The organism is Bradyrhizobium sp. B039 (assembly GCF_038965675.1).
In the GTDB taxonomy this organism is placed as follows: domain Bacteria; phylum Pseudomonadota; class Alphaproteobacteria; order Rhizobiales; family Xanthobacteraceae; genus Bradyrhizobium; species Bradyrhizobium diazoefficiens.
This window is the reverse complement of the sequence record NZ_CP152416.1, coordinates 7045827-7103497: the sequence shown is the minus strand read 5'-3', so window position 1 is coordinate 7103497 and position 57671 is coordinate 7045827. Positions and strand designations below refer to the sequence as shown.

Below are 57671 nucleotides of genomic sequence, written 5' to 3'. Positions count from 1 at the left end.
AGCGATTTCGTCACCCGCATGAAATGGATGATCTCCTTGCCGGAGCCCAGCATCATGCCGAATACGGTCAGCTCCGGCAGCGGCATGCCGAGCGTCCTGATCTGCTCGCCGAGCTCGCGGCCGTCGAATGGGCGCGTCACCATGGAGCGGCCGCCTTGCGCGCCGCCCGGTGCTTCGGCGTGATAGTCCGGGAACACCAGCGGCATGTCGAAGCGCAGGGCTGTCCTGGTGGTGAAGAAATCCACCGCCTCGGGACCGGCGCTCAGGAACGCATCGATGCGCGCGCCATCGAAATTGTTGCCGGCCTCGTGCCGCAGGTATGTGCGGGCCTGCTCCGGCGTCTCCTCGATGCCATAGGCCTTCGCCAGCGAGGTGCCGGGGATCCAGAGCCAGCCTCCGGAGCGGGCAGTGGTGCCACCGAAACGCGGCTCCTTCTCGACGATCAGCACGTCGAGGCCGCGATAGCGCGCGGTGATCGCGGCCGACATGCCGGAGGCGCCCGATCCGGCCACGAGCACATCGCACTCGTAAGTCTCAGTTGCGCTATGCTCGTTGCCGGTCATGCGTGCCTCATTTCTTCAGCAGCGGACATTTGGACTCGGAGACCGGACGGAAGGCGTCCTCGCCCTTCACCGTCTTGATGATCTCCAGGTAATCCCAGGGTTCCCTAGATTGTTCGGGCGACTTCACCTTGGCCAGATACATGTCGCGGATGACGCGGCCGTCCTCGCGCAACTTGCCGCCATGGACGAAGATATCCTCGATCGGCAGCTCGCGCATCTTGGCCATCACCTTGGCGGGATCGTCGGTGCCGGCCGCCTTGATGCCTTTCAGGTAATGCAACACCGAGCCGTAGACGCCGGTGTGGATCATGGTCGGCATCACCTTGGTGCGCTCGTAGAACTTCTTCGACCAGGCGCGGGTGGCCTCGTCCATGTTCCAGTACGCGGCCGTGGTCATGTAGGTGCCCTGCGCGGCCTTGAGGCCGATCGCATGCACGTCGGTGTCGAACATCAAGAGGCCGACGAGCTTCTGGCCGCCCTGGACCAGGCCGAACTCGCCGGACTGCTTGATGGCGTTGTCGGTGTCCTGGCCGGCGTTGGCGAAGGCGACGACGTCGGATTTCGAGCTCTGTGCCTGGAGGGCGAAGGAGGAGAAGTCCGCGGTGTTGGTCGGGTGCTTCACGCCACCAAGCACCTTGCCGCCCATCTCGTTGATGAAGCGCGTGGCGTCCTTCTCGAGCTGCTGGCCGAAGGCATAGTCCGCGGTGATGAAGTACCAGGATTTTCCGCCCTCCTTGATCACGGCGGAGGCGGTCACCTTCGACAGGGCGTAGGTGTCGTAGGTGAAATGCACGGTGTTCGGGCTGCACAGCTCGTCGGTCAGCGAGCTCGCGCCGGGGCCGGAGAGCAGGGCGATCTTGTTGCGCTCGCGCACCATGTTGTGCACGGCGATCGCGATGCCGGAATTGGGGATGTCGACGACGGCGTCGACCTTGCCGTTGTCGAACCAGCCGCGCACGATCTGGACGCCGACGTCGGTCTTCATCTGATGGTCGGCGCTGATGATCTCGATCGGCTTGCCGAGCACGGTGGGGCCGAATTCCTCGACCGCCATTTTCGCGGCTTCGACCGACCCCGGCCCGCTGTTGTCGCGGCCCCAGCTTGACAGGTCCGTCAGCACGCCGATCCGCACGGCGTCGTCGGAGACCTGCGCGGTCGCGGTTGACGTCATGGCAGCCGAAGTCATGGCCGCGAACATGGCGCAGGCCAAAAACCCTCTCATCGTCGTTCCCTCTCTTTTTGTGGGCCGCTTGGCGCGGCCGATTATCATGGCGACAAGTTAGATATTAGCGAATGAATTTGTCAATGGCGAATTAAAGCCCGGAAGGTTCCTCCGTGCTGGCGGACGACGGGAAGCGCAACTGCTTCAACACCCGTCATTGCGAGCGCAGCGAAGCAATCCAGACTCTTTCCGTGGAGGCAGTCTGGATTGCTTCGTCGCATCAGCGCAAAATTGCCACGCAATTTTGTCGCGAGCTCCTCGCAATGACGGCGTTGATGCAGTTGTGCGCCACCATTCCCGCTGTGGTCATCGCCAGCAGCAACACCCCCGCAGGTTGCAACCGCCACCGCGATTGGCCATGATGCCGCCGGGAATCTTTGGGGCATGGAATGACGGCAGCAACGGGGGTCTCCGGCGCGACGGAGCGATCGACGACGGCGCATGTGGTGTGGGCGAGCGCGCTCGGCACCGCGATCGAGTGGTACGACTTCCTGATCTACGGCACGGCGGCGGCGCTGGTGCTGAACAAGCTGTTCTTTCCGAGCTTCGATCCCTTTGTCGGCACGCTGGTGGCATTCTCGACCTATGCGGTCGGCTTCGTGGCGCGGCCGATCGGCGGCGCGATCATCGGGCATTATGGCGATCGGCTCGGCCGCAAGACAATGCTGGTCGCGACCATGATCGCGATGGGGCTCGGCACCTTCCTGATCGGCTGCCTGCCGACCTACAGCCAGATCGGCGTGTGGGCGCCGATCCTGCTCATCATCCTTCGCTTCGTCCAGGGCATCGGGCTCGGCGGCGAATGGAGCGGCGCGGTCGTCATGGTGATCGAGCATGCCGGCAATCGCCGCGGCTTCTACGGCAGCCTGGTGCAGATCGGCTTTCCTGTCGGCGTTGCCGCATCCACCGGCATCTTCGCCCTGATGACGAAGCTGCCTGAGGCCGACTTCCTGAACTGGGGCTGGCGCGTGCCGTTCCTGATCAGCATTGTGCTCGTCGGTGTCGGCTTCATCGTGCGGCTGAAGCTTGCGGAGACACCGCACTTCAAGGAGGTGGTCGAGCGCAAGGAGGTGCTGGCGCAGCCGGTCTGGGAAGTGCTGCGCCGCGACTGGCGCAGCTTCCTGCTGGCGATCGGCATCACGGTCTCGGAAGTCGGGCTCGCCTACCTCCTCACCGTCTTCACCGTGGTCTACGCCACGACAAAGCTCGGCCTGCCGCGCCAGGTGATCCTGGATGCGGTGGTCTATGCGGCGATCGTCGAATTCGCCACATTGCCGGTTGCAGGCTGGTTGTCCGATATCTTCGGCCGCAAGGCGCTGTATCTCGCCGGCGGCGTGTTCTCGGTGGCGCTGGCGTTTCCGCTGTTCTGGTTCCTCGATACCAGGGACCCGGCGTTGATCACGCTCGCGCTCGTCGTCACGATGACGCTGACGCATGCGCTGCTGTTCGGGCCGAAGGCCGCGTTCATGCCGGAACTGTTCCGCACCCAGGTGCGCTACAGCGGCGCATCGCTTGGTGCCAACGTCGCGGCCGCGCTCAGCGGCGGCTTCTCGCCGTTGATCGCAACCGCGCTGCTGGCGTGGGCCGGCTCTTATTGGGCGGTGTCGGTCTACATCATCGCGCTGTCGATCATCACGATCGTCGCTACGCTGATGGCGCCGGAGACGGCGCGCGACGCGCTCAAATAATGAGCGCCGTCATCGGCAAGCGGAGTTCGCGGCGCCCGGAATGGCGAGGAAGGTGATGGTCTCGGGTGCAAGGTGCACTGCGCCGGCCTCGATCGCGCGCCCGGCGAGGTGCGGCAGCCCATCTTCGTCGGTCAGCGCCAGCGTGTTGCCGTTCAGTTGCACGGTTGCGCCCTTCAGTCCTGCGGCACGCAAGGTGTAGCGCTCGGCGGGTAGCGGCAACATGATCGTGCGCGCTGCGCTGCGCGAGATATTGATCGCGAGCATGGTCACGGCGCCGCGCTTCGACGGATGACAGTGCGCGTAGACATGGAGGCCGGGTGCCAACGCGGCGCCTGCGTCGAGCACCGTCGTACCCATCAACCGACGCCAGAGCAGCGCGCCCCAATAATTCGGCCGCGGGCGGAACGTCTTCTCGTCCAGCAATCCGTAGTCGCTCGCGGCCAGCGTGTTGTGCATCACCACTTGAACGCCGGCCCTGGCCAGGCGTCCGAGCTGGTCGAGATAGCGGAACGTATCGAGGAAAGTCTTGTCCCAGCGGTTGCCGCCGCAGGCGGCGTCCGCGGTTTCCGTCAGCCAGATCGGCTTGTCCGGCGCCAATTCGTCGCGCAGCGATTTGTAGGTCGATAGCGCGGCATCGGTGCGGGCGAGCCACGCTTCGGACAGCGCACCTGCCGGCTCGTCGCGGCCGCCGCAGCGCGGCGAGATCGTGTTGTAGTGATGATAGGAGAAGCGATCGACACCGGCGCCCGAGGCGGCGAGCAGGTCGCGCGTGCGGAGGCCGGACGCGCCGGTGGAAGCTGAGTCGCCGACCGAGCCTGGTCCGACGATCAGCGTCTGCGGCGCGGCGCGCAGCATCCACTCGTGAAAGATCCCGACATCGCGAACATAAGCCTTCGCATCGTACCCAGGCGGCGCACCGTTGGTCGCCGCGAGCGTCGGCTCGTTCATGAATTCGGCGGCGGCGATGTGGCCGCCCAGCGAGCGCGTATAGTCGATCAGGCGTTGCGCCTGATCCGGCCTCCAAAGGCCGTCCGCATCGCGGCTGCCTGGGCTGATGGCAAAGGAGGTGACGATCTCTGCATCGACCGCGCGCGCAAAGTCGACGACGCCGCGCCACTGCGCGCGGCTTAGCACCGCGTTGAAGCCCGGTGGCGGCGCGGCTGGCGCACTCTCGGTGTCGGCGAAGAACGTCGCATTGGCCCAGGTGCCGCTCACGCGCAGATAAGCCGGCGATAACGCCGCCGCGAGCTTGCGCAGACGCGTGTTGCCGAGCTCGATTGGAGGCCTGTAACTGTAGCGATCCTTGTCAGCCCACGCGCGCATCGTCTGCGGATAAGGCTTCCAGAACCGTCCGCCGGTCACCTCCACCATCTCGATGTTGTAGGACTGAAAGCGGGGATCGATGGTACCGATCGCTTGCAGCCCCGCAGGTGCGATCGCCACGGCGCCGGCGTGCGCGGCGCACGATGTCCCGGCTGCGAGCAGCGCAAGCCCTGTCACCCATGCTGCGTCAAGAAGCCCGCCGCGTGGCATTCGCCATCTTGTATGCACGTCCTGACGCCTTCTTATGCGTGCTGCCAAAAGCAAATGCAGCCGCCCGAACCATTAGCCCCGCCGCGTTCGAAGCGGCGCAGCCCTGGGCAAAGTTCTGGCCATAGCTGGCGTTGCGCGAGCAGAGCCTGGCGCATGTCAAGGCGTGAGTAGCCATGCGAGCATCTACGCGGCAGATTCTATATTCACCAGGACTTCTCCGGCGATGATTTCGGGATCCCCGAGATCAAGGTCATGCATGCTTGCTTGAACGAACTCCATCACCTTATCGTTCGCCGCATTGGCGCATTCGCGGTCCTCAAATATCATCAAGGCGACACCAACGCCTTCGCCCCCATCCAGCACATAGTAAGACTTGAAGCCGCGCGACTCCCTCAGGATCTGACCGACGCCGCTTTTGGCGCGGCGGGCAGCATCCGCGACCGAACGAACCTTGGTGTATTTTCGAATGAGTATGTACATCAGGCCACCCTTGCGTCTCGGTTCCTCCCCCACGCATCAAAGCATACCGGGCCGCTGCCGGACTAGGGCCTACTTATGGAATGGCCCAAAAGTGGAGGTCAACGCAGGCGCTGACAATGTCCGTCCTGCCGCATGACGGGTTGGATGCGGTTGAGGTTGGCTCATCAATAAGACGATGTCTCGTCGCGCCCGTCCAGCGTTGCTGGCATATTGAATATCGTCTAAGCAGACGGATCGGCGCGCATGAACGCCGACCTGCGAAGCAAAAAGGGAGCACAAAAGATGAAAAAGACCACGCGCCGGGATCTGCTCGCAACAGCCGCCGCAGCCACCGCAGCTTCCATCGCGGAGGTTGCGCCTGCCGCAGCGCAGGCCGGACCGAAGCCGATCTTCCCGGTGCCGATGGTCGCGATCCCGATCGTCGGCGAGACCCAGGTGTTCCAGGTCCGCCGCATCTATTGCATCGGGCGCAACTATGCGGCGCATGCGATCGAGCGTGGCTCGGATCCGAACCGCGAGCCGCCGTTCTTCTTCCAGAAGCCGACGGACGCGATCCAGAACGTCGCGGTCGGCGAGGTCGCCGACCATCCCTATCCGTCGCTGACCAAGAACTATCATCACGAGGTCGAACTGGTTGCCGCGCTGAAATCCGGCGGCACCAATATCCCGGCCGAAAAGGCGCTCGACCACGTCTATGGCTACGCGCTCGGTCTCGACATGACCCGGCGCGATCTCCAGAACGGCATGGCCGCGGAGAAGAAGCCGTGGGAAATCGGCAAGAGCTTTGACCACGCCGCGGTGCTCGGTCCGATCCACCCCGCGAGCAAGACCGGCCATTTCGAGAAGGGCGCGATCTCGCTCGCAATCAACGGCACCGTGAAGCAGAGCTCGGATCTCAGCAAGATGATCTGGAGCGTCGCCGAGCAGATCGCAAAGCTCTCGGAAGCGTTCGAGCTGAAGGCCGGCGACATCATCTATTCCGGCACGCCGGAGAATGTCGGCCCGGTGGTGAAGGGCGACGTGCTGCTGTGCAAGCTCGAGGGACTGCCGGACATGTCGATCAAGATCGTCTGATTGTCTTCGCCTCTCCCGCGTGCGGCAGGGCTATCGCATATGGGTTTCACGAGGACTGTCCGCGGGCTTGCTTCGCCTCTTCCGCTTGCGGCGGGTGAGGGGTCTCGCCACGCAGGGACGTTCTCCGCAATCCCCTCAACAATCCCGACGCGGAGAGATTCCCACCCCAGCCCTCCCCCGCAAGCGGGAGAGGGAGCCCGGTGCCGATGCCTCAGCATCGTGCACATCATATGCGATTGCCCTGCCGCGTGCGGGGGGAAGGCCGGATTGCACCTTCAGATGCAATCCGCGTCGCGCGCTCGACGCTAACGGGTTTACCAGCGACAAGGTCGCGCAGTAGTTGCGCCGCGCGACCTCCGCTGGAATCGCGGTTTGAAGGCGAGGCCTCTGAATTGCCGGAGTTCCATCGGCGATTGCCCCGTGTTTGGCAACGAACAAACGTTCTGCAGCCATATTTCAGTAAGAAGTGATCTCCCGTGAGGGAGGCGCTCCGATGAACAAAGCTTTGATCACTGCCGTCGTGCTGCTGGCTGGCGTGCCTGCAAGCGCCGCCGCGCAAGAGCGCGCCGGTGCTGCAGCAATCGGAGCCGTATCAGGCGCTGTGGTGCTGGGGCCGATCGGTGCCGTCGCGGGCGCGGTGGTGGGCTATACCGCCGGACCTGCAATCGCCCGGTCCTGGGGCGCGAGAGATTCACGTTCGGCGAGACATCGGCAGCCGCCGCGCCGCGAGACGTATCGCGCAGCCGCAACCGTCGCTCCGCCGCGCGCACGCGAGGCGATGAATGCCAACGGCCAAATCAGGGCTGCCGGCAATCCGCCGGCCCAAGCCGCGCCTGCGGAGCAGCCTGTTGAAGCTGCACCGGCTGCGCCGGTACAGACTTCGGCGCCGCCGATTCAGGGATTCGAATGAAGCTTCGGCTTTAGGCCGCGGTGGTCTTCGGCCGCAGCCGGTCGACCGTGCGCGCGATCAGCGCCGCCACCTCGGCGACCTTCGGCCCAATCCGGAACTCCGGCCCCGCGACGACGACGGAGAGCCTGCGGTCGCCGATCGGCAGTGGAATCGCAGCGCCCGCGAGGTCGCGGCTGTAATCGCCAAAGCTCTGGCAATAGCCGCGCTCGATCGAGTTGCGCAGTTCGGCTTCCACCGCCTCGATGCTGATCGGCGTCGACGGACCGTACTGCTTGAACTCGATCTTGCGATAGACGGAGTCGCGCTCCTCCTGCGAATATTGCAGCAGCAGCGCGCGGCCGCTCGCGGTCGCGTGGATCGGCACGCGGTGGCCGATGGTCGCGAAATAGCGGATCGCCGCCTTGGACTCGACGACGTCGATGAACACCGCCATCACGCCCGCGGGCGCCACGATCGACGCCGTCTCGCCGGTCTCGGCCGAGAGATCGGCAACCAGCGTATGCGTCCACGGCGGCAGCGGCTCGACCTCCGAGATCATCCGCGCCATGGCGAGCCAGCGCGGTGTCGGATAGAAGCCGGCGCGCGGCCGCGGCTCGTACAGATAGCCCTTCTCCGAGAGCGTCGCGAGCAGGTTGAAGGTCGACGAGCGCGGCCAGCCGAAATGATCGGCGATCTCCGCAAGCGTCGCCGGCTTCCTCGTCTGGGCGAAGAATTCCATGATCTCCAGGACGTTTGCGGCTTGGCGAACGATCATGATCCGGTCCCGTCTGTCGCAGCGCGATGCCCTTGATCTAGGACTGGCCGAGGATCTTCTTCGCGGCGCGAAGATGCGGCTTGTCGATCATCTGGCCGTCGAGCCGCAGCGTGCCGGAATTGGGATTGCTCGCGAACGCCGCGATCACCTTCTCCGCCCAACTGCGCTCGGCTTCCGTCGGCTCAAATGCCGCGTTGACGACATCGACATGCTTGGGATGGATCAGCGCCTTCGCCGAAAACCCGTCGCGCCGCGCCGCCCGGGTTTCCTGCTCGAGGCCGGCCAGATTGTCGATGTCGGTATAGACAGTGTCGATCGGCGCGACCTCGGCCGCGGCGGCTGCCATCAGGCAGAGATCGCGCGCGAGGCGATAGGGACTGTGGAACACGCCGCCCGAGGACTTCTCTGTGGCACCCAACGAGGCGGAGAGATCCTCCGCGCCCCACATCAGGCCGGCGAGGCGAGGGGAGCAGCCCTTGTAGCTGCCGAGCCCGAAGATCGAGCCGGCGGTCTCCGTCGCGACGCAGACGATGCGGGTTGCGCCGACCACGATACCGGCCGCCGCCTCGAGTGCTTCGAGCCAGGTCGCGACCTGCCGCACATCGTCGCCGCCTTGCGATTTCGGCAGCACGATGCCGTCGGGCCTGCCCGGCATCACCGCGGCGAGATCGGCCAGCGTCATGCCGGTGTCGAGCGCGTTGACGCGGACATAGAGCTGGTGTGGGCCGGGACGGCTCTTCAGCATCGCCAGCGTCAGCCCACGCGCCTCCGCCTTCTTCTCGGTGACGACGGAATCCTCGAGATCGATGATCAGCGCGTCGGCCTTGCCTTGGCTCGCCTTCTCGAATTTGCGCGGGGAATCCCCCGGCACGAACAGCATCGAACGCATCAGACCGGCCTCTTGTGCATCATCGCCATGCGGCGGCATTTTCCGACGATCTCGTCGTTCTGGTTCAGGGCGTGGTGCTCGAACTCGACGATGCCCGCCTTGGGGCGCGATTTGGATTCCCGCAACGAAAGCACCTTCGTCGTCGCCCGCAAGGTGTCGCCATGGAAGACCGGCTTCGGAAAGGTGACGTCGGTCATGCCGAGATTGGCGACGGTGGTGCCCATGGTCGTATCATAGACCGTCATGCCGATCATGATGCCGAGAGTGTAAAGGCTGTTGAAAATGCGCTGGCCGAACTCGGTCTTTTCGGCGAAATGCGCGTCGATATGCAGCGGCTGCGGGTTGAGCGTCAGCAGGCTGAACATGGTGTTGTCCATCTCCGTGACGGTCCGGGTCAGCGGATGCCTGAACTCCTGGCCCACGGAAAAGTCCTCGAAATAAAGTCCGGCCATCGCGATTTCCTCCCTGTATCGTGCGGTTTGGCTGGCGCTGCCGTTAAGGCGGCGCCGCCAGATGAACGGCTTTCTGCTGCGCGAGCGCTTCGATCTCGTCTGCCGAGAAGCCGGCCTCGTGCAGAATGTCGCGGCCATGCTGGCCGAGCGTCGGCGCCGGGCCGGCCGGCTCCGGCTGGGTCACGCTCCAGGTCGAAGGCACCCGCATCTGGCGGATGCGGCCTTCCACGGGGTGATCGACCGTCCTGAAGAAGCCGACCGCGTTGAGATGCGGATCGTCCAGAATCGTCTCCAGGGTGTGCATCGGCATCACCGGAATGTCGGCGTGCTCCAGCAGCTCGCGCCACTCCGCGGTGGTGCGGGTGAGGAAGATGTGGCCGATCTCCTCATAGATCTCGTCGATATGTTTCGTGCGTGACGCGTGGTTGGCGAAGCGCGGCTGCTGCAGGAATTCCGGCCGGCCGATCGCCTCGAAGAAGCTGCGCCAGTGCTTGTCGTTGTAGATCAGGACGCAAAGATAGCCGTCGCTGGTCTTGTAGGGCTTTCGGTAGCGCGAGAGCAGGCGGACATAGCCGCCATGGTCGAGCGGCGGATCGTAGGTGAGGCCGCCGAGATGATCGACCAGCACGAACTCGGTCATCGATTCGAACATCGGCACGTCGATGCGCTGGCCCTGGCCGGTGCGCTGCTGGTGCATCAGCCCGCCCATGATGGCGTTGACCATCATCAGACCGACGACGCGGTCGGCGATGGTCACAGGGACGTAGCGCGGCGTGCCGTCACCGGCGGCTGCGAGCAGCGTCGGAATGGTCGCTGCGCCCTGGATCAGATCGTCGTAGGCGGGCTTTGCGGCGTAGGGGCCGGATTGGCCGTAGCCGAAGGCGCCGACATAGACGAGGGCGGGATTGACCGCGGCCAGCGTCTCGTAGTCGAGGCCGAGCCGCGCCATCGCCTGCGGGCGCACATTATAGACGAGCGCGTTGGCGCGCCTGGCCAGCCGCAGCAGCGTGTCGCGGCCTTCCGTCTTCTTGAGATCGAGGACGATGCTGCGCTTGCCGCGATTGGCGTTGTGGAACATCCCGCCCATGCCGGGCGTGCGGCCGGGACCGATCTGGCGGACGATGTCGCCCTCGGGGCTTTCGACCTTGATGACATCGGCGCCCATGTCCGCCAGCACCTGGGTGCCGTACGGGCCCATCAGGACGGAGGTCAGGTCGAGAACGGTGAAGCCGGCGAGCGGTCCCATGGGGCCTCGTTGGGTGCATTCATATTCGTGGAGTTAGAATTCATAAATCTGAGGTGTCAATTCGACCGTCCCGATGTTTCGTGCATGGGCCCATGCATAGTTCATATACTTGACTTATAAATTCACGTATATGTACATTTTCCTCAAGCAAGAAGTGGAGTGAGGGCCGGACGGATGGCAGCCGAAGGCTGCCGCCTTCGGCATGGGACGCGTCAGGGAGAACGAAATGAAGAAGAACAAGGTCTGGGCCGCAGCAGTGTTCGCGCTCGCGCTGCCGGTCTCGACGTTTCAGGCGCAGGCGCTGGAGCTGAAGGTCGCCGATAGCTTCCCCGCCGGCCACTATCTGGTTCGCCTGCTGCTCAAGCCCTGGATGGACGACGTCACCAAGCGCACCAATGGCGCGGTAACCTTCACCTATTATCCGAACCAGCAGATCGGCAAGGCCGCCGACATGTTGCGGTTGACGCAGTCCGGTGTGGTCGACATCGGCTACATCGGGCCGTCCTACGTCTCCGACAAGATGCCGCTGTCGGAAGTCGCGCAGTTGCCGGGGGCCTTTGAGACGAGCTGCCAGGGCACGCTCGCCTATTGGAAGACCGCGCGCGAAGGCGTTTTGGCCAAGCAGGAATACGCGCCGAACAAGATCAAGCTGCTGTTCGAGGTGGTGCTGCCGCCCTATCAGGTGTGGACCGCAAAAACCAAGGTCGACACGACCAAGGACATGCAGGGCCTGAAGCTGCGCACCACTGGCGGCGCGCAGGATCTGACATTGCGTGCGCTCGGCGCGGTGCCGGTGCGCATGGCTGCACCCGATGCCTATGAATCGCTGTCGCGCGGCACCATGGACGGCCTGCTATTCCCGATGGAAAGCGTCGTGGCCTATGGGCTGGACAAGCTGGTCAAGCACGCCACCGAAGGCGTCAGCTTCGGCAGCTTCATCGTCGCTTATTCCATCAACCAGTCGGTCTGGGACAAGCTGCCCGACGACGTGAAGAAGGCGATGAACGAGGCGTCCGAGGCGATCGAGCCGACCGCCTGTGCGCAGGTCGACAAGGAGACGGAGACCACCAGGAAGCACCTTCAGGACCAGGGCGTCAGCTTCGAGCCGCTGCCGGAGGCGACGCGTGCCGAGATGAAGGACAAGCTGAAGGGCGTCGGCGAGGAGTGGGCGAGCGGGCTCGACAGCCGCGGCAAGCAGGCGTCCGCCGCGCTGAAGGAGTTTGAAGATCTGCTCGCCTCCGGTGGCGCCAAGTAACCGTCCATGAAATACGGCAAAGGGAGGCGCTGGAAGTGATCAAGCGGGCGGGAGATGTGCTCGGCGCGCTGGAGCGCGCGCTGACGGTGATCGCGGTGGTGTTCCTGTTCGTGATCATGCTGCTGGTGGTGACCGACGTGTTCATGCGCTACGCGCTGAACCGTCCGTTTGCCTTCACCTATGATCTGATCGGTCTCTATCTTCTGGCCGGCGTGTTCTTCTTCACGCTGTCGGACGGGCTGCGCGAGCATGCGCATGTCGGCGTCGATATCCTTCTGTCGCGCTTCTCGCCGGCGGGACGGCGACTGTCCGAGATCATCACCGCGCTCGCCGGCCTGTTCGTGTTCGTCCTGATCTGCAAGGTCGGGTTCGAGCGTGCGCTGGAGAATTACGAGCAGCACGACGTGCTGGCCGGTGCGATCGCCTGGCCGACCTGGATATCGGCGGCGCTGGTGCCGTTCGGCTGCGGCGTGCTGGTGCTGCGGCTGGCGCTCCAGCTCGTCGGCAATGTGCTGAGCCTCGTCAGCGGGCGCGACCTCTATCCGCTGCCGCCGGTGACCGGCGTCGGCGAAACGCGAAGCTTTGAGTAACGGCAGGCATCCATGACACCTTTCATCGTTCTCGCCCTGCTGTTCGGCCTGCTGGCACTCGGCACGCCCGTCGGCTTCGCAATGGCCTTCTCCGGTTCGGTCGGCCTCGTGATGGTCGGCGGATGGGGCACATTGTTCGGCATCCTGCAAACCGCGCCGCTGTCGACTGTCTCGTCCTACGAGCTGATCACCATCCCGATGTTCCTGCTGATGGCGGACCTCGTGCTGCTGTCGGGTGTCGCGGACGACCTGTTCAAGACGGCGTCGGCCTGGGTCGGGCGCATTCCCGGCGGGCTCGGCATGGCGACGGCGCTGGCCGGCGCAGGTTTTGGCGCGATCTGCGGCACCTCGACGGCCTCCGCCGCGACGCTGTCCTCAACCAGCCTTCCCGCGATGATCCGCCAGGGCTATGAGCCCAAGATGGCCGCCGGCGTGGTCGCGATATCAGGCACGCTGTCGATGCTGCTGCCGACCAGCGTCGCGCTCGTCATCTTCGGCCTGCTCGCCGAGGTGAACATCGGCAAGCTCCTGATCAGCGGCATCATCCCCGCGATCCTCGTCACCATCACCATCATGGCCACGATCTACTTCCTGGTCTGGCAGGATCCTTCGCGCGCGCCCGCCGCGAAATCGGTGCCGTGGCGCGAAAAATTCGCGCTGTTGTGGCAAGTCTCGCCGATGGTGGTGCTGTTCTCGATCGTGACCGGCACGATCTATCTCGGCGTCGCCACGCCGACGGAGGCTTCCGCCTTCGGCGCGTTCGGCGCCTTCCTGCTCGCGATCGTCAAGGGCAAGATCACGCCGTCATCGCTTTACCGGACGCTGCTGCGGGCCTGCCACGGCACCTGCATGATCATCATGATCCTCGTCGGCGCCTCGATCTTCGGCTACTTCTTTACGCTCACCCACGTCACGCAGGACCTCGTCGCCTGGATCGGCAGTCTGCCGACCTCGCGCTGGGTGATCATCACGCTGATCCTGTGCGGCTACATCGTGCTCGGCTCCTTCATGGACCAGATCGCCATCCTGGTGCTGACCGTGCCGATCGTGCTGCCGCTGATCAAGACGCTCGGCTTCGATCCGATCTGGTTCGGCGTCATCAAGATCGTCACCGCCGAGGTCGGCATGATCACGCCGCCGGTCGGGCTGAACTGCTTCATCGTCGCCCGCTATGCCAAGCGGCCGGTGGCGGAAGTGTTCCACGGCACTTTCCCGCATTTCATCGCCCATCTGATCGCGATCGCGATCCTGGTGGCGTTTCCGAGCATCATTCTCTGGCTGCCCTCGCAGATGGGGCGCTAGGATCGGAGCCTCTGCTGCTCCCAATCAGGAGATCAAGAACATGGATTTCGCGCTCACCGATCAGCAGGAAGCCATTCGCGATGCCATCGCCAAGATCTGTGAAGGCTTTCCCGATGCCTACTGGCTAAAGAAGGACCATGACGGCGGCTTTCCGCACGATTTCCACAAGGCGCTGGCCGACGCCGGCTGGCTCGGCATCTGCGTGCCGGAGGCCTATGGCGGCTCGGGGCTCGGCATCACGGAAGCGGCGATCATGATGCGTACCATTGCCGAATCCGGCGCCGGCATGTCCGGCGCCTCGGCCGTGCATATCAACGTGTTCGGGCTCAATCCCGTCGTCGTGTTCGGCACCGAGGAGCAGCGCAAGCGCATGCTGCCGCCGATGGTCGAGGGCCGCGAGAAGGCGTGCTTCGCCGTCACCGAGCCCAATACCGGCCTCAACACCACCCAGCTCAAGACCCGCGCGGTCGCCAAGAACGACCGCTACATCGTCAACGGCCAGAAGGTATGGATCTCGACCGCGCAGGTCGCGCACAAGATCCTGCTGCTGGCGCGCACCACGCCGCTGGAAGAGGTGCGCTCGCCCACCCACGGCCTCAGCCTGTTCTACACCGACTTCGACCGCAAGAAGATCAAGGTCCACGAGATCGAGAAGATGGGCCGCAAGGTCGTCGATTCCAACGAGCTGTTCTTCGAGGATTTCGAGATCCCGATGGAGGACCGCATCGGCGAAGAGGGCAAGGGCTTCCAGTACATCCTCGAAGGCATGAACCCCGAGCGCATCCTGATCGCGGCGGAAGCCGTCGGCCTCGGCAAGCTCGCGCTGTCGCGCGCGACCGAATACGCCAAGACCCGCGTCGTCTTCAACCGCCCGATCGGCAAGAACCAGGGCATCCAGCATCCGCTCGCGGTGAACTGGGTCGAGCTCGAGGCGGCCTGGCTGATGGTGATGCAGGCGGCCTGGCAATACGACAAGGGCTTGCCCTGCGGCGCTGGCGCGAATGCCGCGAAATATTTCGCAGGCGAAGCCGGCTACCATGCCTGCGAGCAGGCCGTGATGACCCATGGCGGCTTCGGCTATGCCAAGGAGTTCCACGTCGAGCGTTATCTGCGTGAAGTGCTGATCCCGCGCATCGCGCCGGTCAGCCCGCAGCTCGCGCTCAGCTTCATCGCGGAAAAGGTACTGGGGCTGGCGAAGTCGTACTAGGTTGCCCGCGGATCGGCCGGGAGGATTGCCGATGCCCGAGGACAGCTCGCCGATCGATTTTGCCGGCCTGGTCCGGAAGGATGATCTCGTCGTGTGCGGGCAGGCGACGGCGGAGCCGGTCACGCTGACGGAAGCGCTGATGGCGCAGGCAGCTCGGCTTCCGCCCTTCCGCATGATGATCGGGCCAGTGTTCTCGGAGACGTTTTCGGCGTCGTGCGCGGGAAATGTGTCGTTCCAGAGCTACGGCGTGATCGGCAATTCGCGGCGGCTCGCGAAAGCGGGGCGGCTCGACGTGATCCCGAGCAATTACAGCGCCTTCTGTGCCGACTTCGCGGCGCGCCGCTACAAGGCCGATGTCGTTCTGGTGCAGCTTGCGGAGCTCGAAGGGCGGCTCAGCGCCAGCCTCTCCAACGACTACGTCATCGATGCCGCGCGCGGCGCACGCCTCGTCATCGCCGAGATCAATCCGGATACGCCCTTTACGTTCGGCGCCGAATGGCCGGAGGACGTGCCGATCCATGTTCGCGTGGCAGCCCGCAGGCCGCCAGTTGAATTGGCGTCGACGCCGCTCGATGACGTTTCGCGCCGCATCGCCGCGCATGCGGCAGGCCTGATCGCCGACGGCAGCACGCTCCAGTTCGGCGTCGGCCGAATTCCGGATGCGATCCTGTCCTCGCTGTCGCATGCGCGCCGTCTCGGCATCCATTCCGGCCTGATCAACGATGCCGTCGTCGACCTGATCGAGCGCGGCGCGGTGACGAATGCGGAGAAGGGCATCGATGCCGGCATCACCGTCACCAACCAGGTGATCGGGACCCGGCGGCTCTATCGCTTCGTGCACGAGAACAAGGCGGTCGCGGTGCGGCCGACGTCCTATACGCACGGCCAGAACGTGCTGGCGCGGATCAACCGGCTGGTCGCGATCAATTCGGCGCTTCAGGTCGGCCTCGACGGCAGCGTCAATTCCGAGACGCTGAATGGCGTCGCGATCGGCGCCATCGGCGGGCAGCTCGATTTCGTGCGCGGCGCCAACGCCTCTTGCGGCGGAAGGGCGATCATCGCGCTGCCGGCGACGGCCTCCGACGGGACCAGCCGGATCGTCGCTGACGTCGAGACGGTGACGACACCGCGCGCCGATGTCGATGCCATCGTCACCGAATGGGGCGTTGCGGAGCTGCGTGGCTGCGGCCTTGCCGAGCGCGCGCGCCGCATGATCGCGATCGCGGCGCCCGAGCATCGCGACGCGCTTTCGGCGCGGCTTCGCGGGCCCGCGCGCTAGCTCAGTTCATCATCGCGAGCGTCCATGACGAGATCGTCGAGGAGGTGGCCGGCCTATTCGGCGGCAATCCGCTCCATCGCCATGGCACGAAGCCGGGCGCGCTGGATTTTCACACCGTTGGCGCTGTCGGTGACGGGGAAAGCGTCGACGACATAGATTCGTGCCGGCAACTTGTACCCGGCGAGCCGTTCGCGCAGGTGCGCGACCAGCATCTCCTGTTGAGGCGGCTCCCCTGCTGGAATCACAAAAGCGACGCAGCGTGCGTTTCCCTTCAGGTCGACCGCGACGACCTGGGCGTCGGCAACACCTGCGCAGGACTTGAGCTCGTCCTCGATCTCGCCGGGCGCGACAAGGAAGCCGCCGAGCCGCATCGCATCGCCCGCGCGGGTCTCGTAGACGAAGGAGCCGTCGCCGCGCAGCCGGCCGATGTCGCCGGTGCGGAAGAAGCCGTCCGCGGTAATCGCGTCGCGCGTGGCGTCGGGATTGTTGAAGTAGCCGAGGAAGCGTGACGGCGCGCTGATCTCGATCTCGCCGGAGACGCCGGGAGCTGCGAGTTCGCCGGTCTCGGTGTCGCGGACGCGGACCCTGGCCTCCGGCGACATCGGCCAGCCGCCGCCCTCGATCCGGTCGGCGAACGCGTCGCTGGCGCGGCCGATCGAGAACAGGGCCTGCACCTCGCTCGAACCGTAGAGGCCGTAAAGCGGCATGCCGCGCGCCTCGGCCTCCGCGGCAAGCTCACGCCAGCCGGGCTGGAACGCAGCGAAGCCGAACACCTCGGCACGGGGGAAGGGACGGGCCACGTCGGTGAGGGCGAGGATGCGGCGAAACATCTCGTCGGAGCCGAAGGCGTGCGTGATCTCATGCTCGCCGAGGATCTTCAGCGCCGGCGCCGCTTCGAAGGCGTCGAGCACATGGATGGTCGCGCCCGCCGCGATGAAGCCGAGCAGGCTCGTCATGCCGAAGGTGCCGCAGAACGGCAGCATGGCGAGGAGCGAATGGTTTTGCGGCGCGAGGCTTAGCGCCCTGGCGACGGCGGCGGCGTGCGCGGCCAGCGTCCGCTGCGAATGCGCGACGAGCTTCGGTCCCTTGGTCGTGCCCGACGTGGTGTAGAGCAGCACGGGGAGGTCGACGTCATCCTGGGCGGGCGGGGCCGGCGGATAGGGTTGGTCGAACGCATCGAACCGTACACACGGCCAGTGCGCCGGGATCGTATCCGCGCCGACCACTGCAAGCTGCCGCAGCGCGGGCACCTCGTCCTTGGCGATATCGGCGAGGATGGCGGCAAAGTCGATCGAGCGGAACGCGGCCTCGACCACCATCAGCCTGGCGCCGGACAAGCGAAGCAGATGGGCGACTTCCGCGCTGCGGTAGCGGGTATTGACGGCGGAGACGACCGCACCGAGGCGGGCGGCGGCGAACAGCAGCGCGACCCATTCGATCCGGTTGACCAGCCAGACCGCGACGACGTCGCCCTTGCCGACACCCTGCGCAGCAAGCCAGGCCGCGGTCTTTTCGATATTTGCCGAGAATTCCGCGCGCGAGACCGGCGTGCCGTCGAACACGAAGGCGGGATCCGCGAAGGCCTCGGTGCAGATCAGCGATTGCAGCGAAAATTCGTTGGAGCTCATGGCGCCCGGAGTAACCCGATCGCGCAAAACTGTCTACTTGGTGCCGAACATCCGGTCGCCGGCATCGCCCAGGCCCGGCACGATGTAGCCGTGGTCGTTGAGCCGCTCGTCGATTGCGGCGGTCCAGATCGGCACGTCGGGATGTTCGCTCTGGAACTGCGCGATGCCTTCCGGCGCGGCCAGAAGGCACACGAAGCGGATGTCGCGGGCGCCGCGGTTCTTGAGCAGGGACGCGCCGGCGCAGGCCGAGTTGCCGGTCGCCAGCATCGGGTCCATCAGGATCACGGTGCGGTCGGACAGGTCCTGCGGCGCCTTGAAGTAATATTCCACGGCCTGCAATGTTTCGGGGTCGCGGTAGAGCCCGATATGGGCAATGCGCGCCGAGGGCATCAGCGCCAGCATGCCGTCGAGGAAGCCGACGCCGGCGCGCAGGATCGGCGCCAGCGTGAGCTTCTTGCCGGCGATCTTCGGCGCCCGCATCGATGCGATCGGCGTCTCGATCTCGACCAGCTCCAGCGGCAGGTCGCGCGTCACCTCGTAGCCGAGCAGCATCCCGATCTCGTTCAGGATCTCGCGAAAGCTCTTGGTCGAGCGGTCCTTCTCCCGCATCAGCGAGAGCTTGTGCTGGACCAGAGGGTGGGCGACGACGTTGACGCTGCTTGTGCTCATGAAACCGCTCTACACGGTTCCGTGAAATTGCGCCAGATCGGCCGGGTATTTTCCGCGGGATACATGGCCTCAAGCCGGCATCGCGACCTCCTTGCGGGCACGGCTGCTCGCCTCGTAGGCAGCCATGGTCAATTCACGCTCGATCGCCGTCCGCATGGCGTCCATGGCCGGCTGGCGCAGGCGCTTGCCGTGCTCTGCACGTCGGCGCTCCAGGGCGCACTGATCCAGGCGCGCGTCGAACGCAGCGGCCGGCCGATCGAGGTCACGGCGGCGGAACTGGCGCGTGAAGAGGTAAAGGCTAGACCCCGAGCCCCCGCGCGACGAGCGTGATCACGATCGTCAGGACCGCGCCCCAGACCAGGCTCAGCGTCATGGTCAGGATCGTCGTGGTGACTGCGTGCTCGAGATTTCCCTTGAGGAGCTGCACGCTACTTGTCCGGGGCGGGCGCCGCGCCGATGCGCATGCCGAGCAGCAATGCTCCCATCAACACAACCAGGATCGCGATCTTGAGCTCGATCATGTCCGCCGTCTCGCGGTCACGCGTGCAAGAAGCTGCCTCGCTCCCTCCGCGAGCACAATCAGCGGATTGCCGCGGTTCTCGATGTCGAGCTCGAAGGTCTCGGCGGGAAACACCAGCGCGCACCGCGCCGGCGCGCTCTGACGGTTGGCGAAATCCACCGCCGAGCTCTTGAACAGGAACAGGCCGCCGACACGTCCGTTCGCTTCGCGCGCGACCCAGAGGCCGGCGCTGTTGCGTCCAATGAAGAACGCGGGAATGGCGGCGCTGACGACATCCGGATCGAGTGGCTTGAGCGCCGCCGCCTGCCTGGTGTCGGGGCGGCGACGGGAAGCCTGAAGCGCAATTGCGGCCATGGCGGCTTCCTCGCACATCTGCAAGGTCATAGGGGCCTCCCTGCGGGTCAGCCGTGCATGTGCCAGACATAGATTGCGGTCCTCAGCGCGATCAGCGCGGTGAGCACGCTACCCATCGAGAGCAGCGTCAGTGTGCCGAGAGCGAAACCTTTGAGCTGCGCCTTGCGTGCCTCGGAGATGCGCGCCGAACGCCCAGGCACGAAGGGGCGGTCAAGGCCATGTGTCAGAATCGACATTTTTTCAGTCCTTATCCGGAGTGGCGAGACGGCCGCTCCGATCTGTCCCGTATGATGGCAACCGCTGCGTATGATTGCGAGGTGACCGCCGCAGTTGCCGTATAGGAAAGTCATAAAGGCGCCGGCGGTCGCGCCAGCAGTCCTCTGAAGAGGTTTTGGTCGCGTTTCGGTTGCGGTTTGGATCGCGCAGGCTTCGAACGCGCCAGCCCGACGGCGGCGGCGAAGGCGAGCCGCAGCCGCGGCTCCTCGATCTGCTTGCAGAAGCAGTCCAGGGTCGCCTCCGCGTCTTGCTGCCGGCCGTCGATGGCCGCGCAGAGACGGGAGCTGGTGCGCCGGAAGAAGTGCAGCGAGTCCTCGCCGCTGCGCCGGCCGCCGAGACGATCGAGTTCAACCGCGAGTGCGGCGACATTGTGCCTGTCGGAGTCGCTCAGCGTCACGGCAAAGCGCAGGATCGCCAGCTGCCAGGCGCCGAGCAGCCTCCGATGATCTTCAACTGATGGCGGCATGCGAGATCCGAACGACTGCGCGAGGCGTCAGGCGCCGACGCGGTCGATCAACTCCTCGTCGGCGATCGCGGCGAAGGCGCGTACCACCTCCCGCTGCGCGGCCGCGTCCAGCGGCACGATCGGCAGCCTCGTCGCCGGTGACATCAGGCCGAGCACGCTCAGCGCGCTCTTGAGCGCCGCCGGGCCGTCCTTGGAGAGGCATGTGATGAGCGGGATGAGGCGCCTGTGCAGGTACCGTGCCGATTGCAAGCGGCCTTGCCTGACCTGCGAGAAGATCATGCGGCACAGATCGGGGGCGATGTTGGAGACTTCCGAGATCGCCCCGTCGCCGCCGCTTGCGATGTAGCCGAACGCGGTGACGTCGTCGCCGGAGAGCAGGCGAAAGCCGGCCGGGAGCAACCGGGCGAGGCGCATCGGACGGGCGATGTCGCAGCTTCCATCGCGCAGGCCGACGAACTGGCGGGATTCGACGAGACGCAGAAGCGTCTCGTCGGCGAGCGGGCGCAGCGTGCGGGAGGGAATATCGTGCAGGATTACGGGCAAGCCGGTTGCACCGGCGATGGCCCGGAAATGCGCGAGCATCCCCTCCTGCATCGGCTTGTTGTAGGCCGGCACCACCGCCATCACGGCATCGGCGCCGGCGGCCTCCGCGCACCGCGCGAGCGCGATGGCCTGGCTGGTCGCGTTCGACATCGCGCCGGCGATGATCCGCACCCGGCCGCGGGCGACGTCCACCGCGGTGCGAATGACGAGCTCCTGCTCGGCCGGGGAGAGCGTCGGCGCCTCGCCGGCCGTCTCGCAGACTACGATCGCGGGGACGCCAGCCGCGACCTGGCGCTCGCAGAGCGCGGTGAACGCCTTGAGATCGATTGCGTCCGCCGCGTCGAGCGGCGTCGGCAGGTCCGGAATGAAGCCTGTGAACCAGGCAGCAGGAGGAGTGAACATGGCTTTTCCGCCGGATGGCGCCGGCTCAGGCGGCGCGCCGCGAGACGATGGCATTGGGGCTCTTGCCCATGTCGAGCTCGATCTCGCGCGGCAGCTCGACGATGGTCTCCGGATGCTGTCCGTTCTCGAACAGCGCATATTTGACGGCCTGGGCGCGGCTGACGAACAAGCCGCCATAGAGGCCGTTCTGCTCCTGCGCGACCCATTGTCCCCGGTGGTTGCGGCCGATAAGGACGATGGTTGAGGTGGAGGTGCACGAGGGAGGGTCGACGAGTTTCACGGATGTATTCCTTCTGAACGACGCCGGCGCGGGATGCATGTCCCTGCCTGCGCGCTCAATATCCCGTCTCGCGAATATGATTTCGAGGGCGGGTGCGCGGTGATCTCATAGGAAGGTCATAAAGCCGACCGCTCAGGTCACATCATTGGCAATGTGGACCAGCGCGAAGAGCGCACCGAATGCAGCAGCTTCGTCCCAATGATTGAGGGCAGGGCCGAACAGCGCTTCGCGCCTGATGAGGCCGGCGAGCGCGCACAGGACGATCGACATCCAGAGCAGAACGGCAAGGCTTCGGCCGAAACCGACGCTACCGAATGCGGCAAAGGCGGCGAGCAGCGCGATGCGGACGGCGAAGCGTGCGATCACGCGCGCCGGGCTCAGCTTGTGCGGCATGTCCGGAGCTTGCGACAAGGTGTGAACCCGTCAGGCTGCTCTAGCCGAAATTGTCGCAGGCGACCGGCTCGTAGAGCGGATCCCGCACAGGACGAACGGAGGGAACGCTCGGCCGCGATACGTCCACGGCCAATGCCCGGACCTCGACGAAGGCCGACAGCAGGGCCAGTGCGAGGTCGGCGTGGCGTGCCTCGACCGCAGCGTCGAGCCAGTCCGGCAGCTCACGCTCGCGCGAGAGCGCGCAGTGCCACTCGCCCTCGTCATAGGCGATGCGGCGGACCTGCCATAGCGGCAGCTCGAGCTCGATCAGCGCCAGCGCCGCATCGGCCCAGGCCTCGGCGTCGATCAGGCGCATGACGCGCGTGGTGCGTTCGTTCTGGCCGAGCGAGGGGATGCGCCGGCAAGCATAATCGATGACGTCGTGCATCAGCGGTCGCGTCATCGCCGGCGCCGCGTGAAGCCGCTGGCTGAGGGATGGTGGGTCGAGACGTCGGAGAGCGGCGGTCATGTCAGGCCTCCCGGAGTTGGCGTCGGTCAGTCGGCCGGCATTGCCAAGATGGCCGGGAGGGCATTTGAAAACGAGATGGGGATCGGGCGAGAGATATAGGGATTTCATAAGTGCCCGGATTCTTCCGTGTAAGACCGACAGATCCTCGCCTGCCGTCTCGGTCGTAGGTGGAGGCTTATAGAAGCAGGGCTTTTTGAAAAGACCTTGGCCTCGGCCCGCCGTAACAACGGGAGGCGAAAGCGTTGGTGGATTGCGTCGCTGCGCAGCCTGCCTGGAACGATCGCCTGGAATGCGTCGTCCGTGTCGTACGGCCGGCGGCTACGACGGGCCGGCCTTTATGAGATTCCTATAACGTCGCCATAGGCCTCATCTCGAAAACCTATGTGCGCGGTGGCACTTCGGCGCGGTGACGTTCCCGGCCGGGAGAGACACGTGTTGCATTCGCCCGCAGCAAGCGGCCCGCCGGCGGGCAATGCCGGAGATCGTCTCGCATTGAGGAGTATCGCCATGATGGACATTCTGATGCTGGCGCTGGGCTTCGTCTTCTTTGCCCTCGCGATCGGCTACACCTACGCCTGCGAACGGCTGTGATGGAGCACACCATGATTTTCGATTATGCGCTCGCCGGTGCCGTCTCGTTCGGCCTCCTGTTCTACCTCACTTATGCACTGCTGCGGCCCGAGCGGTTCTGAACCGTGCTGCTGCTTGCCGAATTGCTGCTGGCGGACGTCGCACTCGTCGCGGGCCTGCTTGCGCTGCTCCTGCCGCTCTTGCGCCGGACACAAAGCCTGAAGGGTTAATGCCATGACCATGATCGGTTGGCTCCAGATCATTCTTTTCTGCGTCATTATCGTCGCGCTGGCCAAGCCGCTCGGCTGGTACATGACGCGCGTGTTCAACGGCGAGCGGACCTTCCTGTCGCCGGTGCTGCGTCCGATCGAAGCCGGGATCTACTGGATCTCCGGCGTCGACGAGCGTCGTGAGCAGCATTGGCTGACCTACACGGTCGCCATGCTGCTGTTCCATGTCGGCGGCTTCCTGATCATCTACGGCGTGATGCGGCTCCAGGCCGTGCTGCCCTTCAATCCGGCCGGGCAGTCGGCGGTTGCGCAGGATCTCTCCTTCAATACCGCGATCTCCTTCATCACCAACACCAACTGGCAGAACTACGGCGGCGAGAGCACGCTGTCCTATCTCGTGCAGATGCTCGGCCTGACGCACCAGAACTTCCTGTCGGCGGCCACCGGCATCGCGCTGGCGATGGCCCTGATTCGCGGCTTCTCGCGCGCCTCGGTGCGCACGGTCGGCAATTTCTGGGTCGACGTGACGCGCTGTACCCTCTACGTGTTGCTGCCGATCTGCGTCGTCTACACGCTGTTCCTGGTCTGGCAGGGCATCCCGCAGACGCTCGGCGACTATGTCGAGGCCACCACGCTCGAAGGCGCCAAGCAGACCATCGCGGTCGGCCCGGTCGCCTCGCAGGTCGCGATCAAGATGCTCGGCACCAATGGCGGCGGCTTCTTCAACGCCAACGCCGCGCATCCCTTCGAGAACCCGACCGCGCTGTCGAACTTCGTGCAGATGCTGTCGATCTTCGCGCTCGGGGCTGCGCTCACCAACGTGTTTGGCCGCATGGTCGGCAACCAGCGCCAGGGCTGGGCGATCCTCGCCGTGATGGGCGTGCTTTTCGTCGCCGGTGTCGCGGTCACCTACTGGGCGGAAGCCAACGGCACCTCTACCATGCATGCGCTGGGCCTGACCGGCGGCAACATGGAAGGCAAGGAGGTTCGCTTCGGCCTCGTCGCGTCCTCGCTGTTCGCCGTGATCACGACGGCCGCCTCGTGCGGCGCCGTCAACGCCATGCATGACAGCTTTACCGCGCTCGGCGGCATGATCCCGCTGATCAACATGCAGCTCGGCGAGATCATCGTCGGCGGCGTCGGCGCAGGCCTCTACGGCATGCTGTTGTTCGTCGTGCTCGCGATCTTCGTGGCCGGCCTGATGGTCGGCCGCACGCCGGAATATGTCGGCAAGAAGATCGAGGCGCGCGAGGTCAAGATGGCGATGCTCGCGATCCTGGTGCTGCCGCTGATGTATCTCGGCTGGACCGCGGTCGGTGTGGTCTATCCGGCGGCGGTCGCCTCCATGGCCAACGCCGGTCCGCACGGTTTCACCGAGGTGCTCTATGCCTTCACGTCGGCGACCGGCAACAACGGCTCGGCCTTCGCGGGCCTGACCGGTAACACCCTCTTCTACAACCTCACGCTGGCAAGCGCGATGTTCGTCGGCCGCTTCTTCATGATCGTTCCGGCGATGGCGATCGCGGGCTCGCTCGCCGCCAAGAAATCGATCCCTCCGTCGGCGGGCACCTTCCCGACCACGGGCGGGCTGTTCGTCGGCCTTGTTGTCGGCGTCATCCTGATCATCGGCGGCTTGACGTTCTTTCCGGCCCTCGCACTCGGCCCCATCGTCGAGCACCTCGCGATGAACGCCGGCCAAGTCTTCTGACCGCAAGTCTTCTGATCGACAAGTCTTCTGATCGACAATCTTCCGATTGGTTTGGAGTGACCTCCATGGATACGATGAAACTGCAAAAACGTGCTGCCGTATCGGCGATGCTCGATCCCAGGATCGTAGTGCCCGCGATCCGCGCCTCCTTCACCAAGCTCGACCCGCGACTGATGGTGAAGAATCCCGTGATGTTCGTGGTCGAGATCGTGGCCGCGCTCACCACCGTGATCTTCCTGCGCGACCTCGTCACCGGCGGCGCGAATCTCGGCTTCACGTTCCAGATCATCCTCTGGCTCTGGTTCACCGTGCTGTTTGCGAACTTCGCCGAGGCGGTCGCCGAAGGCCGCGGCAAGGCGCAGGCTGAATCGCTGCGCAAGACCCGCACCGAGAGCCAGGCCAAGCTGCTCACCGGCACCGGCCAGGCCTTCAAGCTGGTTCCGGGTACGAGCCTGAAGGTCGGCGACATCGTGCTGGTCGAAGCGGGGGACACCATCCCCTCCGACGGCGAGGTGATCGAGGGCGTCGCCTCCGTCAACGAGGCCGCCATCACCGGCGAATCCGCGCCCGTCATCCGCGAGTCAGGCGGCGACCGCTCGGCGGTGACGGGCGGCACGCAGGTGCTGTCGGACTGGATCCGCGTCCGCATCACCGCCGCGCAGGGCTCGACCTTCATCGATCGCATGATCAAGCTGGTCGAGGGCGCCGAGCGTCAGAAGACGCCGAACGAGATCGCGCTCAACATCCTGCTCGCCGGCCTCACCATCATCTTCGTGTTCGCCACCGTCACGATTCCGAGCTATGCGGCCTATGCCGGCGGCTCGATCTCGGTAGTCGTGCTGGTCGCGCTGTTCGTGACGCTGATCCCGACTACGATCGGTGCGCTGCTGTCGGCGATCGGCATTGCCGGCATGGACCGCCTGGTGCGCTTCAACGTGCTGGCGATGTCGGGCCGCGCCGTCGAGGCGGCCGGCGACGTCGACACGCTGCTGCTCGACAAGACCGGAACGATCACGCTCGGCAATCGTCAGGCGACCGCGTTCCGCCCCGTTCGCGGCGTCACCGAGCAGGAGCTGGCGGACGCGGCTCAGCTCGCCTCGCTCGCCGACGAGACGCCGGAAGGCCGCTCCATCGTCGTGCTGGCGAAGGAGAAGTATGGCATCCGCGGCCGCGACATGGCCGAGCTCGGGGCAACCTTCATCCCGTTCACGGCGCAGACCCGCATGAGCGGCGTCGATGCCGGCGGCTCGTCGGTGCGCAAGGGCGCGGTCGATGCCATGCTCAACTATGTCGGCGGCGGCGCGCCTCTGGCCGTTGCCTCCGGCAACACCGCCCGCGCGATCCAGCCTGCGGAGCTCTCGGAGGTCGGCCGCGAGATCCAGATCATCGCCGACGAGATCTCGAAAGCCGGCGGCACGCCGCTGGCCGTCGCGAAGGACGGCAAGCTGCTCGGCGTCATCCAGCTCAAGGATATCGTCAAGGGCGGCATCCGCGAGCGCTTTGCCGAGCTGCGCCGCATGGGCATCCGCACCATCATGATCACCGGCGACAACCCGATGACGGCCGCCGCGATCGCGGCGGAAGCCGGCGTCGACGATTTCCTGGCGCAGGCAACCCCCGAGGACAAGCTCAAGCTGATCCGCGACGAGCAGGCCAAGGGCAAGCTGGTGGCGATGTGCGGCGACGGCACCAATGATGCGCCGGCGCTCGCCCAGGCCGATGTCGGCGTCGCCATGAACACCGGCACGCAGGCGGCCCGCGAGGCCGGCAACATGGTCGATCTCGATTCCAACCCGACCAAGCTGATCGAGGTGGTCGAGATCGGCAAACAACTGCTGATGACGCGCGGCGCGCTGACGACGTTCTCGATCGCCAACGACGTTGCAAAATACTTTGCGATCATCCCGGCGATGTTTTTGGCGTTCTACCCGCAGCTCAACGTGCTCAACGTCATGAACCTGTCGAGCCCGCAGAGCGCCATCCTGTCGGCGATCATCTTCAACGCGCTTGTCATCATCGCGCTGATTCCGCTCGCGCTGAAGGGCGTCGCCTACCGCGCCGTCGGTGCCGGCGCACTGTTGCGACGTAACCTGCTGATCTACGGTCTTGGCGGCATCGTCATTCCCTTCATCGGGATCAAGGCGATCGACCTTGTCGTCGTCGCCTTGCACCTGGCCTGATCGTTGTCATGCGAGGAGCAAATTCTCTCTGTCATTCCGGGGCGCCTCGAAGAGGCGAACTACGGTGCGCAATTGCGCACCTGAGAATCTCGAGGTTCCGGGTTCGATGCCTTGCATCGCCCCGGAACGACGACAGAGATGCTTCGCTCGCAATGACGAAATAACTGGAGATTTGATATGCTCAGAGAAATCCGCCCCGCCATCGTCCTCCTGCTGGTGCTCACTGCCATCACGGGCTTGGCCTATCCGCTCGCCATGACCGGCATCGCGGGCATGCTCTTTCCCGCCCAGGCGCAAGGCAGCCTGATCGAGAAGGATGGCAAGGTGATCGGCTCCGCCCTGATCGGGCAGGAGTTCAAGGACGACAAATATTTCCACGGCCGCCCCTCGGCGACCCTGGCGCCGGACCCGAATGATTCGACCAAGACCGTCTCGGCGCCCTACAACGCCGCCAACTCGGGCGGCTCCAATCTCGGCCCGACCAGCAAGGCGCTGGCCGACCGGCTGAAGGAAGACGTGGACAAGCTGAAAGCGGAGAATCCGAACGCGGCCGTGCCGGTCGACCTCGTCACCACCTCTGCCAGCGGCCTCGATCCGGATATCTCGCCGGAAGCCGCGCAATTCCAGGTGCCGCGCGTTGCCAAGGCCCGGAATATGCCGGAAGAGGCGGTGAAGCAGCTTGTGGCTTCCAACGTCCAGGGCCGTCTGCTCGGCCTGCTTGGCGAACCGCGCGTTAACGTATTGGCGTTGAATCTCGCGCTCGATCGCGCCGCCGCCAAGTAGCGGTCTAGGCTCCCGGTGCGCAGATGATTATATTGGCAAAATGGTCCGAGAGCGCCGCGATTCCGAACAACGTCCGTCTCCCGAGGCACTGCTGGAAGCCGCGCGCCGGGAGGAAAGCGCGAGCGGCAAGCTGAAGATTTTCGTCGGCGCGGCTCCCGGCGTCGGCAAGACCTACGAGATGCTGCAAAGTGCCCATGCCAAGCGCAAGGCCGGCATCGACGTCGTGGTCGGCTTCGTCGAGACCCATGGCCGCGCCGAGACCGAGGCGCTGGTGCGGGGGCTCGAAGTCGTCCCGCGCAAGAGGCTCGACTACCGCGGCCAGACGATCGAGGAGATGGACCTCGACGCCGTGATCGCGCGCCGGCCGCAAATCGCGCTGGTCGACGAGCTCGCCCACACCAACGCGGCCGGCAGCCGCCATCCCAAGCGCTATCTCGACGTCGAGGAGCTGCTCTCCCACGGCATCGACGTCTACACGGCCGTCAACATCCAGCACATCGAGAGCCTGAACGACGTCGTCGCCCAGATCACCCATGTCCGGGTGCGCGAGACGGTGCCGGACTCGGTGTTCGACCGCGCGGATGCGATCGAGCTGATCGACCTCACGCCCGATGACCTGATCCAGCGGCTCAGGGAAGGCAAGGTCTACGTCCCAAAGCAGGCCGAGCGGGCACTGGAGCATTATTTCTCGCCGGGCAATCTGACCGCGCTGCGCGAGCTCGCTTTGCGGCGGACAGCCGAACGGGTCGACGAGCAGCTCCTCACCCACATGCAGGCGAACGCCATCGCCGGCCCCTGGGCCGCGGGCGAGCGTATTCTCGTCTGCGTCAGCGAGGATCCGCGCGCCGCCGGCCTCGTGCGCTACACCAAGCGGCTGGCCGACCGGCTGCATGCGCCGTTTACCGCGATTTCGATCGAGACGCGGCGCTCCCTCCAGCTTTCCGATGACGAGCGCGACCGGCTCGCCGACACGCTGCGGCTCGCCGAAGCCTTGGGCGGCGAGGCACTGACGATTCCCGCGGTCGGCCGCCGCATCGCCGACGACGTCGTCAATTTCGCACAGGGCAACAACGTCACCCAGATCGTGATCGGAAAGTCGACGCGCTCGCGCTGGTTCGAGATCACGCGCGGCTCGGTCGTGCATGACCTGGTGCGCCGTGCCGGCAATATCACGGTTCATGTCATCGCCGGCGACGATGTGCCGGGCGAGGCGGCGCCCAAGACCGCGGTGCAGACCGCGGCGCGGACGGAGCCGTTCGATCCGCTGCCCTATCTGAAGGCGCTCGGCATCGTGCTGATCGGCCTCGGCGCTGCCGAGCTGATTCAGCCGAGGTTCGGCATCGAGAACGTGGACCTCGTGCTGCTCACGGCCGTGGTGGCGGTCGCGGTCCGCTATGGCCTGTGGCCGTCGCTGCTCGCCACCGTCGCGGCCTCGCTGTCCTATAATTTCTTCTTCCTGCCGCCGATCTACACCTTCACGATCACCGATCCGACCAACGTCGCCGCCTTTGTCCTGTTCATGGTGGTGGCGATGATCGTCTCCAATGTCGCCGCGCGCGTGCGCACGCAGGCCGACACCGCGATTGGCCGCATCAGGACCACCGAGCAGCTCTATGCTTTCAGCCGCAAGCTCGCCGGCACCGCCACGCTCGACGACGTTTTGTGGGCGACGGCCTATCAGATCGCGCTGATGCTGAAGGTGCGCGTGGTGCTGTTGCTGCCGGAGGATGGCCTGCTCACGGTGAAGTCCGGCTATCCGCCGGAGGACCAGCTCGACCAGGCGGACCTTGCCGCCGCCAACTGGGCCTGGAGCAATGATCGCCCGGCCGGTCGCGGCTCGGACACGCTGCCGGGTGCGAAACGGCTGTTCCTGCCGATGCGCACCGGCCGCGGCCCGATCGGGGTGATCGGCATCGACAACGACCGTACCGGCCCGCTGCTGACGCCGGACCAGCGCCGGCTGCTGGATGCGCTGGTCGACCAGGGCGCGCTCGCGATCGAACGCGTGCTGCTGGTCGAGGACATGGACCGCGTCAAGCGCACCGTCGAATCCGAGCGGCTGCGCTCGGCACTGCTGACGTCGATTTCGCATGACCTCAAGACGCCGCTCGCCTCCGTGTTGGGGGCCGCCTCCACCATGCGCGATCTGGCAGGTGCCTTGTCCGACACCGAGAAGCGCGACCTGCTGGCCACCGTGATCGACGAGTCCGAGCGACTCAACCGTTTCATCGCCAATCTGCTCGACATGACGAAACTCGAATCCGGCGCCATCGTGCCCAACACGGCGCTGCACGATCTCGGCGAGATCGTCGGCAGCGCGCTCCGGCGGGCAACCAAGATCCTCACCGCACACAAGGTGGAGCTGGTGCTGGCCGCCGATCTGCCGATGCTCCAGCTGGATGCCGTGCTGTTCGAGCAGGTGCTGTTCAACCTGCTCGACAACGCCGCGAAGTATTCGCCGGCGGAGACGACGATCTCGATCAAGAGCCAGCGCGAGCGAGATCAGGTGGTGCTCCAGATCGCCGACGAGGGGAGCGGCATTCCGCCGGACGAGGTCGAGAGCGTGTTCGACAAGTTCTATCGCGTGCAGAAGGGCGATCACGTTCGTCCCGGCACCGGGCTCGGGCTCGCCATTTCCCGCGGCTTCGTCGAGGCAATGCATGGCACGATCTCGGCCGCCAACCGCAGCGACCGGAGCGGCGCGGTCCTCACCATCCGTTTGCCCGTTCCGGCACAGACCCACGCATTGGATACCGCCGCATGAGTGCCGCCCCGATCAAGGTTCTGGTCATCGACGACGAACCACCGATCCGCAAATTGCTGCGGATGGGGCTGACGACGCAGGGCTATGAGATCCTAGAAGCGTCAAACGGCAAGATTGCGCTGGAGAAGCTCACCGAGGAGCCTGCGCTGATCATCCTCGATCTCGGCCTGCCCGACATCCAGGGCCACGAGCTGCTCCGCACCATCCGGGCCCGCAACGAAGCGGTGCCGATCGTGGTGCTGTCGAGCCGGGGCGACGAGGCCGGCAAGGTGCAGGCGCTCGATCTCGGCGCCGACGACTATTTGACCAAGCCGTTCGGCATGGACGAGCTGCTGGCGCGCCTGCGCGCCGCGCTGCGGCACCAGCTCCAGGTCCAGGGCGAGCGACCGATATTCCGCACCGGCGATCTCTCCGTCGATCTCGTCCGCCGCATCGTCAAGGTCGGCGAGCGCGAGGTCAAGCTGTCGCCGAAGGAGTACGACCTCCTGCGCGTGCTGGTGCAGCACGCCGGCAAGGTGCTGACCCACAGATTCCTGCTCAAGGAGCTTTGGGACGAGCTGACGGATGCGCAATATCTCCGCGTCTACGTCCGCCAGCTCCGCCAGAAGATCGAAGCCGATCCGGAACGTCCGCAATATGTGCTGACGGAGACGGGGATCGGGTACCGCCTGAAGGCGGGGGATTGACTAAGCCGTCGTTCCGGGGCGATGCGAAGCATCGAACCCGGAACCTCGAGATTCTCAGGTGCGCAATTGCGCACCATAGTTCGCCTCTTCGAGGCGCCCCGAAATGACAAGCTAACCCGCCTTCCTCTGTCGCGCCGTCGACCGGTGCACCTTCTTCGCGGCTCGTCCCCGTCCTGTCGTCCGCCGCCCATGCGACTTGGCCGACGTCCGTCCCCCGCCGCGCCCCTTCAGGCTCTGCTTCAGCGCATCCATCAGGCTGACGACATTGCTCGGCCGCTCCTCCGGCTCCGGCAGCTCGATCGTCTTGCCGCTCGCCTTCCGCTTCACCAGCGCCTTCAGCGCGGTCTCGTACTGGTCCTTGAACTTGCTCGGATCGAAATGCGCAGCCTTGGTGTGCAGGATGTGACCGGCGAGCTCGATCATGTCCTTGGTGATCTTCGGGCTCTTGATGTCGTCGAAGAACTGGTCCTCGTCGCGGAGCTCATAAGGATAGCGCAGCGTGGTGCCGAGCAGGCCCTTGCCGAGCGGCTCGATCGCCATGACATGCTCGCGGTTGGTAAGCACGATTTTTGCGAGCGCGACGCGCTCCTGGTCCTTCATGGCGTCGCGGATCACGGCAAAGGCGTCGATTGCGGCCTTGCCGTCTGGTGCGATGTAATAGGGATGGTCCAGGTAGCGCTGGTCGATCTCGTCGCTCGGCACGAAGCTCTCAATGTCGATGGTGTGGTTGCTCTCGATCTGGACCGCCTCGAGCTCCTCCGGTTCGATCTCGACATATTTGCCCTTGCGCAGCTCGTAGCCGCGTCCCTTCTGGTCGCTCTCGACGACGTCGCCGGTTTCCGAATCGACCATTTGCTGCTTGAGGCGATTGCCGGTTTCGCGGTTGATCATGTGAAACCGGGTCTTCTCCGCGGCGGTCGTTGCGGGATAGAGCACGACCGGGCAGCTGACCAGCGACAGCTTCAACGTTCCCTTCCAATAGGCGCGGGGGGCCATTCCATTCTCCAGCGTTTTCAAGGCGTTTTGGAACTCCAACCGGCGCGTCGGGTTTTGGTTCCGGATGGGACTTTTGCCGTGATAGGCTTGAAGCCGAAAGAGATGCGGGACCGGTCGTGCTGCGAAAACTCTCCACCTATCGACAGAAGCGGGACTTCGAGAAGACCCCTGAGCCCTCCGGCGAGGCCGCGGTAGCCTCTTCGAAACAGCGACGCTTCGTGATCCAGAAGCATGACGCCAGCCGGCTGCACTATGATTTCCGCCTCGAGTTCGACGGCGTGTTCAAGTCCTGGGCGGTGACGAAGGGCCCCTCGCTCGATCCGCACGACAAGCGGCTGGCGGTCGAGGTCGAGGACCATCCGCTCGACTATGGCGATTTCGAAGGAACGATTCCGGAAGGGCAGTATGGCGGCGGCACGGTTATGCTGTGGGACCGCGGCACCTGGGAGGCCGATGATCCCGAGCGTGGTTTTAGGAAGGGCGACCTGAAGTTCACGCTGCACGGCGAGAAGCTGCACGGAAGCTGGGTGCTGGTCCGCATGCGCAACGATCGCGATGGCGGCAAGCGCACCAACTGGCTGCTGATCAAGCATCGCGACGAATATGCCCGCGAGGGCGAGGACATCCTTGCCGAGGACAAGTCAGTCGCCTCCGGCCGCGCGATGGCGCAGATCGCCGAAGGCAAGGGCCGCGCGCCCAAGCCGTTCATGCTGGCGAAGGGTGCCAGGGGCAAGGCCGATGCAGTGTGGCAATCCAACCGCGTCGAGGAGACGAAGGGGCGGACCGTCGCGCCGGCGCCACGCGCCGCGTTGAAGGCCGGCAAGACCGTAAACAAGGCCGCAAAGAAGAGTGCCACGGCGGCTACGAACGCCAAGACGGTCTCGGAGATGCCGGATTTCGTCGCGCCGCAGCTCTGCACGCCGGTCGAGCGTCCGCCGGCCGGCGACGGCTGGTGCCACGAGATCAAGTTCGATGGCTACCGCGTGCAGCTTCGCATCGAGGACGGCAAGGGGACGCTGAAGACCCGCAAGGGTCTCGACTGGACCGACAAGTTCGGCTCAATCGCGAAGGAGGCGAATTCGCTGCCGGAAGCCATGATCGACGGCGAGATCGTCGCGCTTGACCACAACGGCGCGCCGAACTTTTCCTCGCTCCAGGCGGCGCTCTCGGATGGCAAGACCGAGGACCTCATCTTCTTTGCCTTCGATCTCCTGTTCGCCGAAGGCCGCGACTATCGCCGCCTTCCGCTCAGGGAGCGTAAGTCGCGGCTCAGGGAGCTGCTGGAGGCACAAAAGCGGAAATCGAACCAGATCCGCTATGTCGAGCATTTCGAGAGCGGCGGCGACGCCGTGCTGCAATCGGCCTGCAAGCTCGAGCTTGAAGGCGTGGTGTCGAAGAAGCTGGACGCGCCGTACCGGTCGGGACGGACGGAGAGCTGGACCAAGGCCAAATGCCGGGCCGGCCATGAGGTCGTGATCGGCGGCTGGAAGACCACCAACGGCAAATTCCGCTCGCTGATGGCCGGTGTGCATCGCGGCAATCACCTCGTCTTCGTCGGCATGGTCGGTACCGGCTTCGGCGCCGACACGGTCAAGCGCATCATGCCGTCCCTTAAAGCCATGGAGGCCAAGGACAGCCCGTTCAGCGGCAAGAACGCGCCGAAGAAGACGCGGGACGTGCACTGGCTGAAGCCGGAGCTCGTCGCCGAAATCGAGTTCGCCGGCTTCACCGCCGACGGCAACATTCGTCAGGCCGCCTTCAAGGGTCTGCGGCAGGACAAGCCGGCCGAGGAGGTCGAGGCGGAGACGCCCGCCGATACCGAGCTCGCCAGGCCGTCTGCTGGAAAGCGCGTTCCTGCGAAGTCCGGAAAGAAGAAAGATGCCGGCGCTGCCGAGGTCATGGGCGTCGTGATCTCGAAGCCAGACAAGGAGCTGTGGCCGGATGGCGGCGACGGCGAGGGCGTTACCAAGCTCGATCTCGCGCGCTATTTCGAGGCGGTCGGCGGCTGGATGATCGAGCACCTGAAGGGGCGACCTTGCTCGATCCTGCGCGCGCCCGACGGCATCGGCGGCGAGACATTCTTCCAGCGCCATGCCATGCAGGGCACCTCGAACCTGCTCGAGCTCGCCAAGGTGTCCGGCGATCGCAAGCCGTATTTGCAGATCGATCGCGTCGAGGGCCTCGCCGCGGTCGCGCAGATCGGCGGCCTCGAGCTGCATCCCTGGAATTGCGCGCCTGATGCTTATGATACGCCGGGCCGGCTGGTGTTCGATCTCGACCCCGCGCCTGATGTCGGTTTCGCCGATGTCGTCGAGGCGGCCAAGCAGATGCGGCAGCGGCTCACTGACGTTGGCATGGAGAGCTTCTGCAAGACCACCGGCGGCAAGGGCCTGCATGTGGTGGTGCCGCTGCTCCACGGCGCGCGCGACAAGGTGAGCTGGAAGGAGGCCAAGGCGTTCGCGCAAGGAATCTGCCAATGGATGGCGGATGACGAGCCCGAGCGCTATCTGCTCAACATGTCCAAGAAGCTGCGCAACGGAAAGATCTTTCTGGACTATCTGCGCAACGATCGCCTGGCGACGGCGGTGGCGCCGCTATCGCCCCGCGCCCGCGACGGCGCGACCGTGTCGATGCCTGTCACCTGGGCGCAGGTGAAGGGCGATCTCGATCCGAAGCGATATACGGTGCGCACGGTGCCGGGCCTGCTGGCGCGTTCCAAGGCGTGGGAGGGCTATGACGATGCGGCCGCGTCGATCAAGGCCGCGATGAAGAAGCTTGCGGGGAAGATGAGGTAGTCGCTCTTTTAAACGTCATTCCGGGCTGCGCGAAGCGCAGACCCGGAATCCAGAGGTTTGCGGCGCGAGATTCCGGGTTCGCGCTTGCGCGCGCCCCGGAATGACCGACTTGGCTAGATCCGTCCGAGCAGCAGCAGGATCAGCAGGATGACGATGACGAGCCCGAGGCCGCCGCCGCCGTAATAGCCGGTGCCGTAGAACGGCCCGCCGCCGATGCCGCTGAAGCCGCCGAGCAGGGCGATGACCAAAATGATCAGAATGATCGTACCGATAGACATGCTAGTCTCCTCCAGCCCTCTGTTGAAAGGGTCGTTTGCACCTGTCCCTTTGGTGCGGGGGCAACTTGCCGCAGGTTTTAAAGTTCCGGTTTTGAAACGGGGCGACAGGTGCAAGTTGCATGGAACCTTTGCCGCTCGGGCCGGCATGATGAATGAGATTCAATCAGCGTAGGGCACGGCCATGTCAGCACCGCTTGTCGTTTCAATTCCCCATCGTCTCGGCCGCGAGGAAGCGGTGAGCCGGCTGAAGTCCGGGCTTGGCCGCGCGGCGGCGAGCATTCCCGTGATGCAGGTGGAGGAGGAGCGCTGGAGCGGCGACAGCATGACCTTTCGCATCCGCGCACTCGGGCAGATTGCCACCGGCCAGGTCGACGTCGCCGACGACCAGGTCAAGGTGCAAGTCGTGCTGCCCTGGCTGTTGCAGCGCTTTGCCGAGATGGCGCAGGCGACGATCCGCAAGCGCGGGCAGTTGCTGCTGACCAAGGACGGGGGAAAGTGAGTTTCAGGCGCGCACGCGCTGCCGCGCAGGCCTGATGGCGCCCGCTGTACGGGCCTCGATGACGGCCGCGGGAAAATCACGAAAAGCCTGCGCGACCGGCAGCTCGTTACCCGCAAGTCCCGGCGCGGCGTAGCCGGTGATGTCGATGGTGGCGTCAAAACCTTCGAGCGCGGGCCATTCCCGGCCGCCTTGCGAAAATGGCGCGAACAATCGCCCGACCACGACAATCGCCGCAGCGCGGTCGTGGCGACGGGCGAAAGCGATGACATGATCGGCGTGCGCGCCATGGACGTCCAGCGACTGGTAGTCGCCTTGCGTAAAAACGCCGGCGAGCTCGTTGCGCAGCTTGAGGAGGTGCCGCGTCCAGGCCAGCTTGAGCTGGCCATCCGGCCAGGTCTTGATAAGGCTGCTCCAATCCGGACCGGACAGCGAACCAAGCGCCGTATTCCGCGCGGAAAAATCCACCGGACGGCGGTTGTCGGGATCGACCAGCGACAGATCCCAGAATTCGGTGCCCTGGTAGAAGTCAGGAACGCCCGGCAGCGTTGCCTTGAGGGTGAGCTGGCTCAGCGAGTTCAACGCGCCGAGCAGCGCGACGCGGCGCGCCAGGGTTTGCAGCGCCTCCAGGAATTCGCGCGACTGCGCGGGATCGAGGATCTTCGCGACGAAGTCTCGTAGTCCGGTCTCGTAGGTCTCGTGCGGGTTGAGCCAGCTCGTCTCTTCCTTGCCCTCGCGGGCGGCCTTCAGCGCATAGGCCTGGATACGCTCGACGAAGCCGGCGTCCGCGGGTGTCTGAAGCGGCCAGGCGCCGAGCAGGGTCTGGTAGAGCATGTATTCGAACGTCGCCGACGGGGCGCGCAGATGGCCGTGGAGTGCGAGATGCGGCGCGTTCAGCACTTTCCAGCGTGAAACTGCGCTGGTCCATTCGCCGGGAATTTCGCTGAGCGCTGCAATCCGGGCGCGGGCGTCCTCGCCGCGCTTGGTGTCGTGGGTGGCGGTTGCCGTCATCCCTTGCGGCCATTCCTTGGCGCGCGCGCGCATGGCCTCGTGGAAGGCGGGAATGGCAAGGCCGGTGCTCGCGGGATCGCCGCCGACCTCGTTCAGCGCGAGCAGCCGGTGGAATTGGTAGAACGCGGTGTCCTCCAGCGACTTCGCCATCACCGGCCCGGTGAACTGCTGCACCTTTAGCGCGAAGCGGCGCACGCGTGGGGCACTGTGCGGGGGCCGGCCGGGCTTGAGCAGGTCCATGGTGAGGGCATCGCGCAGGAAATCGAAAATGCCCTCGTCCGCGGCGAACCACTCTGCCCGGGCACGCGCGATGGTATCGTCGATCAGCTTGCGATCGTGCGCGGCAGGCGCGCCGGACGTGAGATAGGTGCGATAGACCGGGAAATGCAGCACGTAGAGCTCGAGCGCCTGCCGCAGGCTGTCGGCCGAGAAGTCGCGGGTCGAGTAATGCCCGTTGGCAATGCGTGCGAGCAGGCGCGTCAGCACGATGAATTCGCTGGTGAGCAGCGTCTCCAGCACCCGCCGCTTGGCCTCCTTGACGTAAGGCGCAAGCCGCGGTGGGCGATTGCTGACTTGCCGCCAGGTCTCGTCCAGCGCCTCCAGCCCCTTGGCGTCGACCAGCACTTGCGTGATGACGTTCATCCACTCATAGCCGGTGGTGCCCTGGATGCCGGCGAAATGCGGCAGGTGCTCGTGCTCGCACAGGATCTTTTCGATCACGGTGTAGAACGGCTTGGTGTTGCCTTGCGCGTCGCGCACCAGCCGGCGCAGCCGCTGGCAGTACTGGGCGGGATCGCGCAGGCCGTCGATGTGATCGAGACGGATGCCGTGCAGCCTGCCGTCGGCCACGAGCTGCTTCACCAGCCGGTGCGTGGCAGCGAATGTGCCGGGGTCCTCGACGCGCAGGCCGGCGAGCCCGTTGACGTCGAAGAAGCGGCGGTAGTTGATGTCGCTGGAGGCGAGCCGCCAATGACCGAGCTTGTAGTGCTGGCGCTCCAGCAGATGATGCAGCGCCAGCGTCTGCGCCGGACGATCCTTGGCCGCACGATAGGCGGAAAGGCCGCTCGCGATGATGTCGGCCGCGCCCGCGATCTCCTTCAGCTCCGCCTTGAAGCCAGGGGCTTCCTTGCGGTTGGGACGGCGAAGGCCGGTGTAGCGGGCCGCGAGCGCGAGCAGGCGCTTGCCGGCCTCCGTCTCGGCGGCATCGGCTTCCTTCACGAACATCCGCAGCATTTCGCCATAGCGCTCCGGGGCGATCGGCAGGCGATGCTCGAAATACCAGGCAGAAAGGCTGCCTTCGCCGGCATCGTAGCGCAGCTCGATGTCGCCGCGCTCCAGCGCCTCGCCATAGGACGAACCGAGGATCGGCAGCAGCACGCCGCCGCGGGCGCGGTGGGGCAGCAGATCCCAGTCGATATCGAAGGCGGCCGCGTGCGGCGAAGTCGGTCCCCATTCCAGCACGTCAAGCCACCAGGGATTGTCAGCAAAGTGCACGCCGACATGGTTCGGCACGAAGTCGATGATGAGGCCGAGGTCGTTCCTGCCGAGTGCCTCGCTCAGCCGCGCAAAGCCGGCCTCGCCGCCGAGCTCCGGATTGAACTGGCTGTGATCGACGGTGTCGTAGCCGTGCGTCGAGCCCTTGCGCGCCTTCATCACCGGCGAGGCATACAGATGCGTGATTCCGAGCGATTTGAGATAAGGCACCACTGCGGCAGCCTTGTCGAAGTCGAAATCCGCGGTGAGCTGAAGCCGGTAGGTCGCGAGAGGAATGGCCGGAGGCATGTCAACCTCCGAGGCGCCAGACCACCGACCAGGGCGGAAGGCGATCGCCGGCCGCGCCGCCCCAGATCGGCGTGCCCGCATTGTCAGTGGAAATGATCTCGTGATCCGAGAGATTGGCGACGAGGCGCAGCGTCGTGCCGTCGCCCATGCGCCAATGCGCGCGGAGCAAGCCGCTATCGGTCGCCTCGGCGTCGCCGAAGCGCGCGCCTTTCAGCCGCGGCATGATATCCTTGCGGCGGAGCGCGAGCAGGTCACGCACCAGAGCCAGCCGCGCATCCTGCTCCGGCGTGCGGCCGCCCCAATCGAGCACGGCCGATTGCAGTGTTGCCGGATCGAGCGGGTCGGGCACCTCGTCGCCGTATTTCTCATAGGCCCAGGCATATTCCTGCCTGCGTCCCTTGCGCACGGCGTCGGCCAGCCCGCCCTGGAAGTCGCAGAAGAACGGGAAGGGGACCTTCGAACCCCATTCCTCGCCCTGAAACAGCATCGGCACCATCGGCACCAGCAGCGTGACCGCGAGCGCGGCTTCGATCTGCCGCGGCGATGCCAGGCTTTCGAGCCGCTCGCCGAGCGGACGGTTGCCGATCTGGTCGTGGTTTTGTAGGAAGTTGACGAAGGTCGCCGGCGGCAGCTCGCGGCTCGGCTCGCCGCGTGGCTTCTTGCCCCAGAACTCCGAGATCTCGCCCTGGTAGACGAAGCCCGAGGCGAGCGCGCGTGCGAGATCCATGCGCGGCGTCTGGTAGTCGGCATAGTAGCCGGCGAGCTCGCCGGTCAGCATCACATGCCAGACGTGGTGATAGTCGTCGTTCCACTGCGCGCGATATTTGCCGTTCGGCGGCTCCTGCGCGGCGTCGAGCAGGCTGGCGCGATTGTCGCCGTTCTCCAGCACCAGATGGATGTGCCGCCCCGTGGCCTTGGCAAGCTCGCCGGCGGCGACGCTGAGGTCTTGCAGCATCGACTGCTCGCCGGGCAGCGCCATGATGTGGTTGGCGGCATCGAGCCGCAGTCCGTCGAAGCGATAATCGCTGAGCCAGGACAGTGCGTTCTCGACCGCAAAGGCCCGCACCTGCGGCACGCGATAGTCGATGGCGCTGCCCCAGGGCGTGTGCGCCTCGGTGAAGAAGCTCGGCGCATAGCGTCCGAGGTAGTTCCCTTCGGGGCCGAAATGATTGTAGACGACGTCGAGAAACACCATCAACCCGCGCAAATGCGCCTCGTCGATCAGCGTCTTCAGGTCCTCGGGCCGACCGTAAGCGCTGTCGGGCGCATACCACAGCACGCCGTCATAGCCCCAGCCGCGGCGGCCGGCGAAATCCGCCAGCGGCATCAACTCCAGCGCGGTGATGCCGGTCGCGGCGAGATGATCGAGCTTGTCGATCATGGCGCGGTAGGTACCTTCCGCTGTGAAGGTGCCGACATGGCTCTCGATCAGCACCGTCTCTTCCCAGGGACGGCCGCGCCAGTCGCGCGCGCGCCAGGCGAAGGCGTCGTGATCGATCACCTCGCTCGGGCCGAACACGTCCTCGGGCTGGAAGGCGGAGGCCGGATCGGGCACGTCGATCTCGTCATCGATCCTGAACTTGTAGGGACTGCCGGTGGTCAGGCTGGCGATCTCGGCCACATACCAGCCGTCCTGCCGGCGCTGCATCGCGTGCCTTCGGTCGAGCAGGAGATCGACTCGTCGCGCGCCGGGCGCCCACAGGCGAAACGACACGCCCTCCTTCGTCGGCCTCGCGCCGAAGGACGGCCTCATAGCGCCCCCGCGAAGGCGAGCACGGAGCGCGGCGGCGCCTTGCTGTCGCTTCCAGGCTGGAAGTCGATCGTGTTCAGCTTGGCATCGGTCGTGTTGAGGATCTGCTGCCAGCTCTTGTATTCGGTCATCTTGGGCAATTTGAATGCGATCTCTTCGGGAGCGGCGTTCAGGACGATAAAGATCGCGGCCCCGCCCGGTTCCATCGGCCCCATCACATAGGAGAGGAACCGCCCTTCCGGGAATTTCCAGTCGTTCTCCGTCATCTCCTCTCCGGCAGGCGTCAGCCACAGCGCGCCGTAGGAGAGGCCGTCTTTGGGGCGCCCGTCGAGCCAGCGATGGCTGCGAAGCTGCGAGAAGCGGCGGCGGATGTCGGCGAGACCGGCGACGAAATCGACCATGTCGTCGCCGTCCTTGCCGAGATTGCCCCAGCCGACCCAGCCGACCTCGTTGTCCTGGCAATAGGCGTTGTTGTTGCCGGATTGCGAGTTGCCGACCTCGTCGCCGGCGAGAAGCAAGGGAACGCCCTGCGCCAGCATCAGGCAGGCCAGCACGTTCTTGCGAAGCTGGCGGCGCAGACCGAGAATCCCGGGATCGTCGGTCGGCCCTTCGACACCGCAATTGTTGCTGTGGTTGTCGTTGGAGCCGTCGCGATTGTCCTCGCCATTGGCCTCGTTGTGCTTCTCGTTGTAGCTGAACAGGTCGGCCAGCGTGAAGCCATCATGCACGGTGATGTGGTTGATGCTGGCGCGCGGCCGACGTCCGTCGTGGTTGAACAGGTCGGACGATGCCGTCATGCGGCTGGAGATGTCGCCGATCAGGCTGCCTTCGCCGCTCCAGTAGCGGCGCATGGCGCTGCGATAGCGGTCGTTCCACTCCGACCATTGCGAGGGGAACGCCCCGACCTGGTAGCCGCCAAGCCCGAGGTCCCACGGCTCGGCGACGAGCTTGACGGCGGCCAGCACCGGATCCTGCCGGATCGCGGTCAGGAGCGAGCTGCCGCGATCAAAACCGTTCGGCCCGCGCGCGAGGGTCGTGGCGAGGTCGAAGCGGAAGCCGTCGACATGACAGACCTCGACCCAGTAGCGCAACGAATCCATCACCATCTGCAGCACGCGCGGATGGGTGAGGTTCACCGACGAGCCGCAGCCGGTGAAATCGTCGTAATAGCGCGGGTTCTCGCGGTTCAGCCAGTAATAGGAGGCGTTGTCGATGCCGCGGTAGCACAGCGTCGGGCCGAGGTGGTTGCCTTCGGCGGTGTGGTTGTAGACGACGTCGAGCATCACCTCGATGCCGGCATCGTGCAGGCGCGCGACCGTGGTGCGGAAGGAATCGAGCGCGTTGTCCTGGGCGTAGCGCGGCTCGGGCGCGAAGAAGGACAGCGTGTTGTAGCCCCAGTAATTGGCGAGCTTCTTCTCGACCAATATGCGGTCGTCGACGAAACTGTGGATCGGCAGCAGCTCGATCGTGGTGACGCCAAGCTTCTTCAGATGCTCGATCATCGCCGGCGACGACAGGCCGCCATAGGTGCCGCGCAAGTTCGGCGGGACGTCGTCGCGCTTCTGCGTCAGGCCCTTGACGTGAGCCTCGTAGATGATCGTGTCTTCCCAGGCGATGTTGGGACGGATCTCGCGCCGGCCCCAGTTGAAGGTCTCGTCGACCACGACGGCCTTGGGCATGCCGCGCGCATTGTCGCGCCGGTCGAAGGACAGGTCCTCGCGCGGGCTGCCGGTGCGGTAGGCGAAATGCGCATCGCTCCAGACCAGTCGTCCGGAGAGCCGCTTGGCATAGGGATCGAGCAGCAGCTTGTTGGCGTTGAAGCGGTGGCCGTGCTCGGGCTCGTAGGGGCCGTGCACGCGATAGCCATAGAGCTGGCCCGGCGAGACGTCGTTGAGATAGCCGTGCCAGACGTCCTCGGTCCGTTCCGGCAATTCGACGCGCTCGAGCTCGCGGCGGCCTTGCGTGTCGAACAGGCAGAGCTCGACCTTCTGCGCGTTGGCCGAGAACAGCGCGAAGTTGGTGCCGCGTCCGTCCCAGCTTGCGCCGAGGCGTGCGGGCGATCCGGCAGTCAGGCGCATCGGTCAGCTTTCCGGAACGAGGAAGATCGCGGCGAGCGGCGGAATGGTGAGGCGGAGCTCGGGCGTCTTGCCGTCGACGGCATGAACCTCGCCGATGTTCCCGACATTGCTGCCGCCATAATGGGCGGAGTCCGAGTTGAGCACCTCTTTCCACTTGCCGGCAAAGGGCACGCGAACGCGATAGTTGCGATAGACGTTGGGGGAGAAGTTGACGATCACCAGGCAGCGCGCGTGCTCGTCGAGCCCCTTGCGCAGCCAGGCGAACACGTTGCGATTGGCGTCGTCGGTAATGAGCCATTCGAAGCCGGCCTGGTCGCAGTCCATCTGGTGCAGCGCCGGCACCGCGCGATAGAGCCGGTTGAGGTCGCGGATCAGCGCCTGGATGCCCGAGTGATATTTGTATTCGAGCAGGTGCCAGTCGAGCGACTGGTCGTGATTCCATTCGCGGCTTTGCGCGATCTCGGCGCCCATGAACAAGAGCTTCTTGCCGGGATGGCCGAACATGAAGCTGTAATAGGCACGCAGGTTCGCGAAGCGCTGCCATTCGTCGCCGGGCATGCGGCCCAGGATCGAGCGCTTGCCGTGCACGACCTCGTCATGCGACAGCGGCAGGATGAAATTTTCCGAGAAGGCATAGTGCAGGCCGAACAGGATCTCGCCGTGATGATGCTTGCGATGAATCGGATCCTTGCTGATGTAGTTCAGCGTGTCGTGCATCCAGCCCATGTTCCACTTGTAGCCGAAGCCGAGCCCGCCGAATTCGACCGGGCGCGAGACTTGCGGCCACGCCGTGGATTCTTCCGCCGCCGTGGTTGCCTGCGGAAAGCGGGCGAACAGTTCGGTGTTGAAGCGGCGCAGGAACGCGATCGCCTCGATGTTCTCCCGTCCGCCATACTGGTTCGGAATCCAGGCGCCGGGCGGACGGCTGTAGTCGAGATAGAGCATCGATGCGACGGCATCGACGCGCAGGCCGTCGATCGCGTAGCGCTCCAGCCAGAACAGCGCGTTCGACACCAGGAAGTTCGTCACTTCGGTGCGGCCGTAATTGTAGATCAGCGTGCCCCAGTCGAGGTGCCGGCCCTGCAGCGGGTTGGCGTGCTCGTAGAGCGAGGTGCCGTCGAAGCTGCCGAGCCCGTGCGGATCGTCCGGGAAGTGACCGGGCACCCAGTCGAGCAGCACGCCGACGCCTTCGCGGTGGCAGGCGTCGACCAGCGCGGCAAAATCTTCCGGCGTGCCGAACCGGCTGGTCGGTGCATAGAGGCCGGTCGGCTGATAGCCCCAGGAGCCGTCGAACGGGTGCTCGCTGACGGGGAGGAATTCGAGATGGGTGAACCCCATGTCGCGGGCATAGGCCGGCAGCTGCTCGGCCAGCTCGCGGTAGGTGAGCCATTCATTGTCGCCCTTGCGCCGCCACGAGCCGAGATGGACCTCGTAGATCGACATCGGCGCCGACAGCGCATTGATGCCGTCAGGCGCCGGGCGCGGCCGCGGCAGGTGCGCCTCGTCGAACACGATGGAGGCCGTCTTCGGACGCACCTCGCTCGCGAACGCCATCGGATCGGATTTCAGCGGCAGCTGATGGCCGTGCGGCCCGACCATGTCGAACTTGTAGTGATCGCCCCGCTTGGCGTGCGGGATGAACAATTCCCAATAGCCGCTGCCGCGCACCCGCATCGGATGGCGCCGCGAATCCCAGAAATTGAAATCGCCGACGACAGACACGCGCCGCGCATTCGGCGCCAGCACCACGAAGCCGATGCCGTCGACGCCGTCGAGCGTCATCGGGTGCGCGCCGAGCTTGTCATAGAGGCGCTGATGGGTGCCTTCGCCGAGCAGATAGAGGTCGAAATCGGTCAGGATCGGCGGAAAGCGGTAGGCGTCCTCGAACTCGACGACGCTGTCGCCGAATTTGGCGCGTAGCTGGTAATGCTTCGAGCCGTTCGGCAAGGCGCCGACGAACAGGCCTGCGTCGTGGACGCGGTCGAGCCGGGCGACCTCGCCGTGCTCGCCAACCGCCTCGACATTGGAGGCCTCGGGCAGAAAGGCGCGCACCACGCTCTTGCCGCCCTCGGGATGCAGCCCGAGATAGTGGAAGGGGTCGGCGTGGCGGCCCTCGATGATCGCGTAGGCCTCGGCAGGTAGTTTAGGCATGGGCTTCGCTCTCGGCATTGGACAGAATGCGAAGCAGTCCGGTCAGCGGCGCATGGAGCCCCTCAGGCCGGTGGGACAGCTCGTACTCTACTTCGTCGAACGCTTGATCAAGCAGGAAAAACCTTAACAGGCCTTCCGCGGATTGCGGATCTTCCGGCCACAGCCGCCGATCGGTCATGGCCTCGCGATAGGCGGACAGGAAGGTCGTGGTGGCGCGCTCGCGCCATTCACTGAGCGCGGCTACAAGCCGGCTCTGCTCGTCAGTGCCTCCTGAAAGGGCCCGGCCAAGCGCCACGTTCACCGAAAGATCGATCGAGCGGATCAGACCGGCGACGTCGCGCGCGGCAGGCAGCTTGCGCCGCTTGTCGGCCAGCGGCAGACGCGGATCGCCGTCGAAGTCGATGATGCAGATATCGTCCTTCACGATCAGAATTTGCCCGAGGCGGAAGTCGCCATGATGACGGATGTTCAACCCGTCGATGTCGGATGGCAAGAGCGCATTCAGGCGGTCGGGCAGGCTCGTGCGCAATGCCGTGAGCTGGTCGATCAGCGGCCGGTCCGCTTCCCGCAGGCCGTCGCGGCTGTCGGCCAGTCGCTCGAACACCCGCCCGGCGCGTGCCTTGAGGTCGGAGACCCAGTGCCTGATGTGGGCGGAGCCGATCGGCTCCGGAGCGAGATCGTTAGGCCTTGCCGCGGCCAGAGCGACATGCAGCTCGGCGAGGCGCCGGCCGATCTGCATGACGAAGTGCAGGTAGGGCGACTGCTCCTGGGTCTCGCGCGGCGCTTCGCCCGCCGACAAGACGCGCTGCTCGTCGATATAGCGGTCGAGATAGCCCGTGGTCACCGCCCAGCCGTCGCCCTGGTTCTCGACATAGGCATGCAGCACGCCGAGTGTGCTGCGCTGATCGCCCTCGACCAGCTCGACGCTGCCGAGCAGCGCCGGCGTATTGGCAAAGCGGGCGACTTCCGTGAGGTAGTGGCCGATCTCGATCTCGGGATTGGTGCCTCCTTCGAGCTGGCGATAGATCTTGGCGACGTACTGGTTGTCGACCAGCGCGGTGCTGTTCGACTGCTCGATCGCGCGGATGCGTCCGGGTTCCTTGATGGTGTAGTCGGCAAACCGGCTGGTCGCCTTGAACTCCAGCCGCAGATTGTTCTCTTCCACCACCAGGTTCTGCGACAGGTTGCGCAGGAACAAGCCGATGAAGATCTGGTCGGTCGCGACGTCGAGCAGCGTACCTTCGCGCGCGCCCTGGCGCACGGCGGCGAGCGCCTTCGGGTTGAAGCGCTCGCGGTCGAAGCGCACCCATTCGATCTGCATCGGCAGCACGTAGCGGGTCGCAACGGCGTCCTGTTGCGCCGCCTCGAAGAACGCGATCCAGGGCCGGTTGTCGCCGATGTCGCAGAACGGCACCGCCGAGGTCAGCGTCGGCTTGATGTGCTTGGGATCGTGCTCGGGATACCAGCGCGTCCGCGACAGGAATCCCGGCAGCACATCGTGCTCGAACACGCCGCGCTCACGCGCCAGCGACACCCAGGTCGAGTTGACCGGCACCACCAGCGTTTCGAATTCCGGCACCGCGCGCGGCGTCACCGGCTCGGACTTGTCGCGCTCCATGAGATGGAACCAGTAGAAGCCGTATGGCCCCAGCGTGATCATGTAGGGCAGCTCGCCGATCGGCGGGAAGCGGGTGCGGCCGAGCATCTCCTGCGGGATGCGGTCCTTCCACGGCGACAGGTCGAGCTCGGTCGCCTGCGCCGCCCGCGAGAGGTTGGCGACGCAGAGGATCACCTCGTCGTGGTACTGCCGGACATAGGCCAGCACGGCGCGGTTGGCCGGGCGGATGAAGGTCATGGTGCCGCGGCCGAAGGCGAGCGTCGACTTGCGCACCGAGATCAGCCGCTTGGTGGCGCTGAGCAGCGAGGACAGGCTGCGCGACTGCGCCTCCACGTTCACCGATTCATAGCCGTAGACCGGATCCATGATCAGCGGCGCGTAGAGACGGGCCGGGTCGCAGCGCGAGAAGCCGCCGTTGCGGTCCGGGCTCCACTGCATCGGCGTGCGCACGCCGTTGCGGTCGCCGAGATAGATGTTGTCGCCCATGCCGATCTCGTCGCCGTAATAGATGATCGGCGTGCCGGGGAACGACAGCAGGAGCGAGTTCATCAGCTCGATCTTGCGGCGGTCGTTGTCCATCAGCGGCGCGAGACGCCGGCGGATGCCGACATTGATGCGGGCGCGCGGGTCGTTGGCGTAGGTGGTCCAGAGATAGTCACGCTCGACGTCGGTGACCATTTCCAGCGTCAGCTCGTCGTGGTTGCGCAGGAACAGCGCCCATTGGCAGCTTGCCGGAATGTCCGGCGTCTGGCGCAGGATGTCGGTGATCGGGAAGCGGTCCTCCTGCGCGATCGCCATGTAGATGCGCGGCATCAGCGGGAAGTGGTAGGCCATGTGGCACTCGTCGCCACGGCCGAAATATTCCTGCACGTCCTCCGGCCATTGATTGGCCTCGGCCAGCAGCAGCTTGCCCTTGGAGTAGGAATCCAGCTCCTGGCGCAGACGCTTGATGATCGCATGCGTCTCGGGGAGGTTCTCGTTCGAAGTGCCCTCGCGCTCGCAGAGATAGGGAATGGCATCCAGCCGGAAGCCGTCGACGCCGGCGTCCAGCCAGCGCTTCATCACCTGGATGAGCGCGCTGACCACGCGCGGATTGTCGAAATTGAGGTCCGGCTGGTGCGAGAAGAAGCGGTGCCAGTAGAAGGCGCCGGCCTCGTGATCCCAGGTCCAGTTCGACTTTTCCGTGTCGGTGAAGATGATGCGCGTGCCCTGGTATTTCTGGTCGGTGTCACTCCAGACGTACCAGTTGCGGGCGCTCGAGCCCGGATGGCTGCGGCGCGCACGCTTGAACCATTTGTGCTGGTCCGAGGTGTGGTTGACGACAAGCTCGGTGATGACGCGCAAGCCGCGCTTCTGCGCCTCCTGGATGAAGCGCTTGAAGTCCTTCATCGTCCCGAAATCGGGATTGACCGAGCCGTAGTCCGCGATGTCGTAGCCGTCGTCGCGCCCGGGCGAGGGATAGAACGGCAGCAGCCACAGCGCGGTGACGCCGAGCTCCTGGAGATAGGGCAGCTTCTCGGTCAGGCCGGCGAAGTCCCCGATGCCGTCATTGTTGCTGTCCGCAAACGCCTTGACGTGCAGCTGGTAGATGATGGCGTCCTTGTACCAGAGCTCATCCACGACCTCGGCAGCCTCAATCTTCTTGGTATCGACGGAAGACAGAACATTCATGGCGTTAAGCCTTTACGCCAGGCAGCGGAACAGCAGCGCCGGATCGCGGTCGGGATCGATACGCAACCTGATCCCGCCCCATTCGATGCGGGACTGTTCGCCGGTGAGGAGATTTTCGAGTGCGGTGACGTGGCGGCGCTGGCCGCCGGCGTCGATGGTGAGGTCGCCGAGCGGCAACCAGAATTCGCGCGCATCGCGCGAGAGCGCGATGGCGGCGACGACGGTGTTGGCCGGATTGGTCGCCTCTTTCACGAAGCTTATCGTCTCGCCGTCCTCGATGCCGAGAAACCGCAAATTCGCCGTCTGCTGGAGTGCCGCATTGTCGTTGCGGATGCGGTTGAGAGCGGCGATGTAGGGCTTGATGTTGCCCGGCTTGTCCCAGTCGCGCTGCTTGATCTGGTACTTCTCGGAATCGAGATATTCCTCGCGGCCGGGGATGGCTTCGTGTTCGAGCAATTCGAAGCCGCTATAGATCCCGTAATTGCCCGACAGCGTCGCGGCCAGCGCGAGCCGCGACTTGAAGGCCCAGGCTTCGCCGCTCTGGAGATGATAGGGCAGCAGGTCCGGCGTGTTCACGAACAGGTTCGGGCGATAGAAGTCGCGCTCGGGATAACGCGTCAGCTCGCCGAGATGTTGTTCCAGCTCCCACCTCGAAGTGCGCCAGGGAAAATAGGTGAAGGACTGCGCGAAGCCGAGCTTGGCGAGGCCTTTCATCAGCTTCGGCCGTGCAAACGTCTTCGAGAACAGGACCACCTCGGGATGCCGGCGGCGGATGTCGCGGATCAGCCACTCCCAGAACGGAAGCGGCGCGGTATCGTGATTGTCGATGGCGAAGATGGTGACACCATGGTCGATCCAGAACAGCATCGCGTCGCGGAACGCATTCCACAGCCCGGCCCGGTCGACGGAGGCGAAATCGGGGATGACGATGTCCGAATAGGGGCCATCAGCCGTCCGCACCGAGCGGTCCGGCCGCCATTTGAACCATTCCGGATGCTGCGTCAGCCAGGGATGGTCCGGCGAGCATTGCACGGCGAAATCGAGCGCGAGCTCGAGGCCGTATTCCAGGCAGGTCGCAACCAGCGCACGGAAATCCTCGATGGTGCCGAGCTCGGGATGCAGCGCGTCGTGTCCGCCCTCGGCAGTGCCGATCGCATAGGGCGAGCCGGGTTCGCCTGCGGTCGCCGAAGGCGCATTGTTGCGGCCCTTGCGCCTGTTATGCCCGATCGGGTGGACCGGCGTGAAGTAGAGCACGTCAAAGCCCATCGCGGCGATATAGGGCACGCGCGTGATGCAGTCGCGCAACGTGCCGTGCCGGCCGGGGATCCGGCCCTGGCTGCGCGGTATCATCTGATACCAGGCGCCAAAGCGCGCCTTGTCGCGGTCGGCGATCAGCGGGAAGAGCGGCGAGCGCGTGAGGTCGGGCCGCGACTGGCTCTCGGCCATGGCGTTGCCGAGCTCGGCTGAGAGCAGCGGGGCGACCTCGCCGGTCTGAAGATAGTCCTCGCATTGTCTGACGATCACCGCCGCGGCGTCCTGCCGCGCGCCATGCGCCTTGGTCAGGAGCCCTGCGCCCTCGATGGCGTCGAGGCTGACATCGGCGCCGGACAGCCGCTTGCGTGCGATCGCGTGAGACCAGGTCGCGAACTCGTCGGTCCAGGCCTCGATCGCGTAGAGATATTGGCCGGGCTCGACGGGCGTGAACGCGCCGGACCAACGGTCATTGCCGTGATGGATCATCGGCTCGCTCCGCCATTCCCGGTCCTGCTCGCGTCGCCAGATCAGCGCGGCGCCGACCACGGCCTCGCCGTCGCGGTAGATGTCGGCCCACACCTCGACGCACTCGCCCGCGATCCGCTTCACGGCGAAACGGCCGCCGTCGATCAAGGGATAGACGTCTTCGATGAGGAAAGCGCTGCCGGCTGCGGCACTTTCGACAGTTTGAATTGTCTTGTTCACGGTGATGCCATTGACAAGAAAGCAGGGCCCGTTTCCCTTGTCGGGAACCTACGCTTGATACCTATATAGAAAGCCGCTTGTGTGTCATTAGTTCCGCCTGGGAACGGCAGGCCCGTTTTTGAGTTACCCCTGACTAACGTCTTCCGCCACCTCGTTAAAATCCCTGCCCCCGGCCACACAATGGCCTGCAAGCTGCGTGCCGAATGGATCTTTTAGCTCAAGCCCAGATCAAGGGTGTTCAGTCCGAATTCGTGGACGCCCTCGGAAAGCTGCGGGTCACCGATCCCGTGGCGCTCAAATCCATCCTCGACGCCCTGCCGGAGAAGCGGGTTTATCGCTTCGTCAGCGGGCCCGTGGTGGTTCGCGCCCTGGGACATCCGCGGACGGAATTGGCGGCCACCGGCGCTCCGCCGCTGCAATGGAAAATCGCCGGCAACGGCAACGTGATCGCACAAGGCGAGACGCGCGAGCCCGTCATCGCCTGGCCCGCCGGCCTGCCGCTCGGCTACCACCGCTTGACGCTGACCGATGCCGAGGGCGTGACCGAAGAGGTGCCGATGATCGTGGCGCCAGAGCGCGCCTTCGGCGGCGATTTCGACCGCGGCTGGCTGCTCGCCGTGCAGCTCTACGGCGTCCGCTCGGAGCGCAACTGGGGCATCGGCGATTTCACCGACCTTGCCGATCTCGTCCGGCTCGCAAAACAGCTCGGGGCCGACGGCGTCGGCCTCAATCCGCTGCACGTGTTGTTCGACGACCACCCGGCCGATTGCAGCCCCTATTCGCCGAACAGCCGGCTGTTTCTCAATCCGCTCTACATCGACGTCGAGGCGATCCCGGAATTTTCCGCGGACCTCGTCCCCGATGCGGCCGCGACCGCCGCGCGGCTGCGCGAAGGCGATCGCGTCCCCTATGCCGACATGGCGGCGCTGAAATGGCTCGCCCTGCGCGCTGCCTTTAACAGCTTCGTGCGGAGCGCGAGCGGCGTCCGCCGCAATCAGTTCGACGCCTTCCGCGCGGACCGCGCGCCGCTGTTGTCCCGCTTTGCCTGCTTCGAGGTGCTGCGGCATCGCTTCACCGGGCCGTGGTGGGAATGGCCGCCCGAGTGGCGGCAGCCCGACGAGACAAAATGTGCCCGGCTGCGCAACGGTCCTGACAAGCGCGAGGTCGAGTTCGTCGAATTCGTGCAATGGACCGCCGATAGCCAATTGCACGCGGCCAAGGAGCTGGCCGGCCAGCTCGGCATGCGGGTCGGGCTTTATCTCGACGTTGCCGTCGGCGTGCAGTCCAACGGCTTCGATGCCTGGAACGAGCAGACGGCGATTTCGCGCCATCTCGCCGTCGGCGCGCCGCCCGACGTGCTCAACACGGTCGGCCAGGACTGGGGTCTTGCCGGCTTCAACGCCGGCGGCCTGGAGGCGCAATCCTTCGTGCCGTTCGCCGACATGCTGGCCGCCTCGATGCGCCATGCCGGCGCCATCCGGATCGATCACGTGCTCGGGCTGAAGCGGCTCTATCTCGTGCCGCGCGGCTTCAAGCCCGACAACGGCGCCTATGTGCAGATGCCGTTCGAGGCGCTGCTGGGCGCCGTGGCGCGCGAGAGCGCGGCCCATAAGTGCATCGTGATCGGCGAAGACCTCGGCACGGTGCCGGAAGGTTTCCGCGAGACCATGCAGGATTTCGGCATCTGGTCCTACCTCGTCATGATGTTCGAGCGCGACGATGCCGGCCACTTCCGCAACATCGACTATTACCGGCCGAACGCGCTGGTGACGCTGAACACGCACGACCTCTGCACCTATGCGGGTTGGCGCTCCTTCAGCGATCTCAAGATGAAGCTGTCGCTCGGGCTCGATCCCGGCGAGGACGACAAGGCCCGCTGGCATGCGCTCGGCATGCTCGATGAGATCCTGCGCCAGAACGGCATCAACGCCAACGATCTCTATTCGGTGCTCGCCTTCCTGTCGCGCACGCCCTCGCGGCTGCTCGCGGTGTCGCTGGAGGATCTGCTCGGCGTGATCGACCAGCCCAACATTCCCGGCACGATCGACGAGCATCCGAACTGGCGGCAGCGCCTGCCTGTCACGCTCGACAAGATCGCCTCGAAGGTCGATCTCACGGCGTTGAGAGCGGCGACGCGGGAACGTTCGTTGCTCGGCGGGAGTTAGTCCGCCGGGGTTTTTAGGCTCGCACGACAGTGTCTCAGAGGATCGAGGACTATGCGCTGATCGGCGACTGCGAGACCGCGGCGCTGGTCGGGCGCGACGGCTCGATCGACTGGCTGTGCTGGCCCGCCTTCGATTCCGACGCCTGCTTTGCCGCAATCCTCGGCACGCGCAAGAACGGCCGCTGGCAGATCGCACCGGCCGGGGACGTTACCACGACGTCACGCCGCTATCTCGGCGATACCCTCATCCTCGAAACGCGGTTTGAGACGAGGAGCGGCATTGTCGCCTTGATCGACTTCATGCCGCCGCGCGGCAAGGCGTCCGACGTTGTGCGGCTGGTGCGCGGCGTCAGCGGCACGGTGAAGCTGCGGATGGAGCTCGTGATCCGCTTCGGCTTTGGCATCGACATTCCCTGGGTGCGCCGTTGCAAGGACGGTTCGCTGCTGGCGGTCGCCGGCCAGGACATGACCGTGCTGCGCACGCCGGTCGGGACCCGCGGCGAGGACCTGACGACGGTTGCCGAATTCGAGGTGAAGGCCGGCGAGACCGTGCCGTTCGTGCTGACCTATGGCCCCTCGCACCTCGACCCGCCCGAGCCGATCGATCCGGAGATCGCGCTCCAGGAGACCGAAAAATTCTGGAAGGACTGGTGCAGCCGCTGCACGCGGGACGGCGAGTATCACGATCTCATCATGCGCTCGCTGATCACGCTGAAGGCGCTGACCTTCGGCCCGACCGGCGGCATCGTCGCGGCGCCCACGACCTCGCTGCCCGAGAAGCTCGGCGGCAGCAGGAACTGGGATTACCGCTTCTGCTGGCTGCGCGATGCCACCTTCACGCTGCTGGCGCTGATGAACTCGGGTTATACCGAGGAGGCCTTGGCCTGGCACAATTGGCTCTTGCGCGCCGCCGCCGGCTCGCCGGCGAACATGCAGATCATGTACGGCATCTGGGGCCAGCGGCGCCTGCTGGAATGGGAGGCGGGCTGGCTCGACGGCTATGAGGGCGCCCAGCCGGTCCGCGTCGGCAATGCCGCGCATGCACAGCTGCAGCTCGACGTCTATGGCGAGCTGATCGACGCCTTCCACCAGTCGCGCATGGCCAGGCTCAAGCTCAATGACGAAGCGACCTGGGCGCTGGAATGCGCGGTGCTCAATCATCTCGCCGAGGTCTGGGACCAGCCCGACCACGGCATCTGGGAGCGGCGCGGCAAGCTGAAGCACTACGTCTTCTCCAAGGTGATGACCTGGGTCGCCTTCGACCGCGGCATCAAGAGCGCCGAGACCTTTGGCTTCAAGGCGCCGCTGCTGCACTGGCGCGCGCTGCGCGAGGCCATTCACCGCGACGTTTGCAACAATGGCTTCGACGCGGAGGAAAATGCCTTCGTCGAGTCCTACGGCTCAAAGCTGCTCGACGCCAGCGTGCTGCTGCTGCCGGCGGTCGGCTTCCTCCCGGCGAAGGACGCGCGCATCCGCGGCACCATCGCGGCCGTCGAAAAACACATGATGCGCGACGGCTTCGTGCTGCGGCACGATCCGCGCGAAGTGTCCGAGGAAAAGCAGCCGATCGAGGGCGCGTTCCTGGCCTGCACCCTCTGGCTCGCCGATGCCTATGTGCTGTCGGGCGATCTCGACACGGCGCAGGTACTGTTCGACCGCGTGGCCGCCCTTGCCAACGACGTCGGGCTATTGGCCGAGGAATACGATTCCGTGGCGGGCCGCCAGACCGGCAACTTCCCGCAGGCGCTGACCCACATCGCGCTGGTCAACACCGCGCATAATCTATCGGCGGCAAGGCAGGAGAGCGAGAAGCCCGCGATGCAGCGGTCGAAGTAGATCGGCGCGGCAGGTTCTTCACCTCTCCCCGCTGGGGAGAGGTGGGCACCCAGCGGCAGGCGATAGTTGAGGCCATCAAGCCCTAGCCGACCCCGTTCCGCTTCAAGATCATCTCCATTGCCTCCGCAAAACCGTCCTGTTCGTTGGTTGCGGTGACGTGGGTGGCCCGGTCCTTGACGTCGTCGGTGGCATTGCCCATGGCGATCGAGGTGCCGCTGACGCGGAACATCGCAAGGTCGTTCTGCATGTCGCCGATGGTGGCGACCGTGTCGGTCGCGATGCCGAGGCGCTTGGCCATCGCCTCGACGAAGGTGCCCTTGTTGAAGCCGGGCGGGGTGATGTCGAGATAATAGGTCTGCGAGCGCACCGCGGTCGCCTCGCTGCCGAGCGCCTCCTGCATCGCCTTCTCGCAACGCTCGAGCCCGGCGGCGTCGGTGCTGGCACCGACGATCTTGCAGGCGCTGGCAAGGTACGGCGAGAAATCCGTCACGATGGTCGGATCGGAGCGGATGGTGTGCTGCTCATGGGCGACGTATTTACCGCCAGGGTTGTCGATCAGCCATTTGTCGGTGGTGAACAGCCAGATGTCGGCGCGGAACTCCCGGAGGATCTGCAAGGACCGCTCGACCGCGCCTGCGGGGATGAGGTGCTGCTCGACCGGCTTCATCTCGGGATCGACGATCGAGGAGCCGTTGAACGGGCCGACCGGCAGCCACAGCGCCAGCGGCTCGATCAGGAAGCGCATCCCGATGGCGGGGCGGCTGGAGGTGATGGTGAAGCCGATGCCAGCCTGGTGCAGCCGCTGCACCGCGGACCTCGCACGTTCCGTCAGCGTCTTGTCCTTTGTCAGCAGCGTGCCGTCGACGTCGGAGACCACGAGTGAGATTGGCGTCATGGCAGAACCTTGGGTATTGCGCCGCCCAGTTTCAATTGCCGCACGACGCCGTCCACGATCGCCTCGACGGTTTCGTCGATCGAGACGGTGACGACGTGCTCGCTCGCCTCCGGGGCTTCCAGCGTGTTGAACTGGCTCGTCAGCAGCCCTGGCGGCATGAAGTGGCCCTTGCGGTGCGCGAGGCGTTCGGCGATCAGCTCCTTCGTGCCCTTCAGGAAGACGAAGCGGACGTCGTCGCGCCCCCGCAGCAGTACGTCACGATAGGTGTGCTTCAGCGCCGAGCAGGCGATGATGACGTGCTTGCCGCTCTTGCAGACCCGTTCGATCTCGTCGGCGATGGCGTTGAGCCAGGGCCAGCGGTCCTCGTCGGTGAGGGGATGGCCGGCCTTCATCTTCTCGACATTGCTGGCGGGATGAAAGCTGTCGCCGTCCTCGAAGCGCCAGCCGAGCCGCTCGCCCAGCGCCTCCGCAACCGTGCTCTTGCCCGAACCCGACACGCCCATCACGATCAACGCACAAGGTGCTTCAACGCGGCCCACGAATTTCCTCCGGAAGCGCGGCCTGGTCGACCAGCCAGACGGTCTCACCATTCGAGCGCGCGCGTACAGCCGGCAGAGTCTCGCCATTGAGGAGGCGCGTCAAGATCGGCTGCTTGTCATGTCCCGCAATCTCGAACAGCATTTCGCGGCAGGACGCAAGGACGGGCAGGGTGAGGGAGACCCGCGGCACGAAGGGGGCCACATTGGCCTTGGGCACCCCGACGACCCAACGCTTGCTCTCCTCGATCTCGGGATAGCCGGGAAACAGCGAGGCGGTGTGGCCGTCCGGGCCGGCGCCCATCAAGACCAGGTCGAACAGTGGCCGGGCCGGATCGAGGCTTTCCGAACCGTAGAAGGCCTGCAGCTCGCGCGCATAGGCGGCGGCGCCTTGATCCGGGTTCTCAGTCGCGGTCGGGATCGGGTGGACATGGCCGGAGGGCGCATTGCGGTCGAGAAAGGTCGCGCGCGCGACCGCCATGTTGTTGAGGGGATCGTTCTCAGCCACGAAGCGCTCGTCGCCGATGAACCAGTGCACGCGATCCCACGGGATTTTTCCACGCCAGGAATCGCCGCCGAGCAGTTGATAGAGCTTTTTCGGGCTCGAGCCGCCGGTCAGGCAGATCGCGATACGCCCCGGATTGGCGCCAATCCGCGCCATCACCCGTTCCGCCGCGGCCTGCGCAAGGGCCTCGGCGTCGGCCGCGACAATCAGCTTCGGCTTGCCGGCCGCCGCCATCACGAAAACTTCCGCCAGCTTCGTCCGTCGCGCCGGAGCAGCTCGTCCGCGCAGGCGGGGCCGTCGCTGCCGGCTTCATAGGTCTCGATGCCGTTGGTGCCCTCGCTCTTCCAGGCGTCCAGGAACGGCTGCACCGCCTGCCATCCGGCCTCGATGCCGTCGGCGCGCTGGAACAGTATGTTGTCGCCGATCATGCAGTCGTAGATCAGCGTCTCGTAGCCGGTCGAGGGATCGACGCGGAAATAGTCGCCATAGCGGAACTTCATCTCGACGCCGTCGATGGTGATGCTCGGGCCCGGAATCTTGGCGTTGAACTGAAGCTCGATGGTCTCGGTCGGCGCGATGCCGATGGTAAGGAAGTTCTGCGACAGGCGGTCGACGTCCGTGCCCGAAAACATCGACAGCGGCGCCTGCTTGAACTTGATCGCGACTTCGGTGCGCTTGTGACCCAGCGCCTTGCCGGTGCGCAAGTAGAAGGGGACGCCGGCCCAGCGCCAATTGTCGATCATCAGCTTGAGCGCGACAAAGGTCTCGGTGGTGCTGCCGGGCTTGACGTCCTCGGTCTTGCGATAGTCCGTGATCTCCTCGTCGCCGATGCGGCCGGCGAGATATTGCGCGCGCACTGAATTCTTCAGCGCCTCTTCCCGGCTGGGCTGCTGGATCGAGGTGAGCACGTCGGCCTTCTCGGAGCGCACGGAATGCGCGTCGAAGCGGGCGGGGGGCTCCATCGCGACCAGCGACATCAGCTGGAACAGATGGTTCGGTACCATGTCGCGCAGCGCGCCGGTGGCGTCGTAGAAGCCGCCGCGATGGCCGACGCCGAGCTTCTCTTCCACCGTGATCTGGATGTGGTCGATGTGGTTGCGATTCCAGATCGGCTCGAACATGCCGTTGGCAAAGCGCAGCACCAAAATGTTCTGCACCGTCTCCTTGCCGAGATAGTGATCGATCCGGTAGATCTGGTGCTCGTCCATGATCTTCAGGAGCTCGGCGTTCAGCGCGCGTGCCGAGGCGAGATCGGTGCCGAACGGCTTTTCGATCACGAGGCGTCGCCAGGCGCCGTTCTCCTCCATCATGCCGGTGCGGCCGAGCTCGCGCGCGGTCGGCGCGAACGCGGCGGGCGGCGTTGCCAGATAGAACAGCCGGTTGCCGCCGGTGTCCTGCGCGCATTCCAGCGAATCCAGATGCTCGCGCAAGCGGTCGAAGGACGGCGAGTCCTTCGGGTCGGCCTCGACGAAGGTCAGGCATTGCAGCAGCTTCTGGGCGATATCGTCGTCCACGGGTCGCGTCGCGAACTGGCGCAGGCCCTTCAACAGGCTGCTGCGCAGCTCGTCATCCGATTGGCCCTTGCGGGCCACGCCGACGACACAGAACTTTTCCGGTAACAGGTGCTCGGCCGCGAGATTGTAGAGCGAGGGCATCACAAGGCGATGAGTAAGGTCTCCGGTCACGCCAAAGATGACGAAGGCGCAATTTTCCGGCTTGCGCTTGGCTTGCGGGTCTTTTGTCACG

At 65.3% G+C, this 57671-nt stretch carries 50 protein-coding genes (1 of these 50 only partly in view); 20 read left to right on the top strand and 30 right to left on the bottom strand.

The features are described from left to right. Both AAFG50_RS33700 and AAFG50_RS33695 read right to left on the bottom strand, forming a co-directional pair. Positions 1 to 563 carry the 5' portion of an FAD-dependent oxidoreductase gene (locus AAFG50_RS33700; RefSeq protein WP_028174511.1) on the bottom strand. Its footprint begins 1171 nt before the window's first position, so only the first 563 of its 1734 coding nucleotides appear in the window; the start codon lies at positions 561 to 563; its stop codon lies off the left edge, out of view. Between the two features lie 7 nt (positions 564 to 570). Then, positions 571 to 1785, bottom strand: coding sequence for an ABC transporter substrate-binding protein (locus tag AAFG50_RS33695; protein WP_028174512.1), 1215 nt, complete (start codon positions 1783 to 1785; stop codon positions 571 to 573). 113 nt (positions 1786 to 1898) lie between these two features. On the opposite strand from AAFG50_RS33695, the gene AAFG50_RS33690 reads away from it, so the two are divergent. Both AAFG50_RS33690 and AAFG50_RS33685 read left to right on the top strand, forming a co-directional pair. Then, positions 1899 to 2147 carry a hypothetical protein gene (locus AAFG50_RS33690; protein ID WP_039185869.1) on the top strand — a complete coding sequence of 83 codons (249 nt, stop codon included), beginning with the start codon at positions 1899 to 1901 and terminating at the stop codon, positions 2145 to 2147. A 27-nt stretch (positions 2148 to 2174) separates the two neighbouring features. Further along, the gene (locus AAFG50_RS33685; protein WP_028174513.1) at positions 2175 to 3473 is read left to right on the top strand and encodes an MFS transporter; all 1299 of its coding nucleotides are present in this window, start codon (positions 2175 to 2177) and stop codon (positions 3471 to 3473) included. 9 nt (positions 3474 to 3482) lie between these two features. Here AAFG50_RS33685 and AAFG50_RS33680 read toward each other — a convergent pair whose 3' ends face one another. Further along, on the bottom strand, positions 3483 to 4973 hold the full coding sequence (locus AAFG50_RS33680) for a hypothetical protein (RefSeq protein WP_231166567.1): 1491 nt from the start codon (positions 4971 to 4973) through the stop codon (positions 3483 to 3485). 216 nt (positions 4974 to 5189) lie between these two features. After that, the gene (locus AAFG50_RS33675) at positions 5190 to 5486 is read right to left on the bottom strand and encodes a hypothetical protein (protein WP_028174515.1); all 297 of its coding nucleotides are present in this window, start codon (positions 5484 to 5486) and stop codon (positions 5190 to 5192) included. A 282-nt stretch (positions 5487 to 5768) separates the two neighbouring features. Here AAFG50_RS33675 and AAFG50_RS33670 point away from each other — a divergent pair, with 282 nt between their 5' ends. Together AAFG50_RS33670 and AAFG50_RS33665 are read left to right on the top strand one after the other, a co-directional pair. Further along, positions 5769 to 6560 (top strand): fumarylacetoacetate hydrolase family protein, encoded by a 792-nt coding sequence (locus AAFG50_RS33670; RefSeq protein ID WP_028174516.1) that lies wholly within the window; start codon positions 5769 to 5771, stop codon positions 6558 to 6560. Between the two features lie 493 nt (positions 6561 to 7053). Next, positions 7054 to 7470: a hypothetical protein gene (locus AAFG50_RS33665; protein ID WP_039185865.1), complete on the top strand. Its 417-nt coding sequence runs from the start codon at positions 7054 to 7056 to the stop codon at positions 7468 to 7470. A gap of 10 nt (positions 7471 to 7480) precedes the next feature. On the opposite strand, the gene AAFG50_RS33660 is transcribed toward AAFG50_RS33665, so the two are convergent. Genes AAFG50_RS33660 through AAFG50_RS33645 form a run of 4 tightly spaced genes read right to left on the bottom strand, consistent with a single transcriptional unit; the run spans position 7481 to position 10811 of the window. Then, positions 7481 to 8224 (bottom strand): IclR family transcriptional regulator, encoded by a 744-nt coding sequence (locus AAFG50_RS33660; RefSeq protein ID WP_028174518.1) that lies wholly within the window; start codon positions 8222 to 8224, stop codon positions 7481 to 7483. A 37-nt stretch (positions 8225 to 8261) separates the two neighbouring features. Next, positions 8262 to 9113: a CoA ester lyase gene (locus AAFG50_RS33655; protein WP_028174519.1), complete on the bottom strand. Its 852-nt coding sequence runs from the start codon at positions 9111 to 9113 to the stop codon at positions 8262 to 8264. After that, on the bottom strand, positions 9113 to 9628 hold the full coding sequence (locus AAFG50_RS33650) for a MaoC family dehydratase (protein WP_323922755.1): 516 nt from the start codon (positions 9626 to 9628) through the stop codon (positions 9113 to 9115). Before AAFG50_RS33650 ends, AAFG50_RS33655 begins: the two co-directional genes overlap by 1 nt. Continuing rightward, positions 9609 to 10811, bottom strand: a complete 1203-nt coding sequence (locus AAFG50_RS33645; protein ID WP_028174520.1) for a CoA transferase — start codon at positions 10809 to 10811, stop codon at positions 9609 to 9611. Before AAFG50_RS33645 ends, AAFG50_RS33650 begins: the two co-directional genes overlap by 20 nt. A 226-nt stretch (positions 10812 to 11037) precedes the next feature. Between AAFG50_RS33645 and dctP the strand changes: the two genes are divergently transcribed. Genes dctP through AAFG50_RS33620 form a run of 5 tightly spaced genes read left to right on the top strand, consistent with a single transcriptional unit; the run spans position 11038 to position 16444 of the window. Next, entirely contained in the window at positions 11038 to 12066 is a 1029-nt protein-coding gene (gene dctP, locus AAFG50_RS33640; RefSeq protein WP_028174521.1) for a TRAP transporter substrate-binding protein DctP, read from the top strand. Between the two features lie 35 nt (positions 12067 to 12101). Further along, positions 12102 to 12656, top strand: a complete 555-nt coding sequence (locus AAFG50_RS33635; protein ID WP_011089532.1) for a TRAP transporter small permease — start codon at positions 12102 to 12104, stop codon at positions 12654 to 12656. A gap of 12 nt (positions 12657 to 12668) precedes the next feature. Beyond that, on the top strand, positions 12669 to 13958 hold the full coding sequence (locus AAFG50_RS33630) for a TRAP transporter large permease (RefSeq protein WP_011089531.1): 1290 nt from the start codon (positions 12669 to 12671) through the stop codon (positions 13956 to 13958). A 40-nt stretch (positions 13959 to 13998) separates the two neighbouring features. Then, entirely contained in the window at positions 13999 to 15165 is a 1167-nt protein-coding gene (locus tag AAFG50_RS33625) for an acyl-CoA dehydrogenase family protein (protein ID WP_028174522.1), read from the top strand. 31 nt (positions 15166 to 15196) lie between these two features. Beyond that, the gene (locus AAFG50_RS33620; protein ID WP_028174523.1) at positions 15197 to 16444 is read left to right on the top strand and encodes an acetyl-CoA hydrolase/transferase C-terminal domain-containing protein; all 1248 of its coding nucleotides are present in this window, start codon (positions 15197 to 15199) and stop codon (positions 16442 to 16444) included. Between the two features lie 53 nt (positions 16445 to 16497). On the opposite strand, the gene AAFG50_RS33615 is transcribed toward AAFG50_RS33620, so the two are convergent. The 10 genes from AAFG50_RS33615 to AAFG50_RS33570 all read right to left on the bottom strand — a co-directional run bounded on the left by AAFG50_RS33615 (position 16498) and on the right by AAFG50_RS33570 (position 22483). Continuing rightward, complete coding sequence (locus AAFG50_RS33615; RefSeq protein WP_028174524.1) at positions 16498 to 18072, bottom strand: AMP-binding protein; 1575 nt, start codon at positions 18070 to 18072, stop codon at positions 16498 to 16500. 33 nt (positions 18073 to 18105) lie between these two features. Then, a complete protein-coding gene (gene upp, locus AAFG50_RS33610; protein ID WP_028174525.1) occupies positions 18106 to 18741 on the bottom strand; it encodes a uracil phosphoribosyltransferase in 636 nt (211 codons plus the stop codon). 298 nt (positions 18742 to 19039) lie between these two features. Next, positions 19040 to 19168: a hypothetical protein gene (locus AAFG50_RS33605; protein ID WP_018641127.1), complete on the bottom strand. Its 129-nt coding sequence runs from the start codon at positions 19166 to 19168 to the stop codon at positions 19040 to 19042. Between the two features lie 90 nt (positions 19169 to 19258). Next, positions 19259 to 19645 carry a hypothetical protein gene (locus AAFG50_RS33600; protein ID WP_028174526.1) on the bottom strand — a complete coding sequence of 129 codons (387 nt, stop codon included), beginning with the start codon at positions 19643 to 19645 and terminating at the stop codon, positions 19259 to 19261. A 17-nt stretch (positions 19646 to 19662) separates the two neighbouring features. After that, complete coding sequence (locus AAFG50_RS33595) at positions 19663 to 19851, bottom strand: hypothetical protein (RefSeq protein ID WP_028174527.1); 189 nt, start codon at positions 19849 to 19851, stop codon at positions 19663 to 19665. 110 nt (positions 19852 to 19961) lie between these two features. Next, positions 19962 to 20357, bottom strand: coding sequence for a hypothetical protein (locus AAFG50_RS33590; protein ID WP_028174528.1), 396 nt, complete (start codon positions 20355 to 20357; stop codon positions 19962 to 19964). Between the two features lie 27 nt (positions 20358 to 20384). After that, positions 20385 to 21302: a 4-hydroxy-tetrahydrodipicolinate synthase gene (gene dapA / locus AAFG50_RS33585; protein WP_182869478.1), complete on the bottom strand. Its 918-nt coding sequence runs from the start codon at positions 21300 to 21302 to the stop codon at positions 20385 to 20387. Between the two features lie 25 nt (positions 21303 to 21327). After that, positions 21328 to 21582, bottom strand: a complete 255-nt coding sequence (locus AAFG50_RS33580; RefSeq protein ID WP_028174530.1) for a hypothetical protein — start codon at positions 21580 to 21582, stop codon at positions 21328 to 21330. Positions 21583 to 21714: 132 nt separating this feature from the next. After that, entirely contained in the window at positions 21715 to 21975 is a 261-nt protein-coding gene (locus AAFG50_RS33575) for a hypothetical protein (RefSeq protein WP_028174531.1), read from the bottom strand. A gap of 40 nt (positions 21976 to 22015) precedes the next feature. Next, the gene (locus tag AAFG50_RS33570) at positions 22016 to 22483 is read right to left on the bottom strand and encodes a hypothetical protein (protein WP_028174532.1); all 468 of its coding nucleotides are present in this window, start codon (positions 22481 to 22483) and stop codon (positions 22016 to 22018) included. A 432-nt stretch (positions 22484 to 22915) separates the two neighbouring features. Between AAFG50_RS33570 and AAFG50_RS33565 the strand changes: the two genes are divergently transcribed. The 7 genes from AAFG50_RS33565 to AAFG50_RS33535 all read left to right on the top strand — a co-directional run bounded on the left by AAFG50_RS33565 (position 22916) and on the right by AAFG50_RS33535 (position 31404). After that, positions 22916 to 23074 (top strand): hypothetical protein, encoded by a 159-nt coding sequence (locus AAFG50_RS33565; RefSeq protein WP_162185871.1) that lies wholly within the window; start codon positions 22916 to 22918, stop codon positions 23072 to 23074. Between the two features lie 11 nt (positions 23075 to 23085). After that, positions 23086 to 23175, top strand: a complete 90-nt coding sequence (locus AAFG50_RS33560) for a K(+)-transporting ATPase subunit F (protein ID WP_038965694.1) — start codon at positions 23086 to 23088, stop codon at positions 23173 to 23175. 112 nt (positions 23176 to 23287) lie between these two features. Next, positions 23288 to 24991 (top strand): potassium-transporting ATPase subunit KdpA, encoded by a 1704-nt coding sequence (kdpA, locus tag AAFG50_RS33555; protein ID WP_028174533.1) that lies wholly within the window; start codon positions 23288 to 23290, stop codon positions 24989 to 24991. Between the two features lie 65 nt (positions 24992 to 25056). Beyond that, positions 25057 to 27171 carry a potassium-transporting ATPase subunit KdpB gene (kdpB, locus tag AAFG50_RS33550; RefSeq protein ID WP_028174534.1) on the top strand — a complete coding sequence of 705 codons (2115 nt, stop codon included), beginning with the start codon at positions 25057 to 25059 and terminating at the stop codon, positions 27169 to 27171. Between the two features lie 177 nt (positions 27172 to 27348). Then, positions 27349 to 27954: a K(+)-transporting ATPase subunit C gene (locus AAFG50_RS33545; protein ID WP_011089516.1), complete on the top strand. Its 606-nt coding sequence runs from the start codon at positions 27349 to 27351 to the stop codon at positions 27952 to 27954. 40 nt (positions 27955 to 27994) lie between these two features. After that, complete coding sequence (locus AAFG50_RS33540) at positions 27995 to 30718, top strand: sensor histidine kinase KdpD (protein ID WP_028174535.1); 2724 nt, start codon at positions 27995 to 27997, stop codon at positions 30716 to 30718. Then, entirely contained in the window at positions 30715 to 31404 is a 690-nt protein-coding gene (locus AAFG50_RS33535) for a response regulator transcription factor (RefSeq protein WP_011089514.1), read from the top strand. Before AAFG50_RS33540 ends, AAFG50_RS33535 begins: the two co-directional genes overlap by 4 nt. Before the next feature lie 111 nt (positions 31405 to 31515). Here AAFG50_RS33535 and AAFG50_RS33530 read toward each other — a convergent pair whose 3' ends face one another. Next, positions 31516 to 32400 carry a Ku protein gene (locus AAFG50_RS33530; protein WP_028174536.1) on the bottom strand — a complete coding sequence of 295 codons (885 nt, stop codon included), beginning with the start codon at positions 32398 to 32400 and terminating at the stop codon, positions 31516 to 31518. A gap of 116 nt (positions 32401 to 32516) precedes the next feature. Between AAFG50_RS33530 and ligD the strand changes: the two genes are divergently transcribed. Beyond that, positions 32517 to 35195 carry a DNA ligase D gene (gene ligD / locus AAFG50_RS33525; RefSeq protein ID WP_028174537.1) on the top strand — a complete coding sequence of 893 codons (2679 nt, stop codon included), beginning with the start codon at positions 32517 to 32519 and terminating at the stop codon, positions 35193 to 35195. A 113-nt stretch (positions 35196 to 35308) separates the two neighbouring features. Here ligD and AAFG50_RS33520 read toward each other — a convergent pair whose 3' ends face one another. Beyond that, complete coding sequence (locus AAFG50_RS33520; protein ID WP_007595743.1) at positions 35309 to 35473, bottom strand: DUF3309 family protein; 165 nt, start codon at positions 35471 to 35473, stop codon at positions 35309 to 35311. Between the two features lie 181 nt (positions 35474 to 35654). Between AAFG50_RS33520 and AAFG50_RS33515 the strand changes: the two genes are divergently transcribed. After that, entirely contained in the window at positions 35655 to 35972 is a 318-nt protein-coding gene (locus AAFG50_RS33515; RefSeq protein ID WP_028174538.1) for a polyhydroxyalkanoic acid system family protein, read from the top strand. 3 nt (positions 35973 to 35975) lie between these two features. On the opposite strand, the gene treY is transcribed toward AAFG50_RS33515, so the two are convergent. The 6 genes from treY to AAFG50_RS33485 are packed head-to-tail and all read right to left on the bottom strand — an operon-like array spanning position 35976 to position 49989. Continuing rightward, the gene (gene treY, locus AAFG50_RS33510) at positions 35976 to 38762 is read right to left on the bottom strand and encodes a malto-oligosyltrehalose synthase (protein WP_028174539.1); all 2787 of its coding nucleotides are present in this window, start codon (positions 38760 to 38762) and stop codon (positions 35976 to 35978) included. A 1-nt stretch (position 38763) separates the two neighbouring features. Beyond that, positions 38764 to 40515, bottom strand: a complete 1752-nt coding sequence (gene treZ, locus AAFG50_RS33505; RefSeq protein ID WP_028174540.1) for a malto-oligosyltrehalose trehalohydrolase — start codon at positions 40513 to 40515, stop codon at positions 38764 to 38766. Then, the gene (glgX, locus tag AAFG50_RS33500) at positions 40512 to 42590 is read right to left on the bottom strand and encodes a glycogen debranching protein GlgX (protein ID WP_011089508.1); all 2079 of its coding nucleotides are present in this window, start codon (positions 42588 to 42590) and stop codon (positions 40512 to 40514) included. Before glgX ends, treZ begins: the two co-directional genes overlap by 4 nt. A gap of 3 nt (positions 42591 to 42593) precedes the next feature. Next, complete coding sequence (gene glgB / locus AAFG50_RS33495) at positions 42594 to 44741, bottom strand: 1,4-alpha-glucan branching protein GlgB (RefSeq protein WP_028174541.1); 2148 nt, start codon at positions 44739 to 44741, stop codon at positions 42594 to 42596. After that, positions 44734 to 48030, bottom strand: coding sequence for a maltose alpha-D-glucosyltransferase (treS, locus tag AAFG50_RS33490; RefSeq protein ID WP_028174542.1), 3297 nt, complete (start codon positions 48028 to 48030; stop codon positions 44734 to 44736). Before treS ends, glgB begins: the two co-directional genes overlap by 8 nt. A gap of 12 nt (positions 48031 to 48042) precedes the next feature. After that, entirely contained in the window at positions 48043 to 49989 is a 1947-nt protein-coding gene (locus tag AAFG50_RS33485; RefSeq protein WP_028174543.1) for a maltotransferase domain-containing protein, read from the bottom strand. A gap of 203 nt (positions 49990 to 50192) precedes the next feature. Between AAFG50_RS33485 and malQ the strand changes: the two genes are divergently transcribed. Together malQ and AAFG50_RS33475 are read left to right on the top strand one after the other, a co-directional pair. Beyond that, positions 50193 to 52154: a 4-alpha-glucanotransferase gene (gene malQ / locus AAFG50_RS33480; protein WP_011089504.1), complete on the top strand. Its 1962-nt coding sequence runs from the start codon at positions 50193 to 50195 to the stop codon at positions 52152 to 52154. Between the two features lie 29 nt (positions 52155 to 52183). Further along, on the top strand, positions 52184 to 53989 hold the full coding sequence (locus AAFG50_RS33475) for a glycoside hydrolase family 15 protein (RefSeq protein ID WP_028174544.1): 1806 nt from the start codon (positions 52184 to 52186) through the stop codon (positions 53987 to 53989). A gap of 82 nt (positions 53990 to 54071) precedes the next feature. Here AAFG50_RS33475 and AAFG50_RS33470 read toward each other — a convergent pair whose 3' ends face one another. Genes AAFG50_RS33470 through zwf form a run of 4 tightly spaced genes read right to left on the bottom strand, consistent with a single transcriptional unit; the run spans position 54072 to position 57670 of the window. Beyond that, positions 54072 to 54884 (bottom strand): Cof-type HAD-IIB family hydrolase, encoded by an 813-nt coding sequence (locus AAFG50_RS33470; protein WP_011089502.1) that lies wholly within the window; start codon positions 54882 to 54884, stop codon positions 54072 to 54074. After that, positions 54881 to 55423, bottom strand: a complete 543-nt coding sequence (locus tag AAFG50_RS33465; protein ID WP_011089501.1) for a gluconokinase — start codon at positions 55421 to 55423, stop codon at positions 54881 to 54883. Before AAFG50_RS33465 ends, AAFG50_RS33470 begins: the two co-directional genes overlap by 4 nt. Next, a complete protein-coding gene (gene pgl / locus AAFG50_RS33460) occupies positions 55410 to 56159 on the bottom strand; it encodes a 6-phosphogluconolactonase (RefSeq protein ID WP_028174545.1) in 750 nt (249 codons plus the stop codon). The genes AAFG50_RS33465 and pgl overlap by 14 nt, the downstream gene beginning before the upstream one ends. Further along, positions 56159 to 57670 carry a glucose-6-phosphate dehydrogenase gene (zwf, locus tag AAFG50_RS33455; protein WP_011089499.1) on the bottom strand — a complete coding sequence of 504 codons (1512 nt, stop codon included), beginning with the start codon at positions 57668 to 57670 and terminating at the stop codon, positions 56159 to 56161. The genes pgl and zwf overlap by 1 nt, the downstream gene beginning before the upstream one ends. Position 57671 lies beyond the last annotated feature (1 nt).

Coding starts and splice junctions, on each gene's coding strand:
- AAFG50_RS33695 (WP_028174512.1), bottom strand. CDS start 1,785: ATGAGAGGGTTTTTGGCCTGCGCCATGTTCGCGGCCATGACTTCGGCT.
- AAFG50_RS33685 (WP_028174513.1), top strand. CDS start 2,175: ATGACGGCAGCAACGGGGGTCTCCGGCGCGACGGAGCGATCGACGACG.
- AAFG50_RS33675 (WP_028174515.1), bottom strand. CDS start 5,486: ATGTACATACTCATTCGAAAATACACCAAGGTTCGTTCGGTCGCGGAT.
- AAFG50_RS33670 (WP_028174516.1), top strand. CDS start 5,769: ATGAAAAAGACCACGCGCCGGGATCTGCTCGCAACAGCCGCCGCAGCC.
- AAFG50_RS33665 (WP_039185865.1), top strand. CDS start 7,054: ATGAACAAAGCTTTGATCACTGCCGTCGTGCTGCTGGCTGGCGTGCCT.
- AAFG50_RS33660 (WP_028174518.1), bottom strand. CDS start 8,224: ATGATCGTTCGCCAAGCCGCAAACGTCCTGGAGATCATGGAATTCTTC.
- AAFG50_RS33655 (WP_028174519.1), bottom strand. CDS start 9,113: ATGCGTTCGATGCTGTTCGTGCCGGGGGATTCCCCGCGCAAATTCGAG.
- AAFG50_RS33645 (WP_028174520.1), bottom strand. CDS start 10,811: ATGGGACCGCTCGCCGGCTTCACCGTTCTCGACCTGACCTCCGTCCTG.
- dctP (WP_028174521.1), top strand. CDS start 11,038: ATGAAGAAGAACAAGGTCTGGGCCGCAGCAGTGTTCGCGCTCGCGCTG.
- AAFG50_RS33630 (WP_011089531.1), top strand. CDS start 12,669: ATGACACCTTTCATCGTTCTCGCCCTGCTGTTCGGCCTGCTGGCACTC.
- AAFG50_RS33625 (WP_028174522.1), top strand. CDS start 13,999: ATGGATTTCGCGCTCACCGATCAGCAGGAAGCCATTCGCGATGCCATC.
- AAFG50_RS33620 (WP_028174523.1), top strand. CDS start 15,197: ATGCCCGAGGACAGCTCGCCGATCGATTTTGCCGGCCTGGTCCGGAAG.
- AAFG50_RS33615 (WP_028174524.1), bottom strand. CDS start 18,072: ATGAGCTCCAACGAATTTTCGCTGCAATCGCTGATCTGCACCGAGGCC.
- upp (WP_028174525.1), bottom strand. CDS start 18,741: ATGAGCACAAGCAGCGTCAACGTCGTCGCCCACCCTCTGGTCCAGCAC.
- AAFG50_RS33600 (WP_028174526.1), bottom strand. CDS start 19,645: ATGACCTTGCAGATGTGCGAGGAAGCCGCCATGGCCGCAATTGCGCTT.
- AAFG50_RS33595 (WP_028174527.1), bottom strand. CDS start 19,851: ATGTCGATTCTGACACATGGCCTTGACCGCCCCTTCGTGCCTGGGCGT.
- AAFG50_RS33590 (WP_028174528.1), bottom strand. CDS start 20,357: ATGCCGCCATCAGTTGAAGATCATCGGAGGCTGCTCGGCGCCTGGCAG.
- dapA (WP_182869478.1), bottom strand. CDS start 21,302: ATGTTCACTCCTCCTGCTGCCTGGTTCACAGGCTTCATTCCGGACCTG.
- AAFG50_RS33575 (WP_028174531.1), bottom strand. CDS start 21,975: ATGCCGCACAAGCTGAGCCCGGCGCGCGTGATCGCACGCTTCGCCGTC.
- AAFG50_RS33570 (WP_028174532.1), bottom strand. CDS start 22,483: ATGACCGCCGCTCTCCGACGTCTCGACCCACCATCCCTCAGCCAGCGG.
- AAFG50_RS33560 (WP_038965694.1), top strand. CDS start 23,086: ATGATTTTCGATTATGCGCTCGCCGGTGCCGTCTCGTTCGGCCTCCTG.
- kdpA (WP_028174533.1), top strand. CDS start 23,288: ATGACCATGATCGGTTGGCTCCAGATCATTCTTTTCTGCGTCATTATC.
- kdpB (WP_028174534.1), top strand. CDS start 25,057: ATGGATACGATGAAACTGCAAAAACGTGCTGCCGTATCGGCGATGCTC.
- AAFG50_RS33545 (WP_011089516.1), top strand. CDS start 27,349: ATGCTCAGAGAAATCCGCCCCGCCATCGTCCTCCTGCTGGTGCTCACT.
- AAFG50_RS33540 (WP_028174535.1), top strand. CDS start 27,995: ATGGTCCGAGAGCGCCGCGATTCCGAACAACGTCCGTCTCCCGAGGCA.
- AAFG50_RS33535 (WP_011089514.1), top strand. CDS start 30,715: ATGAGTGCCGCCCCGATCAAGGTTCTGGTCATCGACGACGAACCACCG.
- AAFG50_RS33530 (WP_028174536.1), bottom strand. CDS start 32,400: ATGGCCCCCCGCGCCTATTGGAAGGGAACGTTGAAGCTGTCGCTGGTC.
- AAFG50_RS33520 (WP_007595743.1), bottom strand. CDS start 35,473: ATGTCTATCGGTACGATCATTCTGATCATTTTGGTCATCGCCCTGCTC.
- AAFG50_RS33515 (WP_028174538.1), top strand. CDS start 35,655: ATGTCAGCACCGCTTGTCGTTTCAATTCCCCATCGTCTCGGCCGCGAG.
- treY (WP_028174539.1), bottom strand. CDS start 38,762: ATGCCTCCGGCCATTCCTCTCGCGACCTACCGGCTTCAGCTCACCGCG.
- treZ (WP_028174540.1), bottom strand. CDS start 40,515: ATGAGGCCGTCCTTCGGCGCGAGGCCGACGAAGGAGGGCGTGTCGTTT.
- glgX (WP_011089508.1), bottom strand. CDS start 42,590: ATGCGCCTGACTGCCGGATCGCCCGCACGCCTCGGCGCAAGCTGGGAC.
- glgB (WP_028174541.1), bottom strand. CDS start 44,741: ATGCCTAAACTACCTGCCGAGGCCTACGCGATCATCGAGGGCCGCCAC.
- treS (WP_028174542.1), bottom strand. CDS start 48,030: ATGAATGTTCTGTCTTCCGTCGATACCAAGAAGATTGAGGCTGCCGAG.
- malQ (WP_011089504.1), top strand. CDS start 50,193: ATGGATCTTTTAGCTCAAGCCCAGATCAAGGGTGTTCAGTCCGAATTC.
- AAFG50_RS33470 (WP_011089502.1), bottom strand. CDS start 54,884: ATGACGCCAATCTCACTCGTGGTCTCCGACGTCGACGGCACGCTGCTG.
- pgl (WP_028174545.1), bottom strand. CDS start 56,159: ATGGCGGCGGCCGGCAAGCCGAAGCTGATTGTCGCGGCCGACGCCGAG.